Annotated in this window: 59 protein-coding genes (2 of these 59 running past the window's edge); 25 read left to right on the forward strand and 34 right to left on the reverse strand. The window is 62.2% G+C overall.

Annotated elements, in window-relative coordinates; all coding sequences use genetic code 11:
- The 4 genes from BM059_RS00540 to rplM all read right to left on the reverse strand — a co-directional run.
- Positions 1–252: the beginning of a cytochrome b gene (locus BM059_RS00540; protein ID WP_037004177.1), read on the reverse strand. 960 nt of this gene lie to the left of the window's left edge; only the first 252 of its 1,212 coding nucleotides appear in the window; the start codon lies at positions 250–252; its stop codon lies beyond the left edge, outside the window.
- Positions 252–845: a ubiquinol-cytochrome c reductase iron-sulfur subunit gene (gene petA / locus BM059_RS00545; RefSeq protein ID WP_037004176.1), complete on the reverse strand. Its 594-nt coding sequence runs from the start codon at positions 843–845 to the stop codon at positions 252–254. Before petA ends, BM059_RS00540 begins: the two co-directional genes overlap by 1 nt.
- A gap of 254 nt (positions 846–1,099) precedes the next feature.
- Positions 1,100–1,492 (reverse strand): 30S ribosomal protein S9, encoded by a 393-nt coding sequence (gene rpsI / locus BM059_RS00550; RefSeq protein ID WP_037004175.1) that lies wholly within the window; start codon positions 1,490–1,492, stop codon positions 1,100–1,102.
- 14 nt (positions 1,493–1,506) lie between these two features.
- The gene (gene rplM / locus BM059_RS00555; RefSeq protein WP_037004174.1) at positions 1,507–1,935 is read right to left on the reverse strand and encodes a 50S ribosomal protein L13; all 429 of its coding nucleotides are present in this window, start codon (positions 1,933–1,935) and stop codon (positions 1,507–1,509) included.
- Positions 1,936–2,182: 247 nt separating this feature from the next.
- On the opposite strand from rplM, the gene BM059_RS00560 reads away from it, so the two are divergent.
- Positions 2,183–3,220, forward strand: a complete 1,038-nt coding sequence (locus BM059_RS00560) for an NADP(H)-dependent aldo-keto reductase (RefSeq protein ID WP_074936018.1) — start codon at positions 2,183–2,185, stop codon at positions 3,218–3,220.
- 59 nt (positions 3,221–3,279) lie between these two features.
- Here the strand turns inward: BM059_RS00560 and BM059_RS00565 are convergent, their stop codons facing one another.
- Positions 3,280–4,419: an acyl-CoA dehydrogenase family protein gene (locus tag BM059_RS00565; protein ID WP_074936020.1), complete on the reverse strand. Its 1,140-nt coding sequence runs from the start codon at positions 4,417–4,419 to the stop codon at positions 3,280–3,282.
- Positions 4,420–4,563: 144 nt separating this feature from the next.
- Here BM059_RS00565 and BM059_RS00570 point away from each other — a divergent pair, with 144 nt between their 5' ends.
- Together BM059_RS00570 and BM059_RS00575 are read left to right on the forward strand one after the other, a co-directional pair.
- Positions 4,564–5,571: a GlxA family transcriptional regulator gene (locus BM059_RS00570; RefSeq protein ID WP_074936022.1), complete on the forward strand. Its 1,008-nt coding sequence runs from the start codon at positions 4,564–4,566 to the stop codon at positions 5,569–5,571.
- Positions 5,572–5,704: 133 nt separating this feature from the next.
- Entirely contained in the window at positions 5,705–6,667 is a 963-nt protein-coding gene (locus BM059_RS00575) for a hypothetical protein (protein WP_074936777.1), read from the forward strand.
- Positions 6,668–6,799: 132 nt separating this feature from the next.
- Here the strand turns inward: BM059_RS00575 and zapE are convergent, their stop codons facing one another.
- From zapE to BM059_RS00590, 3 genes are all read right to left on the reverse strand, one after another.
- On the reverse strand, positions 6,800–7,894 hold the full coding sequence (gene zapE, locus BM059_RS00580) for a cell division protein ZapE (protein WP_074936024.1): 1,095 nt from the start codon (positions 7,892–7,894) through the stop codon (positions 6,800–6,802).
- Between the two features lie 134 nt (positions 7,895–8,028).
- A complete protein-coding gene (locus BM059_RS00585; protein WP_074936025.1) occupies positions 8,029–9,375 on the reverse strand; it encodes a tryptophan--tRNA ligase in 1,347 nt (448 codons plus the stop codon).
- A 120-nt stretch (positions 9,376–9,495) separates the two neighbouring features.
- On the reverse strand, positions 9,496–10,125 hold the full coding sequence (locus BM059_RS00590; protein ID WP_037000610.1) for an alpha/beta hydrolase: 630 nt from the start codon (positions 10,123–10,125) through the stop codon (positions 9,496–9,498).
- A 121-nt stretch (positions 10,126–10,246) separates the two neighbouring features.
- Between BM059_RS00590 and BM059_RS00595 the strand changes: the two genes are divergently transcribed.
- A complete protein-coding gene (locus BM059_RS00595) occupies positions 10,247–10,678 on the forward strand; it encodes a Z-ring associated ZapG family protein (protein WP_037000607.1) in 432 nt (143 codons plus the stop codon).
- 199 nt (positions 10,679–10,877) lie between these two features.
- On the opposite strand, the gene cysN is transcribed toward BM059_RS00595, so the two are convergent.
- The 3 genes from cysN to BM059_RS00610 all read right to left on the reverse strand — a co-directional run bounded on the left by cysN (position 10,878) and on the right by BM059_RS00610 (position 14,594).
- Entirely contained in the window at positions 10,878–12,773 is a 1,896-nt protein-coding gene (cysN, locus tag BM059_RS00600; RefSeq protein ID WP_074936027.1) for a sulfate adenylyltransferase subunit CysN, read from the reverse strand.
- Positions 12,774–12,785: 12 nt separating this feature from the next.
- Complete coding sequence (gene cysD, locus BM059_RS00605) at positions 12,786–13,703, reverse strand: sulfate adenylyltransferase subunit CysD (protein ID WP_037000605.1); 918 nt, start codon at positions 13,701–13,703, stop codon at positions 12,786–12,788.
- Between the two features lie 132 nt (positions 13,704–13,835).
- Positions 13,836–14,594: a Nif3-like dinuclear metal center hexameric protein gene (locus BM059_RS00610; RefSeq protein WP_074936029.1), complete on the reverse strand. Its 759-nt coding sequence runs from the start codon at positions 14,592–14,594 to the stop codon at positions 13,836–13,838.
- A gap of 110 nt (positions 14,595–14,704) precedes the next feature.
- On the opposite strand from BM059_RS00610, the gene algW reads away from it, so the two are divergent.
- Positions 14,705–15,847 (forward strand): Do family serine endopeptidase AlgW, encoded by a 1,143-nt coding sequence (gene algW / locus BM059_RS00615; RefSeq protein ID WP_037000603.1) that lies wholly within the window; start codon positions 14,705–14,707, stop codon positions 15,845–15,847.
- Between the two features lie 53 nt (positions 15,848–15,900).
- Here algW and hisC read toward each other — a convergent pair whose 3' ends face one another.
- The 10 genes from hisC to BM059_RS00665 form a co-directional block, all read right to left on the reverse strand.
- Entirely contained in the window at positions 15,901–16,953 is a 1,053-nt protein-coding gene (gene hisC / locus BM059_RS00620) for a histidinol-phosphate transaminase (protein WP_037000600.1), read from the reverse strand.
- Between the two features lie 127 nt (positions 16,954–17,080).
- Positions 17,081–18,388: a histidinol dehydrogenase gene (gene hisD, locus BM059_RS00625; RefSeq protein WP_074936031.1), complete on the reverse strand. Its 1,308-nt coding sequence runs from the start codon at positions 18,386–18,388 to the stop codon at positions 17,081–17,083.
- Positions 18,389–18,510: 122 nt separating this feature from the next.
- The gene (gene hisG / locus BM059_RS00630) at positions 18,511–19,146 is read right to left on the reverse strand and encodes an ATP phosphoribosyltransferase (RefSeq protein WP_061240588.1); all 636 of its coding nucleotides are present in this window, start codon (positions 19,144–19,146) and stop codon (positions 18,511–18,513) included.
- A gap of 63 nt (positions 19,147–19,209) precedes the next feature.
- A complete protein-coding gene (gene murA, locus BM059_RS00635; protein WP_037000596.1) occupies positions 19,210–20,475 on the reverse strand; it encodes a UDP-N-acetylglucosamine 1-carboxyvinyltransferase in 1,266 nt (421 codons plus the stop codon).
- A gap of 22 nt (positions 20,476–20,497) precedes the next feature.
- Positions 20,498–20,737, reverse strand: a complete 240-nt coding sequence (locus BM059_RS00640) for a BolA family protein (RefSeq protein ID WP_037000595.1) — start codon at positions 20,735–20,737, stop codon at positions 20,498–20,500.
- Positions 20,738–20,855: 118 nt separating this feature from the next.
- Complete coding sequence (locus tag BM059_RS00645; protein ID WP_074936033.1) at positions 20,856–21,164, reverse strand: STAS domain-containing protein; 309 nt, start codon at positions 21,162–21,164, stop codon at positions 20,856–20,858.
- Positions 21,161–21,793 (reverse strand): MlaC/ttg2D family ABC transporter substrate-binding protein, encoded by a 633-nt coding sequence (locus BM059_RS00650; protein WP_074936035.1) that lies wholly within the window; start codon positions 21,791–21,793, stop codon positions 21,161–21,163. The genes BM059_RS00645 and BM059_RS00650 overlap by 4 nt, the downstream gene beginning before the upstream one ends.
- Positions 21,794–21,807: 14 nt before the next feature.
- Positions 21,808–22,278, reverse strand: coding sequence for an outer membrane lipid asymmetry maintenance protein MlaD (gene mlaD, locus BM059_RS00655; protein WP_037000592.1), 471 nt, complete (start codon positions 22,276–22,278; stop codon positions 21,808–21,810).
- The gene (gene mlaE / locus BM059_RS00660; protein WP_074936037.1) at positions 22,278–23,075 is read right to left on the reverse strand and encodes a lipid asymmetry maintenance ABC transporter permease subunit MlaE; all 798 of its coding nucleotides are present in this window, start codon (positions 23,073–23,075) and stop codon (positions 22,278–22,280) included. Before mlaE ends, mlaD begins: the two co-directional genes overlap by 1 nt.
- Entirely contained in the window at positions 23,075–23,884 is an 810-nt protein-coding gene (locus BM059_RS00665) for an ATP-binding cassette domain-containing protein (protein ID WP_037000589.1), read from the reverse strand. Before BM059_RS00665 ends, mlaE begins: the two co-directional genes overlap by 1 nt.
- Positions 23,885–24,129: 245 nt before the next feature.
- Here BM059_RS00665 and BM059_RS00670 point away from each other — a divergent pair, with 245 nt between their 5' ends.
- From BM059_RS00670 to BM059_RS00715, 10 genes are all read left to right on the forward strand, one after another.
- Positions 24,130–25,104 carry a KpsF/GutQ family sugar-phosphate isomerase gene (locus BM059_RS00670; protein ID WP_037000588.1) on the forward strand — a complete coding sequence of 325 codons (975 nt, stop codon included), beginning with the start codon at positions 24,130–24,132 and terminating at the stop codon, positions 25,102–25,104.
- Positions 25,104–25,625, forward strand: a complete 522-nt coding sequence (locus BM059_RS00675; protein ID WP_037000585.1) for a KdsC family phosphatase — start codon at positions 25,104–25,106, stop codon at positions 25,623–25,625. Before BM059_RS00670 ends, BM059_RS00675 begins: the two co-directional genes overlap by 1 nt.
- An 8-nt stretch (positions 25,626–25,633) precedes the next feature.
- On the forward strand, positions 25,634–26,200 hold the full coding sequence (gene lptC, locus BM059_RS00680; protein WP_074936039.1) for an LPS export ABC transporter periplasmic protein LptC: 567 nt from the start codon (positions 25,634–25,636) through the stop codon (positions 26,198–26,200).
- Complete coding sequence (gene lptA, locus BM059_RS00685; protein ID WP_037000581.1) at positions 26,187–26,726, forward strand: lipopolysaccharide transport periplasmic protein LptA; 540 nt, start codon at positions 26,187–26,189, stop codon at positions 26,724–26,726. Before lptC ends, lptA begins: the two co-directional genes overlap by 14 nt.
- Complete coding sequence (gene lptB / locus BM059_RS00690; protein ID WP_013714100.1) at positions 26,726–27,451, forward strand: LPS export ABC transporter ATP-binding protein; 726 nt, start codon at positions 26,726–26,728, stop codon at positions 27,449–27,451. Before lptA ends, lptB begins: the two co-directional genes overlap by 1 nt.
- A gap of 176 nt (positions 27,452–27,627) precedes the next feature.
- A complete protein-coding gene (locus BM059_RS00695; RefSeq protein ID WP_037000579.1) occupies positions 27,628–29,121 on the forward strand; it encodes an RNA polymerase factor sigma-54 in 1,494 nt (497 codons plus the stop codon).
- Between the two features lie 99 nt (positions 29,122–29,220).
- The gene (gene hpf / locus BM059_RS00700; RefSeq protein ID WP_003242873.1) at positions 29,221–29,529 is read left to right on the forward strand and encodes a ribosome hibernation-promoting factor, HPF/YfiA family; all 309 of its coding nucleotides are present in this window, start codon (positions 29,221–29,223) and stop codon (positions 29,527–29,529) included.
- A 12-nt stretch (positions 29,530–29,541) separates the two neighbouring features.
- Positions 29,542–30,006: a PTS IIA-like nitrogen regulatory protein PtsN gene (gene ptsN / locus BM059_RS00705; protein ID WP_037000578.1), complete on the forward strand. Its 465-nt coding sequence runs from the start codon at positions 29,542–29,544 to the stop codon at positions 30,004–30,006.
- Positions 30,007–30,008: 2 nt separating this feature from the next.
- Entirely contained in the window at positions 30,009–30,866 is an 858-nt protein-coding gene (gene rapZ, locus BM059_RS00710; protein ID WP_037000576.1) for an RNase adapter RapZ, read from the forward strand.
- A 14-nt stretch (positions 30,867–30,880) separates the two neighbouring features.
- The gene (locus tag BM059_RS00715; RefSeq protein ID WP_037000573.1) at positions 30,881–31,153 is read left to right on the forward strand and encodes an HPr family phosphocarrier protein; all 273 of its coding nucleotides are present in this window, start codon (positions 30,881–30,883) and stop codon (positions 31,151–31,153) included.
- A gap of 58 nt (positions 31,154–31,211) precedes the next feature.
- Here BM059_RS00715 and pmbA read toward each other — a convergent pair whose 3' ends face one another.
- Entirely contained in the window at positions 31,212–32,558 is a 1,347-nt protein-coding gene (gene pmbA / locus BM059_RS00720; RefSeq protein ID WP_037000572.1) for a metalloprotease PmbA, read from the reverse strand.
- 129 nt (positions 32,559–32,687) lie between these two features.
- Between pmbA and yjgA the strand changes: the two genes are divergently transcribed.
- Complete coding sequence (gene yjgA, locus BM059_RS00725) at positions 32,688–33,206, forward strand: ribosome biogenesis factor YjgA (protein WP_037000571.1); 519 nt, start codon at positions 32,688–32,690, stop codon at positions 33,204–33,206.
- A gap of 30 nt (positions 33,207–33,236) precedes the next feature.
- Here yjgA and BM059_RS00730 read toward each other — a convergent pair whose 3' ends face one another.
- From BM059_RS00730 to mreB, 9 genes are all read right to left on the reverse strand, one after another.
- The gene (locus BM059_RS00730) at positions 33,237–33,428 is read right to left on the reverse strand and encodes a hypothetical protein (protein WP_074936041.1); all 192 of its coding nucleotides are present in this window, start codon (positions 33,426–33,428) and stop codon (positions 33,237–33,239) included.
- Positions 33,428–34,870, reverse strand: a complete 1,443-nt coding sequence (gene tldD / locus BM059_RS00735) for a metalloprotease TldD (RefSeq protein WP_074936043.1) — start codon at positions 34,868–34,870, stop codon at positions 33,428–33,430. The genes BM059_RS00730 and tldD overlap by 1 nt, the downstream gene beginning before the upstream one ends.
- A 2-nt stretch (positions 34,871–34,872) precedes the next feature.
- Positions 34,873–35,721, reverse strand: coding sequence for a carbon-nitrogen hydrolase family protein (locus BM059_RS00740; RefSeq protein ID WP_074936045.1), 849 nt, complete (start codon positions 35,719–35,721; stop codon positions 34,873–34,875).
- Between the two features lie 49 nt (positions 35,722–35,770).
- Positions 35,771–39,592 carry a YhdP family protein gene (locus BM059_RS00745; protein WP_074936048.1) on the reverse strand — a complete coding sequence of 1,274 codons (3,822 nt, stop codon included), beginning with the start codon at positions 39,590–39,592 and terminating at the stop codon, positions 35,771–35,773.
- Between the two features lie 17 nt (positions 39,593–39,609).
- On the reverse strand, positions 39,610–41,067 hold the full coding sequence (gene rng / locus BM059_RS00750; RefSeq protein ID WP_037000565.1) for a ribonuclease G: 1,458 nt from the start codon (positions 41,065–41,067) through the stop codon (positions 39,610–39,612).
- 48 nt (positions 41,068–41,115) lie between these two features.
- The gene (locus BM059_RS00755; protein WP_074936050.1) at positions 41,116–41,712 is read right to left on the reverse strand and encodes a Maf family protein; all 597 of its coding nucleotides are present in this window, start codon (positions 41,710–41,712) and stop codon (positions 41,116–41,118) included.
- A 51-nt stretch (positions 41,713–41,763) separates the two neighbouring features.
- Positions 41,764–42,252 carry a rod shape-determining protein MreD gene (mreD, locus tag BM059_RS00760; protein WP_037000560.1) on the reverse strand — a complete coding sequence of 163 codons (489 nt, stop codon included), beginning with the start codon at positions 42,250–42,252 and terminating at the stop codon, positions 41,764–41,766.
- Positions 42,252–43,238 carry a rod shape-determining protein MreC gene (mreC, locus tag BM059_RS00765; protein WP_074936052.1) on the reverse strand — a complete coding sequence of 329 codons (987 nt, stop codon included), beginning with the start codon at positions 43,236–43,238 and terminating at the stop codon, positions 42,252–42,254. The genes mreD and mreC overlap by 1 nt, the downstream gene beginning before the upstream one ends.
- A gap of 130 nt (positions 43,239–43,368) precedes the next feature.
- Entirely contained in the window at positions 43,369–44,406 is a 1,038-nt protein-coding gene (mreB, locus tag BM059_RS00770; RefSeq protein ID WP_037000556.1) for a rod shape-determining protein MreB, read from the reverse strand.
- 239 nt (positions 44,407–44,645) lie between these two features.
- Here mreB and gatC point away from each other — a divergent pair, with 239 nt between their 5' ends.
- The 6 genes from gatC (at position 44,646) to BM059_RS00800 (ending at position 49,923) form a co-directional block, all read left to right on the forward strand.
- On the forward strand, positions 44,646–44,933 hold the full coding sequence (gatC, locus tag BM059_RS00775) for an Asp-tRNA(Asn)/Glu-tRNA(Gln) amidotransferase subunit GatC (protein WP_037000555.1): 288 nt from the start codon (positions 44,646–44,648) through the stop codon (positions 44,931–44,933).
- Positions 44,934–44,948: 15 nt separating this feature from the next.
- Positions 44,949–46,400, forward strand: a complete 1,452-nt coding sequence (gatA, locus tag BM059_RS00780; protein ID WP_074936054.1) for an Asp-tRNA(Asn)/Glu-tRNA(Gln) amidotransferase subunit GatA — start codon at positions 44,949–44,951, stop codon at positions 46,398–46,400.
- Positions 46,401–46,411: 11 nt separating this feature from the next.
- Entirely contained in the window at positions 46,412–47,860 is a 1,449-nt protein-coding gene (gatB, locus tag BM059_RS00785) for an Asp-tRNA(Asn)/Glu-tRNA(Gln) amidotransferase subunit GatB (RefSeq protein ID WP_074936056.1), read from the forward strand.
- A 71-nt stretch (positions 47,861–47,931) separates the two neighbouring features.
- The gene (locus tag BM059_RS00790) at positions 47,932–48,354 is read left to right on the forward strand and encodes a septal ring lytic transglycosylase RlpA family protein (protein WP_037000547.1); all 423 of its coding nucleotides are present in this window, start codon (positions 47,932–47,934) and stop codon (positions 48,352–48,354) included.
- Positions 48,355–48,445: 91 nt separating this feature from the next.
- A complete protein-coding gene (locus tag BM059_RS00795; protein ID WP_074936058.1) occupies positions 48,446–49,540 on the forward strand; it encodes a calcium/sodium antiporter in 1,095 nt (364 codons plus the stop codon).
- Positions 49,541–49,542: 2 nt separating this feature from the next.
- Positions 49,543–49,923 carry a carboxymuconolactone decarboxylase family protein gene (locus BM059_RS00800; protein ID WP_037000544.1) on the forward strand — a complete coding sequence of 127 codons (381 nt, stop codon included), beginning with the start codon at positions 49,543–49,545 and terminating at the stop codon, positions 49,921–49,923.
- Positions 49,924–49,974: 51 nt separating this feature from the next.
- Here the strand turns inward: BM059_RS00800 and BM059_RS00805 are convergent, their stop codons facing one another.
- The 3 genes from BM059_RS00805 to BM059_RS00815 all read right to left on the reverse strand — a co-directional run bounded on the left by BM059_RS00805 (position 49,975) and on the right by BM059_RS00815 (position 52,956).
- Positions 49,975–50,916: an AEC family transporter gene (locus BM059_RS00805; RefSeq protein WP_074936061.1), complete on the reverse strand. Its 942-nt coding sequence runs from the start codon at positions 50,914–50,916 to the stop codon at positions 49,975–49,977.
- Positions 50,917–51,126: 210 nt separating this feature from the next.
- A complete protein-coding gene (locus BM059_RS00810) occupies positions 51,127–51,687 on the reverse strand; it encodes a response regulator transcription factor (RefSeq protein ID WP_037000541.1) in 561 nt (186 codons plus the stop codon).
- 15 nt (positions 51,688–51,702) lie between these two features.
- Positions 51,703–52,956 carry an ATP-binding protein gene (locus BM059_RS00815; RefSeq protein ID WP_037000540.1) on the reverse strand — a complete coding sequence of 418 codons (1,254 nt, stop codon included), beginning with the start codon at positions 52,954–52,956 and terminating at the stop codon, positions 51,703–51,705.
- 194 nt (positions 52,957–53,150) lie between these two features.
- On the opposite strand from BM059_RS00815, the gene BM059_RS00820 reads away from it, so the two are divergent.
- From BM059_RS00820 to BM059_RS00830, 3 genes are all read left to right on the forward strand, one after another.
- Complete coding sequence (locus BM059_RS00820; protein WP_074936063.1) at positions 53,151–53,864, forward strand: SIMPL domain-containing protein; 714 nt, start codon at positions 53,151–53,153, stop codon at positions 53,862–53,864.
- A 221-nt stretch (positions 53,865–54,085) separates the two neighbouring features.
- Positions 54,086–55,684 (forward strand): ABC transporter substrate-binding protein, encoded by a 1,599-nt coding sequence (locus BM059_RS00825; RefSeq protein ID WP_074936779.1) that lies wholly within the window; start codon positions 54,086–54,088, stop codon positions 55,682–55,684.
- Positions 55,685–55,738: 54 nt separating this feature from the next.
- A protein-coding gene (locus BM059_RS00830) for an ABC transporter substrate-binding protein (protein ID WP_139220692.1) crosses the window boundary here: on the forward strand, positions 55,739–55,767 show its beginning. The gene runs 1,570 nt beyond the window's last position; only the first 29 of its 1,599 coding nucleotides appear in the window; the start codon lies at positions 55,739–55,741; its stop codon lies beyond the right edge, outside the window.

The following is a 55,767-nucleotide window of genomic DNA, read 5'->3' on the forward strand; positions in this document are numbered from 1 at the left end:
GCGCAGGATCCAGCCGTACTCGACGTCACGCATGATGTATTCGACAGAGGCGAATGCACCCTCGGCCGAAGGTTCGAAGCTCATGGTCAGCCAGATACCGGTAACGATCTGATTGACCAGCACCAGCAGTGCCAGCGAGCCGAAAAAGTAGAAGAAGTTGAAGTTCTTCGGTGCGTAGTACTTGGAGAGATGATCTTCCCACATCTTGGTGGCGGGGAAGCGCGCATCCACCCATTCCATGAATTTGCTCATCAGGCCTTCTCCTGGTCCACACCGACGACGATGATGTCATCCGTCTCGTAGCTGTATGGCGGCACCGGCAGGTTCAACGGCGCCGGCTGCGCCTTGTAGACACGTCCAGCGAGGTCGTAGCGGGAACCATGGCAGGGGCAGAAATAACCGCCAACCCAGTCCGCACCCAGATCGGCCGGCGCCACTTCCGGACGGAAGGACGGCGAGCAACCCAGGTGGGTGCACAGACCAACCAGGACCAGTAGCTCGGGCTTGATCGAGCGGGTTTTCTTGTCCACGTACTCCGGCTGCACGGAAGCAGCGGACTCGGGATCAGCCATGCTGCCTTCGATCTTGGTCAGGTTGGCCAGGATCTCCTCAGTGCGGCGCACGATGAACACCGGCTGACCGCGCCACTCAGCAACCATCTGCTGACCCGCTTCGATCTTGCTGACGTTCACCTTCACCGGTGCACCGGCCGCCTTGGCCCTTGCACTGGGGAACCATGACCCCACGAACGGAGTCGCAGCACCTACCGCCCCTGCTGCACCCACCACGGAGGTGGCTGCAACCAGGAAGCGACGCCGGCCTGCATTCACGCCGTCATTGCTCATTCAGTCGTCTCCCATCAGCTTTGTGGCCTGTTGTTCAGGCCTCTACTAAGTAAAAATCGGGCCGCGCAAAAAATTCGCCAAATGGTAAAGAAAAGCCCCTTTTCTGACAAGGTAATTACCCCCGAAGAGAGCGGCGAAAGCCTTGGAGGATGCGGCTTACGCGTATGCGGCACGTTGTCGCAGCATTTTGCCATGCCCATAAAAAACGCCCAGCTCCGTAAGGAAACTGGGCGCTTTTGGAAGCGTAGTCGCGATTAACGCTTCGAGTACTGCGGACGCTTACGCGCTTTACGCAGACCGACTTTCTTACGCTCGACTTCACGGGCGTCGCGAGTGACGTAACCAGCTTTACGCAGCGGGCTGCGCAGGGCTTCGTCGTACTCGATCAGAGCGCGGGTGATGCCGTGACGAATGGCACCAGCTTGACCACTGACACCACCACCGGCAACGGTGACGAAGATGTCGAACTTCTCGACGGTCTCGGTCAGCTCCAGCGGCTGACGCACGACCATGCGAGCAGTTTCGCGACCGAAGAAGGTATCCAGGGTGCGATTGTTGATCGAGATGTTACCAGTGCCCGGACGCAGGAAAACGCGCGCGGTTGCGGTCTTGCGACGGCCAGTGCCGTAATTTTGAGTCGCCGACATAATGAACTATTCCGTTAAATCTTCAGTTCTTGGGGCTGCTGAGCGGTGTGCGGGTGAACTGCACCCTTGTACACCTTCAGCTTACGGTACATGTCGCGACCCAGCGGGTTCTTCGGCAGCATGCCTTTGACCGCGGTCTCGATCACGCGCTCAGGAGCACGAGCGATCAGCTTCTCGAAGTTGATCTCTTTAATGCCGCCCGGGAAGCCGGAGTGGGAGTAGTACATCTTGTCGCTGGTCTTGGCACCAGTCACACGCACCTGCTCGGCATTGATCACGACAATGTAGTCGCCAGTATCAACGTGCGGGGTGTACTCAGGCTTGTGCTTGCCACGCAGACGGCTCGCGATTTCGGTGGCCAGACGACCCAGGGTCTTGCCAGCAGCGTCAACGACGAACCAGTCGCGTTTTACTGTTTCCGGTTTAGCAGTAAAAGTTTTCATTCTTTATAGCCTCAGGGGCCGCCCAGCAAAAATAGACGGCGGATCTTACTGGATAGTGCGTACTTTGACAAGTCAAAGGCAGCCGCATACGGACGCTATCGGGGGCTCGGGTCAGCGCGTCCACAATACGGCAAGATTCTTCGGCAGGCGGCGCATCACTTCCACCGCAGAAAGAGGTGGCGGATTATCCTGATTGCGAAAAAAATTTCAACCTGCTTGTATGACTCTTTTACCCAAGGAGTACTTCATGGAATACCGCAAGCTAGGCCGAACCGATCTCGATGTCAGCGCACTATGCCTGGGCACCATGACCTGGGGCGAGCAGAACAGCGAGAGCGAAGGCCATGCCCAGATCGAGCGGGCCAAGGCCAGCGGCGTCAATTTCATCGATACCGCCGAGATGTACCCGGTACCGCCGCGCGCAGAGACCTACAGCAAGACCGAACAGATCATCGGCAGCTATTTCAAACAGCGTGGTGACCGCGCCGACTGGATCCTGGCCAGCAAGATCGCCGGCCCCGGCAATGGCATCTCGCACATCCGTGACGGCCAGCTGAAATTCAACCGCCAGCACATCGTCGCCGCCTTGGACGCCAGCCTGAAACGCCTGCAGACCGACTGGATCGATCTGTATCAACTGCACTGGCCGGAACGCCCGACCAACTTCTTCGGCCAACTCGACTACAAGCACAAGGACGTGGACTTCACGCCACTGGAAGAAACCCTGGAAGTGCTCGATGAGCAGGTCAAAGCCGGCAAGATCCGCCACATTGGCCTGTCCAACGAAACCCCGTGGGGCACCATGAAGTTTCTGCAACTGGCGCAAAGTCGTGGCTGGCCGCGCGCGGTATCGATCCAGAACCCTTACAACCTGCTCAACCGCAGCTTCGAAGTGGGCCTGGCGGAAGTGGCCATTCGCGAACAGTGCGGCCTGCTGGCCTATTCGCCACTGGCGTTCGGCATGCTCAGCGGCAAGTACGAAGGCGGCGCACGACCTGCAGGTGCACGCATCAGCCTGTTCAGCCGCTTCGCCCGCTACACCAATCCGCAGTCGGAGGCGGCCTGCTCGCGCTACGTCGCCCTGGCCCGTGAGCACGGCCTGGATCCGGCGCAAATGGCGCTGGCCTTCGTCACCGCACAGCCCTTCGTGACCAGCAACATCATCGGCGCCACCAGCCTGGAGCAGTTGGACAGCAACCTGGCCAGCGCCGAACTGAAGCTCTCAGAGGAAGCGCTCGTCGGCATCGAGGCGATCCACAAGGCGCAGCCCAACCCAGCCCCCTGATCCAGCGCGCAATAAAAAGCCCGGCACAATGCCGGGCTTTTTATTGCCATCAACCAACCTCAGACCAACGAGCGAGCGATGATCTCCTTCATGATCTCGTTGGTGCCGGCGTAGATGCGCTGTACCCGCGCATCAGCCCAGGCACGCGCCACCGGGTATTCCCACATGTAGCCATAACCACCATGCAGCTGCACGCACTCGTCGAGCACCTTGCACTGCAGGTCGGTGCCCCAGTACTTGAGCATCGCGGCAGTCGGCACATCCAGCTTGCGCTGCAGATGCAGCTCCAGGCAGCGATCAACGAAGACGCGCCCCACCTGAATTTCGGTGGCCATCTCGGCGAGTTTGAAGCGGGTGTTCTGGAAGTCCGCCACGGCCTTGCCGAAGGCCTTGCGCTCGCGGGTGTAGTCGAGCGTCCACTGCAGCGCCGCTTCGGCTGACGCCAAGGCGCCGATACCGACGGTCAGGCGCTCCTGCGGCAACTCCTGCATCAGATAAGCGAAGCCCATGCCCGGCTGACCCAGCAGGTTCTCCTTGGGCACGCGCACGTCCTGGAAGAACAGCTCGGAGGTGTCCTGCGCCTTCATGCCGACCTTCTCCAGGCGCTTACCCTTGGAGAAACCCGGCGTATTAGCCTCGACCAGGAACAGGCTGGTGCCCTTGGCACCTGCCTTCGGATCGGTCTTGGCCACGACGATCACCAGATCAGCCAGCCAGCCGTTGGTGATGAAGGTCTTCGAACCATTGATCACATACTCGTCGCCATCGAGCACGGCGCTGGTCTTCACACCCTGCAAGTCGGAGCCGGCACCCGGCTCGGTCATGGCGATGGCGGTGACCATCTCGCCGCTCACCAGCTTGGGCAGGTAATGCTGCTTCTGCACCTCGCTGCCGTAATGCAGAATGTAGGGCGCGACGATATCCGAGTGCAGGGAGAAGCCGATGCCGGTCAGCCCCAGACGCCCGATCTCCTCGATCACCACGGTGCTGTAGAGGAAGTCGGCCGCCATGCCGCCGTACTCTTCAGGGATATGCGAACAGAGCATCCCCGCCTCGCCGGCCTTACTCCACAGTGCGCGGTCGACATGGCCGTCCTTTTCCCATTGATGGTGATAAGGCACCGCTTCCTGCTCGAGAAACTTGCGCACACTGTCGCGAAACAGTTCATGGTCGGAGCTGAATATCGTTCTAGGGATCATGGCGCTACCTGTGTCTGAGGCAATTGGAAAGCATGGCCTCGACTTTAGCCAAGCAAACGCTTGGTCGCACTGGACACAAGCGCCAAAAAATAAGACGATCCAGCCGCCGCATGACCACTTAGCCTTAAATAAGAATAAATACCCATGGTTATCCCAGAGCCGCGTGCAGCCTTGCGCCGTGTCAGCATCCTCGCCACCGATGGCGTCTTTGCCTCTACCCTGATGCAGGCCAAGGACTTCTTCCATATGGCCGGCATTCGCTATGCCAAGCAGCAAGGTATTGGCCTCGAGCCGCCGTTCGAAATCCACTTGGTCAGCCCCGATGGACTGCCCGTAAACAGCTTCAGCAAGGTCAAGGTGCCCGTAGACGGTGGCCTAGACACGTGCGACGTCATCATCCTACCGGCCTTCTGGGACGACTTCGATGCACTCAGTCGTCGTTATCCCCAGGTGCTGGACTGGCTCAAGCGTCAGCATGCCAGCGGCACGGCGATTTGCGGCGAGGCCAGCGGCGTGTTCTGGATGGCCGAGGCCGGCCTGCTCGATGGCAAGGAGGCGACCACCTACTGGCGTTTCTTCCGTGAGTTTGCCGAACGCTTCCCCAAGGTCCTGCTCAATCAGGACAAACACCTGTCCGATGCCGACAACCTGTACTGCGCAGGCGGCGTCACCTCGGCCTGCGACCTCTACATCTATCTGATCGAGCGTTACTGCGGCGCCGGTGTAGCCCAGGGCGTGGCGCGCGACATTCTCTACGAGGTGCAGCGTAGCTACACGCCTGGGCGCATCGGGTTCGGCGGGCAGAAGCTGCACCAGGACGTCACCGTGCTGCAGATCCAGCACTGGCTGGAAGAACATTACGCCGACAAATTTCGCTTCGAGGACGTGGCCCGCGAGCACGGCATGAGCATCCGCAACTTCATGCGCCGCTTTCAGGGCGCCACCGGCGACAAGCCGCTGCACTACCTGCAGCGTCTGCGCATCGAAACGGCCAAGAGCCTGCTCTCCTCGACCCGCAAGAGCATCAAGACCATCAGCTACGAAGTGGGCTACGACGACGCCAGTTTCTTCGCTCGTCTGTTTCGTCAGCACACCGAGCTGTCGCCGAACCAGTACCGCCGCCAGTTCCAGCAGAAAGACACGCAAGCCTGAGCCGCCATCCCGGCTGGCCACGTCGAGATAGGGTGAGCGCCCGGCAAATGGCCAGCCCACCCTTGGTTAGGTTGGCGCCTTGCGGCAGCGCCCTATGATCGGTGGTGAACATAACAACAATAGGTTCACCACCATGCGCCGCCTCTTGATTGCCCTGCTTGCCACCTGCAGCCTCGGCGCTGCCGCCGCCGACAACTGGAAACCCTTCCCGCTCGACCAGAGCGCCTATGACTACAGCGGCGACAAGCTGCGCCAGGCCTGGCCGCAACTGACCCGCGGCTTCGGCGATTACCCCTTCCCCGATGCTGACTGGGTGGTGACCATGGCTACCCGCCACCCGCAAGCGCTGGAGAAAACCGTCGCAGCCGGCACCGGCTTTACCGGTAAGCCGGAAGAAGCCGAGCTCTACGCGCAGAAGCTGCAGGAGGTCTGGCGCCTGATGTTTCGCGGCGACTTTGCCCAGGCCAAGGAACAGGGGCTGGCCCTCGGCGTCGGCGGTCAGGTTCCGGCGATGTTCGCCCAGGTGATCTACGCCATGTTCCTGGTGCCCGATCAAACGGAGAAACATCGGCTGCTCGAAGAAGTGATCGCCTATACCGACGAAGCCGGCGAACTGGTCCAGGCGGACACCGTCGCGCAGTTCGGCCGCGTCTATGCCAAGGCGCGCCTGGGCGAGGAATTGTCGGTACCGGTGGTACTCAAGCGCGGCTACACCTCGCAGATCCCCGAGGAACTCAAGGCGCTGCTCGCCAAGCAGCCGCAGCAGCCGTTCGCCCTGGCGCTCTACGGCGGCTATGAAGCCGGGGTGATCCGCAAGGTCGGCAAGCTGGTCGGCAAGATGACCTACGGCGTCAGTACGGACAACATGGAGCGGTACTTCCAGCGCAGCTTCCAGGCCCTTGACGATCTGCCCATTGGCCACTACGAGTATGCCAACGCGCTGACCTATGTGTATGGCGACGATGAAGAAGACAAGGTCATCGAACACCTCAAACGCGCCGTGGCGATCAAACCGATCAACGCCATGGAGGCACTGGAAGTGGCGCACGCGCAGAAGATGCTCACGCAGTACCAGCAGAAGCTGGCGAAAAACTGAAAGACCGACCGTAGAGTGCGCCGCGCGCACAGAACAAGCCAGAAACATCCAGGGCTTTGGTGCACATGGCGCACCCTGCCCGCCCAATGAAAAAGGCGACCTTGTGGGTCGCCTTTTTCATATCGCTTTCCGTCAGGGCCGGTGTGGGCGCGAGAGGAATTCGTGCGATTGCATTTCCAGCAGACGGCTCAGCGTACGCTGGAACTCGAAGCTCAGGCGGCCGCCGGTGTAGAGATCCTTGAGCTCCACTTCGGCAGAGATGATCAGCTTGACGTTGCGGTCGTAGAACTCGTCCACCAGGTTGATGAAGCGTCGCGCCATGTCGTCCTTGGCCACGCTCATCTGCTCGACATTGGCCAGGATCACTGCATGGAAAATCTTGCCCAGTTCGATGTAATCGTTCTGGCTGCGCGGGCCGTCGCACAGCTCGCGAAACTCGAACCAGGCCACGTCCTCGCAGACCCGCACGGCGTTGATCGCGCGGTTCTCGATCATCAGCGCCTCGTTCTCCACCATATGGGTGCAGTCCGGCAGCAGGCTGCGGAAGCTGGTCAGCAGACTCTCCTCGGCAGCCGGGCCGAGTGGGAAGTGGAACAACTCGGCCTGCTCCAGCGCGCGCAGGCGGTAGTCGACGCCGCTGTCGACGTTGACGATGTCGGTGTGCTGCTTGAGCAAGGCGATGGCTGGCAGGAAGCGGGCGCGCTGCAGGCCATCCTTGTACAGACCGTCCGGCACGATGTTGGAGGTCGCGACCAGCGATACGCCGTTCTTGAACAGCTCCTCCATCAGCGTGGCGAGGATCATCGCGTCAGTGATGTCGCTGACGAAGAACTCGTCGAAGCAGATCACCCGCGCCTCGTCGGCGAAACGCTTGCCAATGATGGTCAGCGGATTCTTCTCGCCCTTGAGGGTCTTCATCTCCTCGTGCACGCGCTTCATGAAGCGGTGGAAGTGGGTGCGCACTTTCTGCTCGAACGGCAGTGCATCGAAGAAGGTGTCGACCAGGTAGGTCTTGCCACGGCCGACGCCGCCCCAGAAATACAGGCCCTTGACCGGCCCCTGCGGCTTCTTGCCGAACAGCTTGCCCATCAACCCAGATTTGCCCTGATCGCGCGCGACCAGATCGTCGTACAGACGCTGCAGGTGGCGGACGGCATTTTCCTGGGCCGCATCATGGAAGAAGTCGGGCCGCTTGAGGTCGGCCTGATAACGCTCTAAGGGGGTCATGATTCGTTAGCCGGGCAAGTAAAAACGGGGGCGTCACTTTAGCGACGCCCCCGTTGCTTGGCAATCATGGCCGTAGCCCGGATGCAATCCGGGGGAATACTGGCGATGCTCGCCAGGATTACATCCAGGCCACTTTATTCCTGCGGTGCCAGCGCTTCACGCAAGCGAGCGATAGCGGCTTCCAGCGCCTGGCCGTCAGCGAACTCGGGGCTGCTGGCCACGCTTTCGCCATCGATCCAGATCGAGAAGGTCAGGCCTTCGGCGCGCACATCCAGCGCTTCGCCGGATTGCAGGCGCTTGTTGGCCATACCGGCCGACTTGCCATCGGCAAAGGATTTCGACAGCAGCAGTTGCTCGCCATCGGCATCCAGCAGACGGAAGCGGAAGCTGCCGTCGTCATCGCGGAAACTGACGAAGCGCGCGCTCTTGGTGGCTTTCTTCTTCTCGCCAGCGGCAACCTGCACCTGCTCGCGGAACGAACGCAGACCAACCGCCTCGCGCAGCTCGCCGAGGAACGGCGTGGCGATCTTACGTGCCTTGGCCGCGCCAGCGAGGAGGATGTCTTCCAGATCGGCCGGCCTGGCGATCAATGCGTTGTAACGCTCGCGCGCCTCGCCCAGGGTGTCTTCGAGCAGTTGGTACAGGCGATTCTTCGCCTCGCCCCAGGCCAGGCCACCTTCCAGCTCGGCGCGGAACTCGGCCTGCTGCGCGTGGCTGGCAAAGGCCTGGTACAGGGTGAACAGGTGCGAGCCTTCGGCATCCTTGGGTTCACCCGGCAGCTTGGAGTCGGTGACGATGCGCGCCACGGCCTCCTTGAGCTGCTTGGCGCTGCCGAACAGCGGGATGGTGTTGTCGTAGCTCTTGCTCATCTTGCGCCCGTCGAGGCCGGGCAGCGTGGCCACTTCTTCCTCGATCACCACCTCGGGCAGGACGAACAGGTCCTTGCCCTTGCCGAACAGGTGGTTGAAGCGCTGACCGATGTCGCGGGCCATCTCCACGTGTTGGATCTGGTCGCGACCGACCGGCACCTTCTGCGCGTTGAACATCAGGATGTCCGCTGCCATCAGCACCGGGTAGCTGAACAGGCCCATGGTCACACCGGCATCCGGGTCTTCACCGGCTTCGACGTTCTTGTCCACCGAGGCCTTGTAGGCGTGGGCGCGGTTGAGCAAGCCCTTGCCGGCAACGCAGGTGAGCAACCAGCACAGCTCGGGAATTTCAGGAATGTCGGACTGGCGGTAGAAAGTCGCCTTGTCAGTATCCAGGCCCAGCGCCAGCCAGGTGGCCGCGATTTCCAGGCGTGAACGCTGGATGCGTACTGGGTCATCGCACTTGATCAGCGCGTGGTAGTCGGCGAGAAAATAGAACGAGTCCATCTGCGGGTCGCGGCTGGCGACGATGGCTGGACGGATAGCGCCGGCGTAGTTGCCCAGGTGCGGCGTGCCGGTGGTGGTGATACCGGTAAGGATACGGGTGGTCATGATCGGATTCGCTTGTCTTGCTGCAATGACGTGGCAGGGCTTCACTTGCCGTCACTCCCGCGAAGGCGGGAGCCTAGGTGCTGCGGCCCTCTGGGTGCCCGCCTGCGCGGGAATGACGGTTTATAGACGTGGCAGAAGGATGTCCTTCAGATCGGTCAGCTTGCCGTGAAAAAAGTGACCGCATTCTGCCACTTTCAGCAGCTCGTGGGCACGCCCGAGATTGGCCGACCAGTCGTACACGGTCTGCGGCTCGACCACTTCGTCTGCGTCGGGTTGGATCACCACCAGCGGGCACTGGCTGGCCGGCGGCGTCTCGGCAGTCAGGCGATGCACCGCTGGCGCCACCATGAATAGCTTGCTCGGTACCTGGCCCTGCGCTTCCAGGCGTGCTCCCAGCGCGGCGGCGACGAAACCGCCGAAGGAAAAGCCCAGCAGCGTGACGGGCAGGTTCGGGTACTCCTCCTTGAGCCAGGCAGCAACGGCCTCGGCATCGTCGACCTCGCCGGTGCCCATGTCATGGCTGCCGGCACTGGCGCCGACGCCGCGATAATTGAAACGCAATGTGTGATAGCCACAGTCACGTGCGGTGCGCTGCAAGGTGCTCACCACCTTGTTGAGCATGGTGCCACCCTGCACCGGGTTGGGATGGCAGACCAGCGCCACGCCTCGGGCGTCCGGCACTTCCAGCAGCAGGGCTTCGAGTTGACCCACAGGGCCTTGAATGAAAAGAGGGGTTTCGCGACTGAGCAACACTGAACTCCGTGACCCCGCAACGGGTCGACTCGTCTAGCAAACTGCCTGCGAGGTAAACGTATACAGCGCAGGTTCGAGCCGCTAACGTAAAGCAAAGCCGTTTTGAGAGGAAGGACTCGTGGAACAGACCGTTACAGCCTGGTTGATACCCGCACTGACCCTGGTGGTCGGCATCGCCGTGGGCTTTCTGCTCGCCCGCCTGGCCCCCAATGCTGCACCGGGCCGTACGCAGCGGCAGATGGATGAAATGCAGGCACGCTTCGAGGCCTACCAGAGCGAAGTGGTGACCCACTTCAACACCACCGCCAGCCTGGTGAAGAAACTCACCCAGAGCTATCAGGACGTGCAGGAGCACCTGTCCGACGGCGCCAACCGCCTGGCCCTGGACGAGCTGACCCGTCAGCGTCTACTGGCCACCCTGAACAGCACCGAAACCGGCGAGAAGCGCGAACGCCTGACTCCGCCGAAGAACTACGAAATGCCCAAGGACTACGCGCCGAAAAGCGATGGCCCCGGCATGCTCGACGAGAGCTACGGGCTGAAGAAGTAACCCGCTAGCCAGCAATACCGAGCCCCGCGATTGCGGGGCTTTTTATTGGGCGCGGTTGTGGGCTACGCGGGACGGTAGGAGCGAATTCATTCGCGATCATCGTAAGCCCATATCGCGAATGAATTCGCTCCTACAAAAGACACCCCACAAACGAAGAGCCCCGCTAATAGGCGGGGCTCATCATGCTGCATCGCGAGCGTTAGATCGCGCCGCGACTGCGCAGCAAGTCCAGCACCGCCTTGACGCCCTCCTCGACCGACTGCGTCTGGGTGTCGATCACCAGATCGGCGTTCAGCGGCACGTCGTAGGGGAAGCCGTCGCCCGGGATGTTGTCGCCACCGGCGGCATACAGGCCCTGCGGATCACGCTCGGCGCAGACCTGCGGCGAGGCCTGGACGTAGACGGTCAGAGCGCGCTCGCTGCCGATCAGTGCCTTGGCCTGCTCACGCCCTTCTGCATCCGGGGCGACGAAGGCGGCCAGGGCAATCATCCCGGCTTCGTTGAACTGACGCGCCACATGCGCGGCACGGCGCCAGTTCTCGGCGCGGCCTGCGCGATCCTGCGGCAGCCCCTTGTTGAGATCGTGGCGCAGGTTCTGGCCATCGAGCACGTACACCGCACGGCCCATGTCGAACAGCTTGCGCTCCACGGCATAGGCCAGGGTGCTCTTGCCGGCGCCGGACAGGCCGCTGAACAGCACGGTGGCTGGCTGCTGGCCAAAGCGCGAAGCACGCTCCTCGGTCGATACGTGCGCCAGACGGCCATGCTGACCGCCGCCATGGGCGACAGGATCGGCGATGATCATGCCAGCACCGACGGTGCCGTTGGTCAGGCGGTCGACGATGATGAAAGCGCCAGTGGTGCGGTTGTATTCGTAACCATCCAGGGCGATCGGCGCATCCAATGCGACCTTGACCCGGCCGATCTCGTTGAGCTTCAGCTCGCTGGCTGCGCCCTGCTCCAGGGTGTTCACATCAACGCGATGGACGATGCTTGGGATCGAGCCGGGCACGTAGCTAGTGGCGCGTTTGATGTCGTATTTCTTGCCCGGCAGCATCGGCTCTTCGCCCATCCACACCAGCATGGCCTCGAAGCTGTCGGTAACCTGCGGACGGTTGTCGGCATGCACCAGCATGTCGCCGCGCGACACGTCGATCTCGTCTTCCAGGGTCAGGGTGATTGCCTGGCCCGGGCCTGCCTGTTCCAGCTCACCTTCGAAGGTGACGATGGATTTGACCCGACTGCTCTTGCCCGACGGCAAGGCCAGCACTTCGTCGCCCTTGCGCACGATGCCGCTGGCCAGGGTGCCGGCGAAGCCACGGAAGTTCAGGTTCGGGCGGTTGACGTACTGCACCGGGAAGCGCAGGTCGTCGAAATTGCGGTCGCCCGCGACTTCGACGGTCTCGAGAATTTCCATCAGCGACTGGCCGGTGTACCAGGGCGAGCGCTCGGACTTGTTGACCACGTTGTCGCCCTTGAGCGCCGACATCGGCACGAACTCCAGGGTGGTCGGACGCAGGTTGATCTTCTCGGCGAAGGCCAGGTAGTCGGCCTTGATCTGCTCGAAGACGCCCTGATCGAAGTCCTTCAGGTCCATCTTGTTGACGGCGACGACGATGTGCTTGATGCCCAGCAGGGACGCGATGAAGCTGTGGCGTCTGGTCTGGGTCTGCACGCCATAGCGGGCGTCGATCAGGATGATCGCCAGGTCGCAAGTGGACGCACCAGTGGCCATGTTGCGCGTGTACTGCTCATGGCCGGGGGTGTCGGCGATGATGAACTTGCGCTTGGCAGTGGAGAAGTAGCGGTAGGCCACGTCGATGGTGATGCCCTGCTCGCGCTCGGCCTGCAGGCCGTCGACCAGCAGTGCCAGGTCGATGTCATCGCCGGTGGTGCCGACCTTCTTCGAATCCTTGGTGATGGCTTCCAGATGATCTTCGTAGATCATCTTGGAGTCGTGCAGCAGGCGGCCGATCAGCGTGCTCTTGCCGTCGTCGACGTTGCCGCAGGTAAGAAAGCGCAGCAGTTCCTTGCGCTCATGCTGGGCCAGGTACGCGAGAATGTCCTGGCTGATCAAATCGGATTGGTGACTCATCGTGCGCGATCCTCAGAAATAGCCCTGACGTTTCTTCTCTTCCATCGAACCGGCCTGGTCGTGGTCGATGACCCGGCCCTGGCGTTCGCTGGTCTTGGTCAGGAGCATCTCCTGGATGATTTCCGGCAGCGTGGTGGCGGTGGATTCCACGGCTCCCGTCAGCGGGTAGCAGCCGAGTGTGCGGAAACGCACCATCTTCTTGGTGATACGCGCCTTCTCTTCATCGGACAGGTGCTCGAGAATGCGCTCGTCGTCGATCATGATCAGCGTGCCGTTCTTCTCGATCACTTCGCGCTCGGCGGCGAAGTACAGCGGCACGATCGGGATCTGTTCCAGATAGATGTACTGCCAGATATCCAGTTCGGTCCAGTTGGAAAGCGGGAAGACGCGGATCGACTCGCCCTTCTTCACCTTGCCGTTGTAAACGTTCCACAGCTCGGGGCGCTGGTTCTTTGGGTCCCAGCGGTGCTTGCTGTCACGGAAGGAATACACGCGCTCCTTGGCCCGCGACTTCTCTTCGTCGCGGCGCGCGCCACCGAAGGCGGCATCGAAGCCGTACTTGTCCAGCGCCTGCTTGAGGCCCTCGGTCTTCATCACGTCGGTGTGCTTGGCACTGCCGTAGGTGAAGGGATTCATGTCCTGCGCCACACCATCGGGGTTGATATGGGTGATCAGGTCCAGGCCCATTTCGCTGACCATTTTCTCGCGGAAGCGATACATCTCCTGGAACTTCCAGCGGGTATCGACGTGCATCACCGGGAACGGCAGCTTGCCAGGGAAGAATGCCTTGCGGGCCAGATGCAGCATCACGGCTGAATCCTTGCCGATGGAATAGAGCATCACCGGGTTATCGAATTCGGCGGCCACTTCACGAATGATGTGGATGCTTTCCGCCTCCAGCTGCTTCAGATGGGTCAATTTGTCGAGCATGGCTACTCACGGATTGCTGTTATGGGGCCGGCGGGCCGTGGACGAGCGCGCACTCTACCACAGCACCTGCTTATACTCAGGGCGCCGGTTAGATCGAAACGTTCTAGCTTTATACCTGCCTGTTTTGCTGGTTCAGACCGGATTGGGGCAGTCGATGAACAAGTGTTCGAGGGCGAAACGACGCGCCAGATAATCACCCAGTGCCTGCACGCCGTAGCGCTCGGTGGCGTGATGACCAGCGGCGATGAAGCTCACGCCGTTCTCACGTGCGCTGTGGAAGGTCTGTTCGGAGGCTTCACCAGTCAGGTACAGGTCGACCCCGGCAGCGACCGCCTGGTCGATGTAGCCCTGCCCACCACCGGTGCACCAGCCTACTCTACGGATCAGCCCTTCGCCCTCTACCAGCAGCGGTTCACGTCCAAGCACCTGCTGCACGTGGTGCGCAAAGTCGGTAGCGCTCATGGGCTCGGCCAGCGAACCGACGAGACCGACCGTGCGCGGGTTTTCCGGCTCAAGCGGCCCCTCGACAACGATGCCGAGCTGACGCGCGAGTTGCACGTTGTTGCCCACCTCGGGATGCACGTCCAGCGGCAGGTGATAGGCCAGCAGGCTGATATCGTTGGCCAGTAGCGCTTTCAGGCGACGCTGCTTCATGCCGGTGACGCAGGGGTTCTCGCCCTTCCAGAAATAGCCGTGATGCACCAGCAGCACATCGGCCTCGGCCTCGATCGCGGCGTCGATCAGCGCCTGGCTGGCGGTGACGCCACTGACGATACGACTGACCTGCGGACGCCCCTCGACCTGCAGGCCATTGGGGCAGTAATCACTGATACGCGACGCGTTAAGAAAAGCGTCAGCTTCTTCCACTAGCGTGGTCAGGGCAATGGCCATGTAGATTCCTCACAAGCTGTTGCGGGCCGCTGCCTAATTGGCGAGCACCTCACTATAATGCGCCACCTTAAGGACCGAATTTGCCCCCCGCAACCCTCAGGATTGTCTCGATGCCCCAGGCACTGCGTTTTCTCGGCTGGCCCCTGCTGGTTGGTGTGCTGTTCGCACTCCTGCTGATCCAGCGCTACCCGGAATGGGTCGGCTTGCCACGCCAGGAAGTGCGCCTGGTGCAGGCGCCGCTCTACAGCCGCGTGCAGGAAGGCCCGGTATCCTATGCCGAGGCAGTCGACACCGCATCGCCAGCAGTGGCAAACCTGTACACCACCAAACTGGTAAGCAAACCCGCTCATCCACTGTTCGAAGACCCGACCTTCCGCCGCTTTTTCGGTGACAACCTGCCTCGTCAGCAGCGCATGGAGTCGAGCCTCGGCTCGGCCGTACTGATGAGCCGCGAGGGCTACCTGCTGACCAACAATCACGTGGTCAGCGGTGCCGACCAGATCGTTGTTGCCCTGAAAGATGGCCGTGAAACCCTGGCGCGAGTGATCGGCAGCGATCCGGAAACCGACCTGGCGGTATTGAAGATCGACCTGCCCAATCTCCCGGCGATCACCCTGGGGCGCTCCGACAGGATCCGCATTGGCGACGTCAGTCTGGCCATCGGCAACCCCTTCGGCGTCGGCCAGACCGTGACCATGGGCATCATCAGCGCCACCGGGCGCAACCAGCTGGGCCTCAACACCTACGAAGACTTCATCCAGACCGATGCCGCGATCAACCCGGGCAACTCCGGCGGCGCGCTGGTCGATGCTCACGGCAACCTGGTCGGTATCAACACCGCGATTTTCTCCAAGTCCGGCGGCTCGCAGGGCATCGGCTTCGCCATCCCGGTGAAACTGGCGATGGAGGTGATGCAGGCGATCATCGAACACGGCCAGGTGATTCGCGGTTACCTCGGTGTCGAGGTCCAGCCGCTGACACCGGAGCTGGCCGAGTCCTTCGGCCTCGATGGTCGCCCCGGCATCGTTGTCGCTGGTGTCTATCGCGACGGCCCGGCACAGAAAGCCGGCCTCCAGCCTGGCGACCTGATCCTCAGTATCGATGGCGAGCCAGCCAGCGACGGCCGTCGCTCGATGAACCAGGTCGCGCGCACCAAACCCGGCGACAAGATTCGTATCGAGGTGCTGCGCAACGGTAAATCGCTGGATCTGACCGCCGAGATCGGCCTCCGCCCTCCCGTCAATAACAACTGAAGATATGAAAAAGCCGGCTTATGCCGGCTTTTTCATGCCTGATCAGAGCCGTCTCATAACCCGCGCAACGCGTCCAGCAAGGCCTGGTTCTGCTCCGGTGTACCGATGGTGATGCGCAGGAACTGGGCAATGCGCTGCTGCTTGAAGTGACGCACGATCACGCCCTGCTCGCGCAGGCCAGCGGCCAGTTCGGCGGCGTCCTTGCCCGGGTGGCGGGCGAAGACGAAGTTGGCTGCCGAAGGCAGTACCTCGAAACCCAAGCCCTGCAGACCAGCCACCACCGCCTCGCGGCTGTCGATCACCTGCTGGCAGGTTTTCTCGAAATAATCACGGTCCTCGAATGCCGCCGCTGCACCTGCAATGGCGATGCGATCGAGCGGATAAGAGTTGAAGCTGTTCTTGATCCGCTCCAGCGCCTCGATCAGGTCCGGGTGACCGACCGCGATACCGACCCGCAGGCCCGCCAACGAACGCGACTTGGACAAAGTCTGGGTCACCAGCAGGTTCGGGTACTTGTCGACCAGGGCGATGGCCGTCTGCCCGCCGAAATCGATGTACGCCTCATCGACCAGCACCACCGAATCCGGGCTGCCTTGCAACAGGCGCTCGACGGCATCGAGCGGCAGCAGGCAACCTGTCGGTGCATTGGGATTGGGGAAAATGATGCCGGCATTCGGCCTGGCGTAATCCTCGACGCGGATCTGGAACTGCTCGTCCAGCGCCACCTGCTGGTACTCGATACCGTACAGACCGCAGTACACCGGATAGAAGCTGTAGCTGATGTCCGGGAACAGCAACGGCGCGCCATGTTGGAACAAACCGTGGAAGGCGTGGGCCAGCACCTCGTCGGAACCGTTGCCGACGAACACCTGGCTGGTCTGTACGCCGTAATAGTCGGCGACCGCCTGTTTCAGGCGGTCGCTGTTGGGGTCCGGGTACAAACGCAGGTTGTCGTTGACCTCGGCCTGCATGGCGGCGACGGCCTTGGGCGACGGGCCGTAGGGGTTCTCGTTGGTGTTGAGCTTGACCAGCTTGCTCAGCTTGGGCTGCTCGCCCGGCACGTAGGGCACCAGGTCTTTGACGAAGGGGCTCCAGAATTTGCTCATCTGCCCTTCTCTCCTCGAATGTATGGCATGGGGGATGGATATCGCTTCGCTCAACCTGCGAAGCTCGATCCCGTAGGGTGCGCCGTGCGCACCAAAACATTCACAAGGTGCGCACGGTGCACCCTACTTACTTGATGCGGTACTCGGCGCTGCGCGCGTGCGCAGTCAGCGATTCGCCACGGGCCAGCACCGAAGCACTCTTGCCCAGCTCCGACGCGCCATCCGGCGAGCAGAAGATGATCGACGAACGCTTCTGGAAGTCGTACACCCCCAGCGGCGAGGAAAAGCGCGCAGTGCCGGAGGTCGGCAATACGTGGTTCGGGCCTGCCACGTAATCACCCAAGGCCTCGGCGGTATAGCGGCCCATGAAAATCGCACCGGCGTGGCGAATTTCAGGCAGCCAGGCTTCCGGGTCGGCCACCGACAGTTCCAGGTGCTCCGGAGCGATGTGGTTGGCCACTTCGATGGCCTGGGCCATGTCCGCCACCTGGATCAGCGCACCGCGGCCTTCCAGCGAGGTACGAATGATCTCGGCACGTTCCATAGTCGGCAGCAGCTTGGCGATGCTTTCAGCGACGCGGTCGAGGAAGGCGGCATCCGGGCTGACCAGGATCGACTGGGCGTCCTCGTCGTGCTCGGCCTGGGAGAACAGGTCCATGGCGATCCAGTCCGGATCGGTCTGACCATCACAGACCACGAGGATCTCCGACGGGCCAGCGATCATGTCAATGCCCACCTTGCCGAACACATGGCGCTTGGCGGTGGCCACGTAGATGTTGCCGGGGCCAACGATCTTGTCCACCGGCGGCACGCTCTCGGTGCCATAGGCCAGCGCGGCGACGGCCTGGGCGCCACCGATGGTGAACACGCGGTCGACGCCGGCGATGGCGGCAGCAGCGAGGACGATCTCGTTGATCTCACCACGCGGGGTCGGCACCACCATCACCACCTCAGGCACACCGGCGACCTTGGCCGGGATGGCGTTCATCAGCACCGAGGACGGATAGGAGGCCTTGCCGCCCGGCACGTACAGGCCGGCGCGGTCCAGCGGGGTGACCTTCTGGCCCAACACCGTGCCGTCGGCTTCGGTGTAGCGCCAGGAATCCTGCTTTTGCTTCTCGTGGTAGCTGCGCACGCGCTCGGCGGCGACTTCCAGCGCCTCGCGCTGGGCCGGGCTGATACGCGTCAGAGCCAGTTCCAGACGCTCGCGCGGCAGGATCAGGTCAGCCATGGAGGCAACCGCCAGGCCATCGAAACGCTGGGTGTATTCGACCAGAGCAGCATCGCCACGCTCGCGCACGGCCTGGATGATTTCCAGCACGCGCTGGTTGACGCCATCGTCGGACACGCTCTCCCAGCTCAGCAGATGATCCAGGTGTCGGGCGAAGTCCTGGTCAGCGGCGTTGAGTCGGCGAATAGCAATGGGAGCGGTCATGGCAAAGCCTCGTGTAAGGGTAAATTTCAGGCGCCGCTAGAGTAGCAAGCCCACCGTGCGGGCACCTGAGAATTTGGCTATGACACGGATAGGCTGCCGCGACCAGAAGTCGCGGTGAGGAATCAGCCTTGGTGTCGCGCCTCGACGGCGCCACGCAGGGTTTCGATCAGCGCCTGGATGCGCGCGTGCTGCATCTTCATCGAAGCCTTGTTGACGATCAGCCGCGAGCTGATGGTGGCGATCATTTCCTGCGGCTCCAGGCCATTGGCACGCAGGGTGTTGCCGGTGTCGACCACGTCGATGATCTTGTCGGCCAGACCTACCAGTGGGGCCAACTCCATCGAGCCGTACAGCTTGATGATGTCGACCTGACGGCCCTGCTCGGCGTAGTAACGCTTGGCCACGTTGACGAACTTGGTGGCCACGCGCAGGCGGCCTTTCGGCTCCGGCGCACCGACCTTGCCGGCCGTCATCAGCTTGCACTTGGCGATCTGCAGGTCCAGCGGCTCGTAGATGCCCTGGCCGCCGTATTCCATCAGCACGTCCTTGCCCGCCACACCGAGGTCGGCCGCGCCATGCTCGACGTAGGTCGGCACATCGGTGGCACGCACGATCAGCAGGCGCACGTCATCCTGAGTGGTCGGGATGATCAGCTTGCGGCTCTTGTCCGGGTTCTCGGTCGGCTCGATGCCCGCCGCCGCCAGCAACGGCAGGGTGTCATCGAGAATGCGGCCTTTGGACAGGGCGATGGTCAGCATGAAACGGTTTCCTTGAACGGAAGCGGCCGCTCCGACAGGGAGCGGCCCTACGACAACGGAGGCTTAGCCCGGTACGCGGCGGATCTTGGCGCCGAGAAGTTGCAGCTTCTCTTCGATACACTCGTAACCACGATCGATGTGGTAGATGCGGTCGATCAGCGTATCGCCGTCAGCCACCAGCGCCGCCAGCACCAGGCTCGCCGATGCGCGCAGGTCGGTCGCCATCACGGGCGCGCCCTTGAGCTTGTCCACCCCGGTCACCACGGCAGTGTTGCCTTCGACCAGGATGTTGGCGCCCATGCGCAGCATCTCGTAGACGTGCATGAAGCGGTTTTCGAACACGGTTTCGATAATGGTACCGGTGCCGTCGGCCACTGCGTTCAGGGCGATGAACTGCGCCTGCATGTCGGTGGGGAACGCCGGATAAGGCGCGGTACGCAGGTTGACGGCCTTCGGACGCTTGCCCTTCATGTCCAGCTCGATCCAGTCCGGACCGGTGGTGATTTCGGCACCCGCTTCCTGCAGCTTGGCCAGTACGGCTTCCAGGGTCGAAGGATCGGCATCCTTGACCTTGACCCGACCACCAGTGACGGCGGCGGCTACCAGGTAGGTGCCGGTCTCGATACGGTCGGGCATGACATTGAAGCGCGCACCGTGCAGGCGCTCGACGCCATCGATAATGATGGTGTCGGTACCGGCGCCCTGGATCTTCGCGCCCATGGCAATCAGGCAATTGGCCAGGTCGACGACCTCAGGCTCACGCGCGGCGTTTTCCAGCACGCTACGGCCCTTGGCCAGGGTCGCGGCCATCATGATGTTCTCGGTACCGGTCACGCTGACCACGTCGAAGAAGAAGTGCGCACCGCGCAGGCCGCCCTCCGGCGCCTTGGCCTTGATGTAGCCACCTTCGACATCGATGATCGCGCCCATGGCCTCGAGGCCACGGATGTGCAGGTCGACCGGGCGCGAACCGATGGCGCAACCGCCAGGCAGCGCCACTTCAGCCTCACCGAAACGCGCGACCATGGGGCCGAGCACCAGAATCGAGGCGCGCATGGTTTTCACCAGCTCGTAAGGTGCGACCAGCGTTTTGATTGCGCGCGCGTCGACTTCCACTGCCAGCTTCTCGTCGATCACCGGCTCGATGCCCATGCGACCGAACAGCTCGATCATGGTGGTGATGTCGTGCAGGTGCGGCAGGTTGCAGATGGTGACGGGAGCGTCGCCCAGCAGGGTCGCTGCGAGAATCGGCAGAGCAGAGTTCTTCGCACCGGAAATGCGGATTTCGCCATCGAGGCGAGCGCCGCCGGTAATGATCAGTTTATCCATAGGAATCTCGTCGCCCGCAGGCTCAGGAACGCGCGGCCCAATCGGCCTGGCTGAAGAATTTCATGGTCACGGCGTGGATGCTGCCATTGGCGATCCAGGCATTGAGGTGGGCATAGATCTGCTGCTGACGCTTGACCGGGCTGAGAGCGGCCAATTCGTCGCTGATCAGGTTGAGCTGGAAGTTGCAGCCTTCGCCTTCGACTTCCACCTGGGTATTCGGGAGTTTTTCCTCTAGGAGGTTTTTTACTTCTGCAGCCTGCATGCTCGACCTCGACTGACGCATTCGGGCACCTGAGCCCGCGGGCCGGCCATGATACAAAAAAAGCCTCCCGCCTGCGAACCCCGCCAACAGCGGTGCTGACGGAACGACGGGAAGCGCTTCACGGCTGCAACGGCAGCAACTCCAGCAATCCGCTGACCTGAGCGATCTCACGCATGTCGTCGGGCAGCGCACTGATCGTCAGCTCGCGCCCGGCCTTGCGTGCATCGCGCATGAACGCCAGCAGCAACGCCAAACCGACGCTGCTGGACTTTTCCACTGCGCTGCAGTCGAGCGCCAGGCTCGTCGCACCGCTGGCGGCGATCAGGCGCGCGCCTTGCTCACGCAGTTGCGGCCCGGTGCTGTAGTCCAGCACACCACTGAGCTGTAACTGCCCAGCGGCGCGCTCGCTGATGCTCGCCTGACTCACGACTCGCCCCGAGCCTGACGGGCGCGGGCCACGGTATCAGCCCAGGTATCGATGACCTTGTCCAGATCGTTGCGATTGTTCTGCATCGACTGGGCGAATTGATCGCGGAACAGTTTGCCGACGTTGATGCCATTGATAACCACATTGCGCAGCTTCCAGACGCCATCCATCGAGACCATGGTGTAGGACAGCGGATAAACCACGCCCTTGCCATCACGAATCTCCATACCGACCGAGGTACGCTCGCCTTCAGCCTTACCGCTGACCGGCAACACGCGAATGTCCTGATTGTTGTACTCGAGCAGGGCATTGCCATAGAACTGCATCAGGCTGCGCTTGAAGTTCTCCTGAAAGCGCGTCATCTGCTCGGGCGAGGCCTGACGCGAGTAACGCACGGTCATCACGCCGCGGGCGATGCCCTCGACATCGACCACCGGGCCGAGAATTTCGTTGAGCGAGTCGTAGAAGGCATTGGGGTCGCTGCGGTAGCGGTCCTTGTTGGCCTTGAGGTCAGTCAACAGGGTATCAGTGGTCTGCTGCACCACTTCATGGGCGCTTGGCGCGGCAACGGCCAGCAGCGGCATGGTGGCCAGCAGCACCAGCAGGGAATTACGCACGGTCTTGAACATGTCAGGAGCCCTCATCAATTGGCTTCATCTTTATTGACCGAATTGAGCAGGAATTTGCCAATCAGGTCTTCCAGCACCAGCGAGGACTGCGTGTCGTGGATGGTACTGCCGTCCTTGAGCACCTCCTCGTCACCACCGACGCTGATGCCGATGTATTTTTCGCCAAGCAGACCTGCGGTCAGGATCGACGCAGTGGAATCCTCAGGCAGGTTATTGACGCCGCCATCGACCTCTAGGGTCACCCGCCCCATGTAACTATCACGATCCAGATCAATAGCAGTGACCTTGCCAATGGTCACTCCGGCCATGGTCACCTTGGAGCGCACGGTGAGCCCGGCGATGTTGTCGAAATAGGCATAGACCTTGTAAGTGTCGCCAGCACTGCCGACGCTCAAGCCACTGACGCGCAGGGCCAACAGCAGCAGGGCGAGCACACCGGCCATGAGGAACAGGCCGACACCAATCTCCAGCGTGCGGTTTTGCATCAGAAGTCTCCAAACATCAAAGCGGTCAGAATGAAATCCAGGCCAAGCACGGCCAGTGAGGCATACACCACGGTGCGCGTGGTCGCGCGGCTGATACCTTCGGATGTGGGCTCGCAGTCATAGCCCTGGAACACGGCGATCCAGGTCACCACGAAGGCGAAGACGATGCTCTTGATCACACCGTTGAGTACATCGTCATAAAAGGAAACACTGTTCTGCATGCTGGCCCAGAACGAGCCTTCATAAACGCCCAGCCAGTCGACTGCGACCATGGCGCCCCCCCAGATGCCGACCACGCAGAAGATCATCGACAGCAGCGGCATCGAAATGAAGCCCGCCCACAACCGTGGCGCGACGATGTACTTGAGCGGGTCGACACCGATCATCTCCAGGCTGGAGAGCTGCTCGGTGGACTTCATATTGCCGATTTCGGCGGTCAACGCGGAACCGGCGCGACCTGCGAACAGCAGCGCGGTCACCACCGGCCCGAGCTCACGCAACAGAGTCAGAGCAACCATCTGCCCCACGGCCTGTTCGGAGCCATAGCTGACCAGGATGTTGTAACCCTGCAGCGCCAGCACCATGCCGATGAAGACACCGGAAACGACGATGATCGCCAGCGACATCACGCCGACGGCGAAGAGCTGCTTGATCAGCAGCTGCAAGGGCTTTCCCGCACGGCTGCGGCCGAACAACGCGCTCACCAGGAACAGCACGGAGCGCCCCAGCGTCGCGACTATATCGATACCCGCACGACCGAACAGACGCAGCCGTTCGAGCGGTGAAATTCTGCGCATCAACCTCTCCCCAACAGATCTTCGCGGTAGTCCGGCGCTGGAAAATGGAACGGCACCGGGCCATCCGGGATACCCTTCATGAACTGACGAATACGTGGATTATCCGACTCCATCAGCTCGGCTGGAGTGCCCTGCCCCAACACCTGTGCATCACCGACGACATAGAGGTAGTCGGCGATACTGGCGGTTTCTGCAAGATCATGAGAGACCACCACACTGGTGATCCCCAACGCGTCGTTGAGCAGGCGAATCAGGCGCACCAGCACCCCCATGGCAATGGGGTCCTGGCCAACGAACGGCTCGTCATACAGCAGGATCTGTGGATCGAGCGCGATGGCACGGGCCAGCGCCACACGGCGCTTCATCCCGCCGGATAGCTCGTCCGGCATCAGTTCCAGCGCCCCGCGCAAGCCAACAGCCTGCAGTTTCATCAGGACGATGTCGCGGATCATCTCTTCAGGGAGCTTGGTATGCACGCGCAGAGGGAACGCCACGTTCTCGAAGACGTCGAGGTCGGTGAACAGCGCACCGCTCTGGAACAGCACCCCCATCTGCTTGCGCATGTCGAACAGCTCGTCACGCGACAGCTTCGGCAGGCTCACACCGGAAACGCGAACGTCACCGGCAGACGGACGCAGCTCGGCGGCGATCAGGCGCAGCAAAGTGGTTTTGCCACAGCCGGACGGCCCCATAATGCCGGTAACCTTGCCGCGCGGTATGCGGATGTCGACCTTATCGAAGATCGAACGCGCGCCACGCTGAAAGCTGACGCCCTGCAACTCGATCGCGTACTCGTGCTCGGCGCTCATCTGAACTCCTTGAGAATCAGGCCTTCCTGGCAGACGCCGCCTCCAGAAGCAAGGACACGCGCCAGCCAGAGGGGGCCAAAATGGCCGCGAACTATAGCATTTGCCATACATGCCGCCCAATAGCGCCCCAGCGCGGCGTTCAGACTTGCGACAGTATCGACACGACCCACACGCAGCAAAGGTGAGCGCGGGAAGCTTTTCCCGTTATAATCGTCGTCTTTTTTCGCCTGACAGCCTTACCTAGCATGAACCAGACCCGCGACCTGATTGATTCCGCGCAACGCACCATCCGCCTCGAACTCGAGGCGGTGCAAGAGCTATTGCCCCGAATCAATGCCGATTTCATCAAGGCCTGCGAGCTGATTCTCAGCTGCAAGGGCCGCGTGGTCGTGGTTGGCATGGGCAAGTCCGGGCATATCGGCAACAAGATCGCTGCGACTCTGGCCAGCACCGGCACCACGTCTTTCTTCGTCCACCCGGCAGAAGCCAGCCACGGCGACATGGGCATGATCACCAAGGACGACATCGTCCTGGCGCTCTCGAACTCGGGCTCGACCGCCGAGATCGTCACCCTGCTGCCACTGATCAAACGCCTCGGCATCCGCCTAATCAGCATGACCGGCAACCCGGATTCTCCATTGGCCAAGGCCGCTGAGGTCAATCTCGACGCACGCGTCTCGCAGGAAGCCTGCCCACTGAACCTCGCACCGACCTCTTCGACCACCGCCAGCCTGGTACTGGGCGACGCTCTGGCCATCGCCCTGCTGGAGGCCCGCGGCTTCACTGCCGAAGACTTCGCCTTCTCACACCCCGGCGGCGCACTCGGCCGACGCCTGCTACTCAAGGTAGAGAACGTGATGCACAGCGGCGAAAGCCTGCCTCAGGTCACACGCGGCACCAGCCTGCGTAACGCGCTGCTGGAGATGACTCAGAAGGGCCTGGGCATGACCACGATCCTGGAGAGTGACGGTCATCTGGCAGGAATCTTCACCGACGGCGACCTGCGTCGTGCACTGGACAAGGGCATCGACGTACGCGATGCCTGTATCGACGATGTGATGACGCCGCACGGCAAGACCGTCCACGCCGAGATGCTCGCCGCCGAGGCCCTGAAGATCATGGAAGACAACAAGATCAGCGCCCTGGTGGTGGTCGACGGTGACGATCGCCCCATCGGCGCGTTCAACCTCGGCGACCTGCTGCGCGCGGGAGTAATGTGATGAACGACCTGCTGCAACGCGCCCGCGCCATCAAACTGGCAATCTTCGACGTCGATGGCGTGCTTACCGATGGCCGCCTGTATTTCCTCGAAGATGGCAGCGAGTTCAAGACGTTCAACACGCTCGACGGCCACGGTATCAAGATGCTGATCAACTCGGGCGTACGCACTGCCATCATCAGCGGGCGCAAGACCCCGGTGGTCGAGCGCCGCGCCAACAACCTGGGCATCCAGCACCTGTTCCAGGGCCGCGAAGACAAACTCGTGGTACTCGACGGCCTGCTCGCCGAACTCGGCCTAAGCTATGAACAGGTCGCCTACCTCGGTGACGACCTGCCGGACCTTCCGGTCATTCGCCGTGTCGGATTAGGCATGGCCGTGGCCAGCGCTGACGGTTTCGTTCGCCAGCACGCCCATGGCGTAACCCAGGCACGCGGCGGTGACGGCGCGGCACGGGAATTCTGCGAACTGATCATGCGTGCCCAGGGCACACTGGACGCGGCCCAGGCCGCCTACCTGTAGAGAACAGCATGCCGCGTAAAATCTTCAACACCCTGATCTTTGCCCTGATTGCAGTCGTGGTAGCTGCACTCGGCTACTGGAACCTCGCACCGGACAGCGGCCGCCAGGCTCAGCAGGCCAGCGATGACAATGTCGTCGACTTCTACGCCGTCGGCGCGCGCACCGTGCAGTTTCAGGATGACGGCAAACTGCACTACCGCATGACCGCGGACAAGCTCGAACACATCAAGAGCACCGACATCACCCTGATCGACACGCCCAAGCTGGACCTTTACCGCGGCACCGAGCTGCCGTGGAAGGTCACCAGCCAGCGTGCCGAAGTCTCGCCTGGCGGCGTCGAGGTAGAACTGATCGACGACGTGCGCATCGCGCGCACCGACGCCAAGAACCGTCCAACCATCATCACCAGCAGCCGCATGACCGTTATTCCTGACAAGGAATATGCGCAGACCGAGCAAGCCGTTAGAATCGTCGCGGCCAACGGGGTAACCACGGCACAAGGAATGAAAGCGTACTTGAATGACGGCAGGATGCTCCTGCAGTCCAACGTAAGAGGCCAGCATGAGGTTCGTTAATACCCTCCCCCTGATTCTCAGCCTCGGCGCCGCATTGGGAAGCGCGGCTGCCTGGGCACTGCCATCGGATCGCGATCAACCGATCCGCATCCAGGCCGACAGCGCCGAGCTGGATGACAAGCAAGGTGTAGCCGTTTATCGCGGTGATGTAATCATCACTCAGGGCACCCTGAAGATCACGGGTGATACCGTGACCATCACGCAGACCACCAGTGGCGATATCGATGTGTTTACCTCGGTCGGCAACCTCGCCTACTACGAGCAGAAGCCCGCAGTGGACAAAGACATCGTCAAGGCCTACGGCAAGACCATCCAGTACTTTGCCAGCAACGAGCGCATCGTATTGATCGATCAGGCCAAGGTGATTCAGGAAGGCAATACCTTCGAAGGCGAGAAGATCGTCTATGACACCCGCCGCCAGATCGTCAACGCCGGCCGCGCTACAGGCGGTAACGTCAGTACGCCGCGCCCGCGTATCGACATGGTCATCCAACCGAAGAACAAACCCGCGGATCAGCAGCAGTAATGGCCATTCTCAAAGCCCAACACCTGGCGAAAAGCTACAAGAGCCGCCAGGTCGTGCGTGACGTCAGCCTGAGCATCGAAAGCGGCCAGATCGTCGGCCTGCTCGGCCCCAATGGCGCCGGCAAGACCACCTGTTTCTACATGATCGTCGGCCTGGTGCGCGCCGATCAGGGCCGCGTGCTGATCGACGACCTCGATGTCAGCCACCAGCCCATGCACGGTCGCGCGCGCGCCGGCATCGGCTATCTGCCGCAGGAGGCGTCGATCTTCCGCAAGCTGTCGGTGGCCGACAACATCATGGCCATCCTCGAGACGCGCAAAGACCTTGACCGCGCCGGACGCCAGGCGGAGCTGGAAAACCTGCTGCAGGAGTTCCACATCCACCATATCGCCGACAGCCTCGGCATGAGCCTGTCCGGTGGAGAGCGCCGCCGCGTGGAGATTGCCCGCGCCCTGGCGACCAACCCCAAGTTCATTCTGCTCGACGAGCCCTTTGCCGGCGTCGACCCGATCTCGGTTGGTGACATCAAGCAGATCATTCACCACCTCAAGACCAAGGGCATCGGCATCCTAATCACCGATCACAACGTGCGCGAAACCCTGGATATCTGCGAAACCGCCTACATCGTCAACGATGGACAGCTGATTGCCGAAGGTGACGCCGAGACCATCCTCGCCAACCAGACGGTGAAAGAGGTATATCTGGGCCACGAATTCCGCCTGTAGCAGGCTGCGTGAAAACTACTGCGCTTTCACACAGCCTGTAGGTCGCGGCTATTTCGCTACAGAAATATTGCAACCCCTAGGCAAAAACCAGAAATTCAGGCATATAATTTGCTTCCTGGCGGCGCTCCGGCGCCCTGATGTGGAAGGCGTAACTCGCCAGTAAATTAAGGTCTGCAATGAAACCATCGCTAGTCCTCAAGATGGGCCAGCAGCTGACGATGACACCGCAGCTGCAACAGGCTATCCGCCTCCTCCAACTGTCGACCCTGGACCTGCAACAGGAAATCCAGGAGGCGCTGGAATCCAATCCCATGCTCGAGCGCCAGGAAGAAGGCGACGACTTCGACAACAGCGACCCAATGGCTGATGGCGCCGAAAGCGCCACTCCGACTCCGAGCAAGGAAGAAAGCTTCCAGGAAACCACCCCCACGGTGGACAACCTGGAAGAAGGCGAGTGGGGCGAGCGCATTCCCAACGAGCTGCCAGTCGATACCGCCTGGGAAGACATCTACCAGACCAGTGCCAGCAGCCTGCCCAGCAACGATGATGACGAGTGGGACTTCACCACCCGCACATCCAGCGGCGAGAGCCTGCACAGCCACCTGCTCTGGCAACTTAACCTGGCGCCCATGTCGGACAAGGATCGCCTGATCGCTGCCACCCTGATCGACTGCATCAATAGCGATGGCTATCTCGAGGAAACCCTCGAGGAAGTGACCGAGTCTTTCGACCCCGAGCTGGATATCGAACTGGACGAAGTGGAAGTGGTGCTGCACCGCATCCAGCAGTTCGAGCCGGCCGGTATCGGTGCCCGCGACTTGCGTGAGTGCCTGCTACTGCAACTGCGCCAACTGCCTGCCAACACCCCCTGGCTCAGCGAAACCCAACGCGTGGTCGCTGACTACCTGGAACTGCTCGGCAGCCGCGATTACGCCCAGTTGATGCGGCGCACCAAACTCAAAGAGGACGAACTGCGCCAGGTCATCGACCTGATCCAGCGTCTGAATCCGCGCCCGGGCTCGCAGATCGAATCCAGCGAACCGGAGTACGTTGTACCCGACGTGATCGTGCGCAAGCACAACGACCGCTGGCTGGTCGAGCTTAACCAGGAGGCGATGCCCCGCCTGAGGGTCAACCCGCAGTATGCCGGCTTCGTCAAACGCGCCGACTCCAGTGCCGACAACACCTTCATGCGCAATCAGTTGCAGGAAGCGCGCTGGTTCATCAAGAGCCTGCAGAGCCGCAACGAAACACTGATGAAGGTGGCCACGCAGATCGTCGAGCATCAACGCGGCTTCCTCGACTACGGCGACGAGGCGATGAAGCCTTTGGTCCTGCACGACATCGCCGAAGCGGTGGGCATGCACGAGTCGACTATCTCGCGCGTTACCACGCAGAAATTCATGCACACCCCACGCGGCATTTACGAGCTGAAATATTTCTTTTCCAGCCACGTCAGCACCTCGGAAGGCGGTGAATGCTCGTCCACCGCGATCCGCGCGATCATCAAAAAACTGGTTGCAGCAGAAAACGCGAAAAAGCCGTTGAGCGACAGCAAGATCGCTGGTTTACTGGAGGCACAAGGCATCCAAGTCGCCCGTCGGACAGTCGCCAAGTATCGCGAGTCCCTCGGCATAGCGCCCTCCAGTGAGCGCAAGCGACTGATGTAGGCCAGATCGACTGAAGGCCTCAAGCCTTCAGGCCAACGTGTTCCGGTGGCGGGTCGAACCAGACCCGTCTCTTACACAAGGCAACAAGGAGAAAGCGGTATGCAAGTCAACATCAGTGGACATCAGCTGGATGTGACCGACGCCCTGCGTGACTATATCGGCGAGAAACTGGGCCGACTGGAACGCCACTTCGACAAGATCACCAACGTACAGGTGACCATGGAGGTCGAAAAACTCAAGCAGAAGATCGAAGCCACCCTGCATGTTGCCGGCGGCGAAGTTGTCGCCAATGCCGAACATCAGGATATGTATGCTGCCATCGACCTGTTGGCCGATAAACTCGACCGTCAACTCATCAAGCACAAGGAAAAGCAGCTCGAACGCCTGCAAGGCGCTACGGCCCGCTAACATTCCCCACCCATGATCCGACTTGAAAATATCCTGACCCCCGGCCGTTCCCTGGTGAACGTGCCGGGTGGCAGCAAGAAACGTGTGCTCGAACAGATCGCCAATCTGGTTGCACGCGACCTGCCAGACCTGGACGCCCAGGACATCTTCGAAAGCCTCATCGCCCGCGAGAAGCTTGGTTCCACCGGCTTCGGCAACGGCATCGCCATTCCGCATTGCCGCCTGGCCGGCTGCAGTGCACCAATCAGCGCTGTGTTGCACCTGGAAACCGCCGTTGACTTCGACGCCATCGACGGCGCGCCTGTCGATCTGCTCTTCGTACTGCTGGTGCCGGAGGCAGCAACCGATGCGCACCTGGAACTGCTGCGCCAGATCGCCAGCATGCTCGACCGCCAGGATGTACGTGAACGTCTGCGCCAGGCCAACAGCGGCGAAGATCTCTATCAGGTTGTCGTGGACATTCAGAACGGTCACTGAATATGCGTCTGATCATCGTCAGCGGTCGCTCGGGCTCGGGCAAGAGCACCGCCCTCGATGTACTTGAGGACAACGGTTTCTACTGTATCGACAACCTGCCGGCCGGCTTGCTTCCGGACCTGGCCGAGCGCTTCCTGCCGCACAGTGACATGCTGCTACCGCAAGTGGCCGTCTCCATTGATGCGCGCAACCTGCTGAGCCAGCTCAAGCGCTTTCCCGAATTGCTCGATGAAGTGCGCAAACGCAATATCCGTTGCGACGTGCTTTATCTCGATGCGGAAGACGAGACGCTGCTCAAGCGTTTCTCCGAAACGCGCAGGCGTCACCCGCTGACCAACGACAATCGCTCGCTCGCGGAGGCCATTGCCTACGAAAGCCAGTTGCTCGCGCCAATCACTGATCGTGCCGACCTGAAGATCGATACCACACGCCTGAATCTCTACCAGTTGCGCGACACCCTCAAGCTGCGCTTGCTGGGCCAGACTCAGACCGGTACTGCCTTTCTCGTCGAGTCTTTCGGCTTCAAACGCGGCATGCCGGTCGATGCCGACCTGGTATTCGATGCGCGCTGCCTGCCTAACCCCTATTGGAAGCCGGAACTGCGCGACCACTCCGGACTGGATCAGCCAGTGATCGATTACCTGGCCGCTCAACCAGAAGTCGAAGAAATGTATCAGGACATCCTCGCCTACCTGGAAAAATGGCTACCGCGCTTTGCCGCCAGCAACCGCGCCTATGTCACCATCGCCATCGGCTGCACTGGCGGCCATCACCGCTCGGTATACCTGGCCAACCGCCTCAGCCAGGCACTCAAACACTCGCTGAAGAACGTCCAGGTGCGTCACCGCGACCTCAGCTAAGGAACCCTGCCGCGATGCCAGCACGTGAAATCACCATCATCAACAAGCTTGGCCTGCATGCCCGTGCGGCTGCGAAATTCGTTGGTGTGGCGAGCACCTATCCTTGCCAGGTGCGCATCGGTCGCAGTACCGAGAGTCTGGTAGACGGCAAGAGCATCATGGCGGTGATGATGCTAGCCGCCGGCAAGGGCACCAACGTGCACCTGTTGACCGAAGGCGAGCAAGACGAACAGGCGATGAATGCCCTGGTCGGCCTGATCGAAAACTACTTCGACGAAGGCGAGTAACTCCACTTCCGACAAACAACAAGGCCACCCGCAGGTGGCCTTGTCGCTTCTGCCGACCTCAACTGCCGGCGACGGTCATCTTCTCGATCAGCACCGAGCCGGTGCAGATATTGCCGCGTCGCTCCAGATCACGACCGACCGCAACGATCTGCCGGAACATGTCGCGCAGATTGCCAGCGATGGTTACCTCCTGCACCGGGAACTGGATTTCGCCATTTTCGACCCAGAAGCCCGCTGCGCCACGCGAGTAATCGCCCGTCACCAGATTCAGCCCCTGCCCCATCAGCTCGGTGACCAGCAAACCACGCCCCATGCGGCGGATCAGCGCCTGTTGATCCTCATCGCCATGGGTGACGAACAGGTTGTGCACACCACCGGAGTTGGCGGTGCTCGGCAGGCCCAGCTTGCGCCCGGAGTAGGTACCGAGCACGTAGGAGACCAGCTCGCCCTTCTCCACGAACGGTTTGGCGTACGTGGCCAGGCCGTCACCATCGAAGGTGGCACTGCCCAGCGCGCGCGGCAAATGCGGACGCTCGTCGAGGCTCAGCCATTCGGGGAATAGACGTTGACCGAGGGCCCCCTCGAGAAACGAAGACTGACGGTACAAGTTGCCGCCAGAGATCGCCGCCAGCAGGTGACTGAACAACCCGCCGGCCAACTCGGCCGCGAACAGCACCGGCACCTCACAGGTCGGCACCGGGCGCGCACCGAGGCGACGTACCGTACGCTCGGCGGCACGCTGACCGATACCCGCCGCGTCGGCCAGCAATTCACCCTGACGGTTGACGTCGTACCAGTAGTCGCGCTGCATCTGCCCATCCCCCTCGGCGATCATCACGCAGCTCAGGCTGTGACGGGTACTGGCGTAGCCGCCGATGAAACCGTGGCTGTTGCCATACACGCGGCAGCCCTGGTGGGTATTGAGACTGGTGCCATCGGCATTCTTGATCCGCGCATCAGCAGCGAAAGCCGCGGCCTCACAAGCCAGAGCCTGCTCGACGGCCTGCTCCGGGGTGATCGACCAGGGGTGATAGAGATCGAGCTCAGGCAGCTCGCGCGCCATCAGCGCGGCATCAGCCAGGCCGGAGCACTCGTCCTCGCTGGTATGTTTGGCAATCGCCAGGGCCGCAGCCACAGTCTCACGAATGGCCTCGATACCGGTGGCCGAGGTGCTGGCCGAGCCCTTGCGCTGACCGACGTAGAGCGTGATACCGAAACCCTGATCACGATTGAACTCGACGGTCTCCACCTCGCCCTGGCGCACCGTGGTGGACAAACCCTGACCAGCCGAGACCGCGACCTCGCAGGCACTGGCACCCTGGCGCTTGGCTTCGGCGAGAATTGCCTCCACCTGCTCTTGTAACGCCGGCAAGGCCTGCGGACCGATGCGTTCTACTTCACTCATAACCACTCCCGATTATCTTGGCGCAGGCACTCTTTGTACGAAACCCAAGGCCTACTCTCGACAGCCCGCCCACGGGCCGGCTGTCACGGTTACTGCTATCATGGCGGCGTTTCCCTCTGGACCCACCCCATGTCTGATTCCTACGACGACTTCTCCCTGGAGAAGAGCAAATCCCAGGTCAAACGCGAACTGCATGCCCTGCAGGAGCTTGGCGAGCGACTGACCACGCTCAAGGCGGATCTGCTGGCCAAGATGCCACTGACCGATGCCCTACGCCGCGCCCTCGCCGAAGCACCGAAACATACCGCTAACGCCGCGCGCAAACGCCACATCCAGTTCATCGGCAAGCTGATGCGCGAACAGGATGTCGACGCGATCATCGCCATGCTCGATCAAGTGGACAGCTCCACCCGCGAGTACAACGAGCGCTTTCATGCCCTCGAACGCTGGCGTGACCGCCTGATCGTTGAGGGCGACAGCGCGCTGGAAAGCTTCGTCGAGCTCTACCCCGACGCCGACGTCCAGCACCTGCGCGGCTTGGTCCGTCATGCTCAACATGAGGCCGCACGCAACAAGCCGCCGGCCGCAGCACGCAAGGTGTTCAAGTACATCCGCGAACTCGACGAAATCCATCGCGGCTTGCGTTGAAACCGGCTTGAGGTGAGTGCATCCACGTACTCACCTCAAGCTTGCCAGCCACAGCAGCAGTGGCACGCACCAGGCCAACGTGGCCACTAAACCGACCAGCGCGACCAGGCTATCATTCCAACGCTTTGGCTGGATCCGACCCGCTGACACCAGCTGTAACGTCCAATAGCCCTTGCCGTACAGCACCACTTCGAACACCAAGCTGAGCAGTGCCTCTAGCATCAGGCTCCTGTGCCGCCAACGGTGATCGCATCGATCTTCAACGTCGGCTGACCGACGCCCACCGGCACCGACTGACCATCCTTGCCGCACGTACCCACACCGCTGTCCAGCGCCAGGTCATTGCCGACCATGGACACCCGGCTCATGGCCTCCGGACCATTGCCAATCAGTGTCGCGCCTTTGACCGGCGCCGTGATCTTGCCGTCCTCGATCAGGTACGCCTCGCTGGTGGAGAACACGAACTTGCCGCTGGTGATATCTACCTGGCCACCACCGAGATTGGCGCAGTAGATGCCCTTCTTCACCGAACGAATGATTTCCTCCGGGTCGCTCTCGCCGGCCAGCATGTAGGTGTTGGTCATGCGCGGCATCGGCAGGTGCGCGTAGGATTCACGACGACCGTTACCGGTGGCGGCTACGCCCATCAGGCGCGCGTTCAGCTTGTCTTGCATGTAGCCCTTGAGCACGCCGTTCTCGATCAGCGTAGTGCACTGGGTCGGCGTGCCTTCGTCATCGACACTGAGCGAGCCACGACGCCCAGCCAGAGTGCCATCATCGACGATGGTGCAGAGGCTGGAAGCAACCTTCTCACCCACCTTGCCGCTGTAAGCCGAACTGCCCTTGCGATTGAAATCGCCTTCCAGACCGTGGCCGACCGCCTCGTGCAGCAGGACGCCGGACCAGCCCGCGCCCATTACCACCGGCAGCGTGCCGGCCGGCGCGGGAATGGCTTCGAGGTTGACCAGCGCCTGGCGCAGGGCCTCACGGGCATAGCCCATGGCGCGGTCTTCCTCCATGAAATAGCGGTAGTCGGTACGCCCGCCGCCGCCATGCCCACCGCGCTCGCGACGGCCGTTCTGCTCGACGATGACACTGACGTTGAAACGCACCAATGGGCGGATATCGGCGCTCAGGCTGCCGTCATGCGCCGCCACCAGAATGCGATCCCAGACACCGGCCAGGCTCACGGTGACCTGCTTGATCCGCGGGTCGAGCGCGCGCGTGGCGCGGTCAATACGCTGCAGCAGCTCGACTTTCTCGGCACGACCCATGACGTCCAGCGGGTTGCCCTCGGCATACAGCTGGGTCACCTGCGGGCTGACGAAAGCCTGTACACGGCCCTGCTGACCAGCGCGAGAGATCGAACGCGCGGCCTGGGCGGCTTGCGTCAGCGCATCGAGGCTGATCGCGTTGCTGTAGGCGAAACCGGTTTTCTCGCCAGACTGGGCGCGTACCCCCACACCCTGGTCCAGATTGAAGCTACCTTCCTTGACGATGCCATCCTCCAACACCCAGGTTTCCGAAACCTGGTTCTGGAAGTAAAGATCGGCTGCATCGATACCTGGCCCTGCGACCTCGCCCAGCACGCTGCTGAGGCTATCGAGCGTCAGGTTACCGGGGGCCAGCAGGTGCTCGCTGACGGATTGCAACATCGTATTCATGATCACTCCACAACGATCGGACGCGGTACATCCGATGAAAAGAATCGGCGGTGCTGCTGCACCGGCATGCGCTGGCGAATGCTTGCCTGCTCGGCCGCATCGCGAGAAGCCAGCAACGCGGCTTCACCTTGATCCTGTTCGGTCAGGACATTGCCCCAAGGGTCAATGATCGCCGAATGGCCAAAGGTCATGCGCTGCCCTGGATGCTCACCACCCTGCCCGGCCGCCAGCACATAACACTGGGTTTCGATGGCACGGGCGCGCGTCAGCACCTGCCAGTGCGCGGCGCCAGTGACCGCCGTGAACGCTGCCGGTACGCTGATCAGCTCAGCACCCGCTTCACGTAACGCACCGAACAGCTCGGGGAAGCGCAAGTCGTAGCACACGCTCAGGCCCAGGCGCCCTACCGGCGTATCCGCTACCACGACACGCTGCCCATGGGCAAAATCGTCGGACTCGCGATAACGGCCACGGTTGTCAGCCACGTCGACATCGAACAGGTGCAGCTTGTCGTAGCGGGCGGCGCGCTCACCCTGATCGTCGATCAACAGCGAGCAGGCGTGCGACTTGCCGTCGGCATCATCGTCTGGTGGCAACGGTAGAGTGCCGGCCACTATCCATAAGCTGAGGTCGCGCGCGGCCCTTTTCAACCAAGGCAGGATCGGCCCTTCGCCCAAGGCTTCAGCACGACCGATGGCAGCCAGATCACGGCGCCCCATGGCCGCGAAGTTCTCCGGTAGCACGGCGAGGCGCGCACCGCCCTGCGCGGCGCGCTCCAGCAGGCGACGAGCCAGGCGCAGATTGGCTTGCACATCGTCCTGGCTGACCATCTGGATTACAGCGAGATTCATGGCGACACTCTTTACGGCTCGGTGTAACAGCCTACGCCAAGACGCGACGTCATTGCGGTTTTTCGAAAGGCTTGTCGAAGCTGAGATCCGGATCCTGCAGGGAACCCTTGACGTCGTACTGCACGCTGGCGAAGCGGGCGACCTTGTCGCCAAGCAACTTGTCCACCACGAACAACGCCCCACCAATCGCCGGGGCACCGACGATCAACGCCGCCAGCGGCAGGTTGTTGGTCACCGGCAGGGTCACCAGCAATTTGGCATCGATGCGCTCGTCACGCATGTCCAGATTGCCGTTAAGCTCCAGATTGCTCGAAGGCCCGGTCAGGGTGATCGGCTCACGGGTGACGAACAGGCCATTGGTGGCCTGCAGGTTGCCTTTGACCCGGTCATAACTCAGGCCCTTGCCGAGCAGGTCGGAGAAGTCCAGACGCAGGCGGCGGCCGATGGAGTTGAAGTTGAGCAGACCAAATACGCGCAGTGCCTGGGCCGAGCCCTGCACCTCGACGAACTGACCTTTGCGCAGCGAGGGGTCGAGATTGCCGGAGAAACGCTTGAGCGAGAACCAAGCAGGCGAGCCGGGCCAGTTGCCATCGGCATCCACCCGGAAACTTTCACTGGTGACGCTGGGGGCGAAATCCCAGGCCTTGAGAATATCGCTGAGGTCCTTGCCCTGCAGGCGTCCCTTGTACCAGCTGCGCGTATTGCCTGGCGTGCCTCGCCAACCAGCACTACCGCCGATCTTCAACCCTTGAAGATCGAGGTCGAGCTCATCGAAGCGCACACCCTGCGCCTCCGGACGTACCTTGAGCGACCAACTGCCCAGTACCTTGTCACCGCGCTGTACGCGCTCGATGCGGATATCCAGCGCCGGAATCTTGCGCGGGTCGACATCGGCCAGCGGATCTGGCGCATCCGCGTCCTTCACCGCATCAGGATCCGCTGCCGGCAAACGCACATGCTGCAGCTCGATGCGAATCGGTACACCGTCGGCATCGGCCAGCAGCACACGCCCAGCAGCCAACTCACTGTCGAGCTGCAAGGCCCACGCCTGACCTTCACGCGCCAGGCCAAGCGTCAGTTGCTCGACTTCCTGGCCGAAACCGCGAAAGCGTCCGATATCCAGGCGTGCACTTCTGAACAAGCGCTGGCTGTCTGCGTCCACCTTGACCGGATGATTCGTGCCGAGCTGCTGCCAGGCGTCCAGGTCCAGCTCGTCCAGGCGTCCACGCACACGCAGCCCCTGACCAGGCGGCAAACCTGCCGCGCCCCCACCAAGCACCACTTCGCCGCGGCCGTCTGCCAACGCGCCCGGAGGTGCAGCCAGACTCAAGCTGGCCAGATCAGCGTAATCCGCCCAATAACGGCGCTCACGCCCGGCAAGGGTCATGCGCCAGCTGGCGTCACGCTCCTGATCCGCCGCCTTGCCAAAGGGGGCCGGTAGATCGACTGCCACACCGCGCAAGTTGGAGTCGACGCGCAGCTTGCTGTCATCGCCATCCAGGGTCAGCCGCAGGCGATAAGGCAGCAGGCCGCTGACGGGAAGCTTCTGCGGGCCACCCAGCCACTGGCTGAGGGTATCGACCTGGACCTGTCCGCGCAGGTCGAACAACGTACGCGCTTGCCCGCGCGCGCCCTCGGCGCTGATCTTGCCGCGCACCTGGCGGCCGAAAACTTCGGCGCGAACGTCTGGCGCGCTCAATCCGGCCGCACTGTCGAAACGAAACGCGCCCTGCACCTTGCTCAACTGCAGATCGGGATTGCCCAGTTTGAGCCTGGCGCCCTCGGTGGCGAAATCCACCACCACGCCGGGTTTCTCTCCTTTGTGCAGCGGAATATCCAGCTGCAGTCGTCCGGCCAGAGGCCCTTCACCCTGCCAGCCTTCGAAGATGTCCGCCGTTCCCAGCGGGGCCTCCTGCAACAGCTTGATGGCATCGCTCAGGCTGCTCTGCACCTTGCCGTCGAGTTGCAGGCGTGGTGGTTTGCCGTCGTGCAACAGCGGGATATTGGCCACGACATCACTGACCTGGCTGTCCTGCAAGCGCCCGCTCTGCAGGCGCACGCGTACCGCGTCGTCTTCGATCAGCACCTCACCCACACCCTCACGCAGCGAAGGCCAGCCTGGCTGGAAGGCCATCTCGGCGTCCTTGACCTTGAAGAACAGGCTGAGGCTGCGTGCACCCAACGGTGCGCCTTTGTGCAGCGAGCCCTGGTACTGGAAGTAGCCCTCCTCGACGTGACCCGCACGGATCGCCGTCTTCAGCCAATGATCGAGCTCGGCGCTCATGCCGGGCGCGCGGCTCGGCAGATACTTCTCGGTAAAGGACGCATCGCCATCGCGCATGCCGACGCGCAGGTCCATGTAGTCCTCAGCCTCGGGATCGCGCAGCAGGCGGATCAGCATGTCACCGGCGACCTGTCCCTCCTCGCCATCGACACGCATGTAGGGGCTGTACAGGGTCAGGCCGGTTTCGCTCCAGTCCCAGCTCAAGCGCGCCTGAGCATGGCGGTAGCGCCAGGGTTTGGGGAACAGCTGATCCAGATGCAGGGCAAAGTTTTCGCTGTTCAGGCGCAACTCGCCCTGGAACATATTGCCCGATGCGCTGCCACTGACGTTCTCGGCAGCCGGTGCACCGTGATAGGCCTGGATGCCCACCTTGTCCAGATTGACGGCAAACTGCAGGCGGTCGGCGCCTGCATGCTGCGGGTAGTAATCAAGCAACAGGTTGTTGACCGCACCAACCGGAGCCAGCGCGGCCAGAACCTCGCGGACACTGTCGGGCATCGGCACCAGCGCCTGCACCAGCGGCGCCCAGGCTGCAAGATCGAGGCGGTCGGCAGTCAGTGCCCAGCGCTCGTCAGCCTCGCCCACATCTTTCTGTTTCAGATTCAGATGCAGTTCGCCGATGCGCTGCTCAGCATGGGTCAGAGCCAGGGAGTCGATCTGCGCCCGCACGCCCTGCTCATCCCGAGCGAAGAAGGCGTTGAAGGCCAGGTCCTTGAGGGTCACGGCCTTGAGCTTGGCCTGCCCGCCCACCAGCTCGGGGGCATGCAGGCGCAAGGCGCCCTTGTCCAGGGCCAGGCCATGGCCTTCCAACCAAAGCTCTCCGCCGGCCTTCAGGTGCTGTACCTGCCAATCACCGAGCAGCGATTTTGGCAGCCAGGCCGCCCAGTCGCTCTGCGGCAGGCTCAGATAGAGCTCGGACTGCGCCTCGCGCCAGGTCTTGGGCTGCATGCGTGTGCGCAGGCGCAGCGCGACCGGCTGCCCATCAGGCAGTAGCAGACGACCATCGAGGCGTTGACTGTTGCTGCCATAACTCAGGCTCAGGTTGACGTAACTGAGCAGCAGTGGCTGTTGATCGTACGGCTGCACGACCACGCGGCTATCGAGCAGGCTGATGTGGTGCACCATCTGCAGTTGTTCCAGCAGACGCTCGACGTCCAGCTCGGGGCCGCTACGCTTTGGCACACCCTGCAACTGCCAGCCACCCTCGGCGTTCTGCTGCAGGTTCAATTGCAGGCCGTCGAATTGCAGGTGGGCGACGCGCGGCTGGCGTGCCAGCAGACTCCCGCCGACATCCGGCACCAACTGCACGCGTTCCAGGCTAAGGCCGTCATCCTCGTTGCCCAGGCTCACATCATGCGCAACCAACACCGGGGCGAAACCCTGCCATCGCCCTTCGAGGCGACCGATGCGCACAGGCACACCCAGTTGCGCGGAGGCACGGTCCTCCAGCTCCAGCCGATACTCAGCCACCAGCGGCACCAGCTCACGGCCCAGGCTGACATACAGCGCCGCCAGCACCAGCAAAGCAGCGCAAAGCCCCAGCCCCCAGCGCAACAACGCCGAGAACAGGCGCGCCAGGACATTCACTTCCGTGCTGACCGTGCTCAGAGCAGCACCACGTCGTACTGTTCCTGGGAATACATGGTTTCCACCTGAAACTTGATGGTACGTCCGATGAAGGCTTCCAGATCAGCGACGTTGCCCGACTCTTCATCGAGCAGCCGGTCGACCACCTTCTGGTTGGCCAGCACGCGATAGCTTTCGGCCTGGTAGGCGCGGGCCTCACGCAGAATTTCGCGGAAGATCTCGTAGCAGATGGTTTCCGGCGTCTTCAACTTGCCGCGCCCCTGGCAGGCACTGCAGGGTTCGCAGAGGATCTGCTCGAGGCTTTCGCGCGTGCGCTTGCGGGTCATCTGCACCAGGCCGAGCTCGGTGATACCGATGATGTTGGTCTTGGCATGGTCACGCTCGAGCTGTTTCTCCAGGGTGCGTAGCACCTGGCGCTGGTGCTCTTCGTCTTCCATGTCGATGAAGTCGATGATGATGATGCCGCCCAGGTTGCGCAGACGCAGCTGGCGGGCGATGGCCGTGGCCGCCTCGAGATTGGTCTTGAAGATGGTCTCTTCGAGGGTACGATGACCGACGAAGGCACCGGTATTGACGTCGATGGTGCTCATCGCCTCGGCCGGATCGACCACCAAGTAGCCACCGGACTTGAGCGGCACCTTGCGCTCCAGGGCACGCTGGATTTCGTCTTCGACACCGTACAGGTCGAAGATCGGCCGTTCGCCCGGGTAATGTTCCAGACGGTCGGCAATCTCCGGCATCAATTCGGCGACGAACTGGGTGATTTTCTGGAAGGTTTCCCGTGAGTCCACGCGAATCTTCTCTGTCCGCAAGCTGACCAGGTCACGCAAGGTACGCAGTGCCAGGGACAGGTCCTCGTAGATCACCGTCGGTGCCTTGGCATTCTGGATCTGCGCGCCGATCTGATCCCACAGGCGGCGCAGGTAGCGGATATCGATCAGGATTTCGTCGGCACCAGCACCCTCGGCCGCCGTGCGCAGGATGAAGCCGCCCGCCTCCTCGATGCCCTCGGTAGCGACGCAATCGGCGACCACCTGCTTGAGGCGTTCACGCTCGGCCTCGTCTTCGATCTTCAGGGAAATACCGACGTGGCTGGTGCGCGGCATGTACACCAGGTAACGCGAAGGGATGGACAACTGCGTGGTCAGGCGCGCGCCCTTGCTGCCGATGGGGTCCTTGGTGACCTGCACCACCAGGCTCTGTCCTTCATGCACCAAGGCGCTGATCGGCTCGACCGCAGCGCCCTCGCGACTGGAGATTTCCGAAGCATGGATGAAAGCTGCGCGCTCCAGTCCGATATCGACGAACGCCGCCTGCATGCCTGGCAGTACACGTACCACCTTGCCTTTGTAAATGTTGCCGACGATGCCGCGCTTCTGCGTGCGCTCGACATGCACTTCCTGCAGCACGCCGTTTTCCACCACCGCCACACGCGATTCCATCGGCGTGATATTGATCAGAATCTCTTCGCTCATGCATCCGTCCTGATGGATTCGCTGCCCGCCATCGGCGGCCATTTCAATTTATTGCGCGGCGCTGGCCTGCCAGCAGGCAATGCCAAAGTCACCCAGCATCTGCGCCGTTTCGCACAGGGGCAGGCCGACCACGGCTGAATAGCTGCCCTCGATACGACTGACGAAAATCGCCGCCAGCCCCTGAATACCATAACCGCCTGCCTTGTCGCAGGGTTCTCCGCTGGCCCAGTAGGCGCAAGTCTCCGCCTCGCTCAGGTGACGGAAGGTCACATCGCTGCACACCACCCGCGCAGCCTCGGCTTGCAGACTGACCAGCGCCACGGCCGTCATCACCTGATGACTACGACCGGAAAGACCAGCCAGCATGCGACGAAAGTCCTCGAAATCGAGCGGTTTGCCGAGAATCTGGCCATCGAGCACCACAGCGGTATCGGCGCCCAGCACCACGGCATCCGTACTGTTCGACAATGCCGCCAGCCCGGCGTGCGCCTTGCCGCGCGCCAGACGCTCTACATAGGCTGCCGGCTGCTCGCCTGGCAATGGCGTTTCGTCTATCGAGGCGATTTGCGTGACGCAGGGCACAGCGATCTGGGCCAGGAGTTCACGGCGACGAGGCGAAGCGGAGGCCAGGAAAAGCGTGGCCATGAGAACTCTCCCTATCGGACGAACTCGACCAGGCTTGGAGCGTGGCCGTTCTCAGTTGACGTTGAGGCGACGGTGAAGCGCGCGCAAGAAGGTGCAGATCCACGGCCAGAGCAAGGCGCTGACCAAGGCCGGCAAGACAAAAGCCAGGGTGGGCGGACGGCTGCCGGTCAGCGCATTGAGCCACAGCTGCACCAACTGAGCCAGGCCGAACACCACCATCAACACCATGCTCTGCTGCCACATGGGGAACATGCGCAGGCGCTGGTGCAGACTCAATACCAGGAAAGTGATCAAGGTGAGGATCAGGGCATTCTGCCCAAGCAGCGTGCCGAACAGGACATCCTGCGCCAAGCCGAGTATCCAGGCGGTGGTCATGCCGACGCGATGCGGCAGGGCCAGCACCCAGTAGGTGAGGATCAAGGCAACCCATAGCGGCCGGCCGATCTGCATGAATTCAGGTAGCGGCGAAACGCTGAGCAGCAGGCCGAGCGCCAGGCTCAACCAGATCACCCAGCCGTTACGAGGCTGTACGCCAACCATCAGTTCGTCTCCTGGGCGGGGGCGTCTGCGGCCGGCACTTGATTCTGCGTCGGCGGCTGCTCGCCATTCGCACGCGCCTGCTCGGCTTCGCGGTCAGCGGCTTCCTGGGCCTCGGCAGAATCGTTGGCGCGCTGCTCGGGCGTGCGCCGGTCGGAAAACACCAGCAGCAGGTAACGGCTGCGATTGAGCGCGGCAGTAGGCACGGCACGGACGATGGCGAAGGGCTGGCCGGAGTCGTGAATCACTTCCTTGACCGTGGCCACCGGGTAGCCGGCCGGAAAGCGCTGGCCCATGCCGGAGCTGACCAGCAGATCGCCTTCCTTGATATCAGCGGTATCGGCGACGTGGCGCAGCTCCAGACGCTCCGGATTGCCGGTACCGACGGCAATGGCGCGCAGGCCGTTACGGTTGACCTGCACCGGAATGCTGTGGGTGTTGTCGGTGAGCAGCAGCACACGCGAGGTGTAGGGCATGATCTCGACCACTTGGCCCATCAGGCCGCGCGCATCGAGCACCGGCTGACCGAGGAATACGCCATCCTTCTCGCCCTTGTCGATCAGGATGCGGTGGGTATAGGGGTTGGGATCAACACCGATCAGCTCACTGACCAGTACTTCATCGTCCACCAGCGCGGCGGAGTTGAGCAGTTCGCGCAAACGCACGTTCTGCTCGGTCAGCGCTGCCAGTTTCTGCAGGCGACGCTGCAACAGCAGGGCTTCGGCCTTGAGCTTCTCGTTCTCGGCCATCAGCTCGTTGCGCGAAGAAATCTGCTGGGTCGCACCGTCCCAGGCACGCACAGGCACATCAGCCAGCCAATAGAAGGGCGTGAGCACCAGCCCCATCTGACTGCGCATCGGCTTGAGCGTCTCGAAGCGGGCGTCGACCACCATCAGCACCACCGACAACACGGCGAATACCAGCAGACGAATGCCCAGCGAGGGACCTTTGGCGAAGAGCGGCTTAATGGTCTGCTCCTCGTGCGCCACATGGGCAAAAAGCGCGCGAATTCATGCGAAAGGCTAACCGGTAAGGCGAAGGTTGGGCCGAGTGTACTGCAATGCTCGAATATGCGCGTGCCGCCCGGAGGCGGCACGGCATCACACAGGTTAGACAGGCTTACTCGGTGGAGAGCAGGTCCATGGTGTGGCGATCCATCATTTCCAGCGCCTTGCCGCCACCGCGAGCCACGCAGGTCAGCGGGTCTTCGGCGACGATCACCGGCAGGCCGGTTTCCTGGCTCAGCAGTTTGTCCAGGTCACGCAGCAGCGCGCCACCACCGGTCAGTACCAAACCGCGCTCGGCGATGTCCGAAGCCAGTTCCGGAGGCGATTGCTCCAGGGCGCTCTTCACCGCCTGGACGATGGTCGCCAGGGATTCCTGCAGCGCTTCGAGCACTTCGTTGGAGTTCAGGGTGAAGCTGCGCGGTACGCCTTCGGCCAGGTTACGACCACGCACGTCGACTTCACGGATCTCGCCGCCCGGGTAGGCGGTACCGATTTCCTGCTTGATGCGCTCAGCGGTGGATTCACCGATCAGCGAACCATAGTTACGGCGCACGTAGGTGATGATGGCTTCGTCGAAGCGGTCGCCACCAACCCGTACGGATTCGGCGTAAACCACACCGTTCAGGGAGATCAGCGCGATTTCAGTGGTACCACCACCGATATCGACGACCATCGAGCCACGGGCTTCTTCGACCGGCAGGCCGGCGCCGATGGCAGCGGCCATCGGCTCTTCGATCAGGAACACTTCGCGGGCGCCAGCACCCAGCGCGGATTCACGAATGGCACGGCGCTCGACCTGGGTCGATTTGCACGGTACGCAGATCAGTACGCGCGGCGACGGCTGCAGGAAGCTGTTCTCGTGAACCTTGTTGATGAAGTACTGCAGCATCTTCTCGCAGACGCTGAAGTCGGCGATCACGCCGTCCTTCATCGGGCGAATGGCGGAGATATTGCCAGGCGTACGACCGAGCATGCGTTTGGCTTCGGTACCGACGGCCACGACACTTTTCTGGTTACCATGGGTACGGATGGCGACCACGGACGGCTCATTCAGGACGATACCGCGCTCGCGCACATAAATAAGGGTATTGGCAGTGCCCAGGTCGATCGACAGATCGCTGGAAAACATGCCACGCAGTTTCTTGAACATTAGGAAGGGACCCTAGGCAACGCGTGGGTGAAGGCCAGGCGCGGAAAACGCGCAGGTAAAAAGTGCGGCAAACTCTAACAACGGCAGGGATTTTGAGCAAGGCGGCAATATGGTAGATTGCCTGTTTTTCCGGGCCTTGTGGCTGCACATCGCGGCCTTTGACCGCTGGCTCGCGACATCCGTTCCCTGCAGCCGCTCACCGATGCCCGCTCTGTCACACTTCCACTGGAGAACCCCCGATGGCGCTTGAACGCTCCGAGGTGGAAAAAATCGCCCACCTGGCCCGCCTGGGTCTGAACGAAGGCGATATTCCGCAAACCACCGAGACCCTGAACAACATCCTCGGTCTGATCGACCAGATGCAGGCCGTCGATACCCAGGGCATCGAGCCCCTGGCCCACCCGCTGGAAGCGACCCAGCGCCTGCGCGCCGACGTGGTCACCGAGAGCAACCAGCGCGACGCCTACCAGGCCATCGCCCCGGCCGTGGAAAGCGGCCTGTACCTCGTGCCGAAAGTCATCGAATAAAGGAAAGGGCTCGACATGCATCAACTGACCCTGGCCGAGATCGCCCGCGGCCTCGCCGACAAGCAATTCTCCGCCGAAGAACTGAGCCGCAGTCTGCTGGCGCGCATCGCGCAACTCGATCCGCAGCTCAACAGTTTCATCACCGTCACCGAGGACCTGGCCATCGAACAGGCCAGGGCCGCTGACGCCCGCCGCGCCAATGGCGAGAGCGGTGCCCTGCTCGGCGCGCCGATCGCCCACAAGGACTTGTTCTGCACCAACGGCGTGCTGACTTCCTGCGGCTCGAAGATCCTCACCGGCTTCAAGGCGCCCTATGACGCCACCGTGGTCGAGAAGCTGGCTGCCGCCGGCACCGTGACCCTGGGCAAGCTGAACATGGACGAGTTCGCCATGGGCTCGGCCAACGAATCCAGCCACTACGGCCCGGTGAAGAACCCCTGGGACCTGACCCGCGTACCCGGCGGCTCCTCGGGTGGCTCGGCAGCCGCCGTTGCCGCGCGCCTGCTGCCGGCTGCCACCGGCACCGACACTGGCGGCTCGATTCGTCAGCCGGCTGCGCTGACCAACCTCACCGGCATCAAGCCGACCTACGGCCGCGTCTCGCGCTGGGGCATGATCGCCTACGCTTCCAGCCTCGATCAGGGTGGCCCCCTGGCCCGTACCGCCGAAGACTGCGCGCTGCTGCTCGGCGCCATGGCCGGCTTCGACACCAAGGATTCGACCAGTGTCGATCAGCCGGTCGATGACTACCTGGCCGCCCTCGCCCAGCCGCTGGCTGGCCTGCGCATCGGCCTGCCCAAGGAATACTTCGGCGCCGGCCTCGACGCCCGCATCGGCGAGAAGGTACTGGCCGTGGTCGAGGAGCTGAAAAAGCTCGGCGCCAGCGTCAAGGACATCAGCCTGCCGAACATGCAGCACGCGATTCCAGCCTATTACGTGATCGCGCCAGCAGAAGCCAGTTCCAACCTGTCGCGTTTCGACGGCGTGCGCTTCGGCTATCGCTGCGAAGACCCGAAAGACCTGCAGGACCTGTACAAACGCTCGCGCGGCGAGGGCTTCGGCGCCGAAGTGAAGCGGCGCATCATGGTCGGTACCTACGCGCTGTCCGCCGGCTACTACGACGCCTACTACATCAAGGCCCAGCAGATCCGCCGACTGATCAAGAACGACTTCGTCGCCGCCTTCAACGAGGTCGACGTGATCCTCGGCCCGACCACGCCGAACCTGGCCTGGAAGCTCGGCGAGAAGAACGCTGACCCGGTTTCCGCCTACCTGGAAGACATCTACACCATCACCGCCAACCTGGCCGGCATTCCCGGCCTGTCGATGCCAGCCGGCTTCGTCGATGGCCTGCCGGTGGGCGTGCAGTTGCTCGGCAACTACTTCCAGGAAGGTCGTCTGCTCAATGTCGCGCACCAGTACCAGCAGGTCAGCGACTGGCACAAACAAGCACCGAGCGGCTTCTGAGGAACACTTTTATGCAATGGGAAACCGTCATCGGGCTCGAGATTCACGCTCAGCTCAGCACCCAATCGAAGATCTTCTCGGCCAGCGCCACTACCTTTGGCGCCGAGCCCAACACCCAGGCCAGCCTGGTTGACCTCGGCATGCCCGGCACCCTGCCGGCGCTCAACGCCGAAGCAGTGCGCATGGCCTGCCAGTTCGGCCTGGCCATCGACGCCGAGATTGCCGAGCGCAATATCTTCGCGCGCAAGAACTACTTCTACCCGGACCTGCCGAAGGGCTACCAGACCAGCCAGATGGATCACCCCATCGTCGGCAAGGGCTTCCTCGACATCACCCTGGAAGACGGCACCGTCAAGCGCATCGGCATCACCCGTGCACACCTCGAAGAAGATGCCGGCAAGAGCCTGCACGAAGACTTCCAGGGCATGAGCGGCATCGACCTCAACCGTGCGGGTACGCCGCTGCTGGAAATCGTTTCCGAGCCGGACATCCGTTCGGCCAAGGAAGCGGTGGCCTATGTGAAGGCCATCCACGCACTCGTCCGCTACCTGGGCATCTGCGACGGCAACATGGCCGAAGGCTCGCTGCGCTGCGACTGCAACGTGTCGGTTCGCCCGAAGGGCCAGGCTGAGTTCGGCACCCGCGCCGAGATCAAGAACGTCAACTCGTTCCGCTTCATCGAGAAAGCCATCAACCATGAAGTGCAGCGCCAGATCGAACTGATCGAGGACGGCGGCAAGGTGGTGCAGGAAACCCGCCTGTACGATCCCAACAAGGATCAAACCCGCTCCATGCGCAGCAAGGAAGAAGCCAACGACTACCGTTACTTCCCCTGCCCCGACCTGCTGCCGGTGGTGATCGAGCAAAGCTTCCTGGATGAGTTGCGCAGCCAACTGCCAGAACTGCCGCCGCAGAAGCGCGAGCGCTTCGAGAGCCAGTACGCACTGTCGACCTACGACGCCAGCGTGCTCAGCGCCAGCCGCGAACTGGCCGACTACTTCGAAGTGGTCGCGAAAACCTGTGGCGATGCGAAGCTTGCGGCCAACTGGGTGATGGGCGAGCTGTCCAGCCTGCTCAACAAGGACAGCCTGGAAATCGAGCAGTCGCCGGTGTCCGCCGAGCAACTGGGCGGCATGATCCTGCGCATCAAGGACAACACCATCAGCGGCAAGATCGCCAAGATGGTCTTCGAGGCCCTGGCCGCCGGTGAAGGCGCGACGGCGGATGAAGTGATCGAGAAGAAGGGCCTCAAGCAGGTCACCGACTCCGGCGCCATCGAGGCGATGCTCGACGAAGTGCTGGCCGCCAACGCCGAGCAGGTCGAACAGTACCGCGCCAGCGACGAAGCCAAGCGCGGCAAGATGTTCGGTTTCTTCGTCGGCCAGGCCATGAAAGCCTCCAAAGGCAAGGCCAACCCGGGGCAAGTGAACGAACTGCTGAAGAAGAAGCTCGAAGGCTGAACCAGACTGGCTCGCCTACATCTGCTGCAACAACGCCGGGCTCGCCCGGCGTTTTTATGGAGAACACGAACATGACAATCCGTAGCCCGGATGCAATCCGGGAACCTTTACTGCCCCGGATCGCATCCGGGCTACAGGCTTACGCCCTGCTCGGAGCGCTCAGTCTCCTCGGCGGCTGCTCGACATTCGGCGGTGGCTCAGGCGGCAGCGAAACGGGCAAGGCCTCTTACTATGGCGACCGCCACCACGGCCAGCGCACCGCCAGCGGCGAACGTTTCGATCAAAACGCACTGACTGCCGCGCATCGCACCCTACCCTTCGGCACGCGCGTACGGGTCACCAACCTGAATAACGACCGCAGCGTGGTGCTGCGCATCAATGATCGTGGTCCCTTCGTGCGCGGCCGGGTCATCGACGTATCGCGCGCCGCTGCCGTACGTCTGGACATGGTGCGCGCAGGCGTGGTGCCGGTGCGGGTCGAGGCGCTGGACTGAGGAACAATTGGCAACAAAATCTTTCTGCCGCCCCTGGCAGCCAATAACGCCATCGCTACACTAGCCGCACTTTTTCTGGAGCTACCCTGCAATGACCCTGATGACCTATGTCTACCTGATCGCCGGCCTGGTGCTACTGGTTGCCGGCGCCGAGGTGCTGGTGCGCGGCGCTGCCAAGCTGGCCGCACAGTTCGGTATCCCACCACTGGTGATCGGCCTGACCGTGGTGGCCTTCGGTACCAGCGCGCCGGAAACCGCAGTCAGCGTGCAATCGGCCTTCAATGGTAGCGGCGACCTGGCCATCGGCAACGTGGTCGGCAGCAATATCGCCAACGTGCTGCTGATTCTGGGCGTGACCGCACTGGTCGCACCGCTGGTCGTCTCGCGCCAGCTGATCCGTCTCGATGTGCCGATCATGATCGGCGCCAGTCTAGTGGTCTATGCCCTGGCCTGGGATGGTTCGCTGAGCCGCCTCGACGGCGCCTTGCTGTTCGCTGGCGTACTGGCATATACCGGCTTCCTGATCTACAGCGCGCGCAAGGACAAGGGCGGTGACGATGACGAATTCGCCAAGGAATTCGGTCTCGACGAACAACCCAAGCCCTACGCCTGGGCGATCAACCTGGGGCTGATCGTCGCCGGTCTGGTCCTGCTGGTGGTGGGCTCCAACTTCCTGGTCGAAGGCGCCGTACAACTGGCGCGGGCACTGGGCCTGTCCGAGCTGGTGATCGGCCTGACCGTGATCGCTATTGGCACCTCGCTGCCGGAACTGGCCACCTCGATCATCGCCGCCTTCAAGGGTGAGCGCGATATCGCCGTGGGCAACATCGTCGGCAGCAATATCTTCAACCTGCTCTGCGTGCTGGGTCTGGCCTCGCTGGTGTCGCCGGCCGCCATATCGGTATCGCCCAACGCCCTGGCCTTCGACTTCCCGGTGATGATCGCGGTAGCCGTAGCCTGCCTGCCGATTTTCTTCAGCGGTTACCGCATCAATCGCTGGGAGGGCCTGCTATTCATCGCCTACTACGTGGCCTATACCCTGTACCTGGTGCTGTTCAGCACGGGCCGCCCGCTGGCCCAGACCTTCGGTGACGCGATGATCGGCTATGCACTGCCACTGACCGCCATCACCCTGGTGATCATCGCCGGACGCGCCTGGCACAAGCAACGTGGCGAGCAGGTATAAACATGAGCGAAAACCACGACCGCGGTCTGCAGGTACGTCGAGAGGTAATGGGCGACGCCTTCGTCGACCGCGCCCTGGGCAATGCCAGCGAATTCACCCAACCGCTGCAGGACTTCGTCAACGAACACGCCTGGGGCGGTGTGTGGACCCGCAGCGGTCTGCCGCGCGCGACCCGCAGCCTGATCACCCTGGCGGCGCTGACCGCGCTGAAATGTCCGCAGGAACTCAAAGGCCATGTGCGCGGCGCGCTGAACAACGGCTGCACGGTCGAGGAAATCCGCGAAACCCTGCTGCACTGCGCGGTGTATGCCGGCGTACCAGCCAGCATCGATGCCTTCCGCGCGGCGCAGGAAGTGATCGAGGAATATCAGCGCAACAGCTGAGACCTCGCGGCCTGCCGGCCAGTCAGCGGCGGCAGGCCTGCTCCCACCCCGTCATATCCAGCCGCCCCACTGTAACAGCAACAAGCCAGCATTGATGCAGACCACCGCAATCAGCGTGGTGATCACGATGATCGCTGCCGCCAGCTCGTGATTGGCGCCAATGGCGCGAGCCATGACGAAGCTGGACGCCGCGGTCGGGCAGGCGAAGTAGATGAACAGGATCGCCAGATCCGCGCCACGAAACCCGAACAGCCAAGCGCCCAGCGTCGCCAGGAGCGGCAGCCAGACCATTTTCATCAGGCTCGAACCAATGGCCACGCCACTACTGCGGCGCAGCGAGGCCAGGCTGAGCGTGCCGCCAATGCAGATCAGTGCCAGCGGCAGGGTCATCTGGGCGAAGTATTGCGCAGAGGTCAGCAACCACTGCGGCAACGGGATTTGCCAATAGGCGAAGGGCACTGCCAGTAATACGCCGATGATCAGCGGGTTCTTCACGATGCTCCGGGCGATGGGCTTGACGCCAGGCTTCACACCTGGCGTGTAGATGGCCAGCACGACGGCGGAGAGCACGTTGTAGCAAAGGATCACCAGTGCCGCGAGCAATGAGCCGACGGCAAGGCCATAGTCACCATACATGCTGGTGGCCAGGGCCAGACCAATGATGCCGTTGTTACCCCGGAAAGCGCCCTGGGTGTAGATGCCACGATCCGCCAGGGGGACTCGCCAGATCGCCCAGGCCCAGGCGACGAAGAAGGAGGCCACGGTAGCCAGGAAGAAGTAGGTCAGCAGTTGCGGCTGCAGCGCCGTATCCAGATCAGCCTTGACCACGCCGAGAAACAGCAGGGTCGGCATGGTGCCGCGAAACACCAGGCTCGACGCCGTATCGATGAAGGGCGTATCGATCCAGCGCAGGCGCTTGAGTGCCACGCCAAGAAACAGCATGGCGAACACGGGCGCGGTAATGGCGAGGGTTTGTGCAGCGACGGCGAACATGACGACACCAGCAGGTTGTCTGACGACCTATGTTAGCTGGCTAAGTATCTTCATGCCATGGCATCGACAAAATCCAAAGGTTCGTAGGGTGGACTGGGCGGCGATCTGCTTTGGTCCAAGCAGAACACCGCTGGTGGGCTGAAGCCCACCCTACGAGCCCACCCTACCGGCCGAAGCATGCTTCGGCCATTGGCAGCAGTCGCGGCGACCTCAGCGGCGAACCGGGCGCTTCTGCAACTTGCGTTGCAAGGTTCGGCGGTGCATGCCCAGAGCGCGAGCGGTGGCGGAGATGTTGCCTTCGTGCTCGGCCAGCACGCGCTGGATATGCTCCCACTGCAGGCGGTCGACCGACATGGGGTTTTCCGGCACCAGGCTGTCCAGATCGGCATGCTGGGACAGCAACGCGGTGAGTACATCGTCGGCATCGGCCGGCTTGCACAGGTAGTTGGCGGCGCCGCGCTTGATCGCCTCCACCGCCGTGGCGATGCTGGAATAGCCAGTGAGGATCACCACACGCATCTCTGCATCCAGCTCAAGTAGCTTGGGCAGCAGCACTAGACCGGAGTCGCCTTCCATCTTCAGATCGACCACGGCGTAGTCGGGCAGATCTTCCTTGGCCAACGCCAGGCCCTCGTCGGCGCTGGAGGCGGTGGACACGCGCAGACCGCGGCGGCTCATGGCGCGCGCCATCACACGGGTAAAGGTGGGGTCGTCATCCACCAGCAGCAGGTGGGGCTGTTCTTCGCCGTCGAACAGAGGTTCTTCGCTCATGCTGGGTTTTCCTTGTCAGGCCACGCCATAGGCTCGCGGCAACTTCAATTCGGTGAGGGTGCCGCCTTCTTCATGGTTATACAACTTAACCGTGCCACCGGCACGCGTCACACTGGCCTGGCTGAGGAACAGCCCCAGACCGAAGCCCTTGCCCTTGGTGGTGAAGAACGGCCGACCAAGCTGCTCGGCGATGGCCAACGGCACACCGGCACCATGATCGCGAATGCTCAGACGCAGCCATTGATGATCCCAGTCCAGACGGATATCGAGCTTGTCCGGGCAGGCATCGGCGGCATTGTTGAGCAGGTTCAGCAAAGCCTGGGTGAGATCGGCCGGCGGCATGATGCGCGGCGGTGTGCCACGCCCCAGGCATTGGTAGCGATAACTGGCCTCCGGGCGCATCAGGTGCCAGCGATTGAGGGTGGTCTCCAGCCATTCGACGCAGGACTGCTCCATCACCGCCTGCCGCCGGTCATTCTCGGCGGCGCGCACCAGTTGCTGCAGGGTGTACTTGCACAGTTTGACCTGCTCCTGCAGCAGGGCCAGGTCATCCTGCAGCGCCGGCTTGTCCCGGTACTCCTGGCGCAGCTCCTTGAGCAGCACGCTCATGGTGCCCAGTGGCGTGCCCAGCTCATGGGCCGCACCAGCCGCCTGCGTGGCGACCGCCAACAGTTGCTGATCGCGCAGGCTTTCCTCGCGACGCTCGGCGCGCAGCTCATCCTGCCGACGCAGCTCTTCGGCCATCTTGGCGACGAAGAAGGTGATCAACGCCGCGGCCAGAGCGAAGCTCAGCCACATGCCGTAGACCAACAGACTCTCCCGCGCCGCAGGTAACTCCATCGGGTGAGTCCATACCAGCAACAGGGTGTAGCCTGTCAGCGCCAGGCCAGAGAGCACGATGGTGAACATCCACGGTAGGGTCGCCGCCGCGATGGTCAGCGGCACCAGGTAATAGGACACGAAGGGGTTGGTCGAACCACCGGAGTAATACAGCAGGACACTGTGAATGATCAGGTCGCAACCCAACTGCACGGCGTACTCGACTTCGGTGACCGGCCAGGGGCCACGCAGGCGCAGCGCCGTACCCAGGCACAGCAGCAGCGAGACGCCGAGCGTCACCGACAGTTGCAGCCAGGGCAGCGGCAGCACGCCCGACTTGTAGGCGAGCCCCACCGAGCCGGCCTGAGCGGCCAGCACCAGAATACGGATAAGCGTCAGTCGCCAGAGATTCTGGCGACTGGCTGAAAGTAACTGCACGGGTTCGAGCATGGCGACTCCAGTTGATCGCGGCGAGTATAACCAAGCCAGTCGCGGCCTTACGCCGCTGCGGCAACCGGACGCACGCTTTTTGTGGCCCAGACAACAGCCGCTGAAATTTTTGAACCGGGTTTAACCCGAATGGTCATCTGCCTTCGTCTAACCTCGGGAAACGGCCATTGAGGCCACTGAAAAAGGAACTGCACATGCGTACCATGCCCCGTATCGCCTCCGCCCTCGCCCTGACCATCGCCAGCCTGGCCAGCACCGGCCTGCTGGCTGACGACGCGCGCTACAACCAGATCGCCCTGCGCGCCGAGGTGAATCAGGAAGTCGCCCACGACCTGATGCACGTCACCCTCTACACCGAGTCGCAGAACAGCGACCCGGCCAAGCTGGCCGCGGAGATCACCAATACCCTGAACCAGACGCTGGAGCAGGTGCGCCAGGTACGTGGCGTCGCGGTCAAGCTGGGCAGTCGCCACAGCTACCCGGTATACGACGACAAGGGCCAGAAGATCACCGCCTGGCGCGAGCGTGCAGAAGTACGCCTGGAGAGTGCCGACTTCGCACGCCTGTCCTCGCTGACCGGTGAACTGCTGCAGAAGATGAAGATGGGCGGCATGGACTTCAGCATCGCTACCGACACCCGCAAGACCCGCGAAGACGCCATGCTCAAGGACGCCGTGAATGCCTTCAAGGCACGCGCGCAGCTGGCCACCGAAGCGCTCGGCGGCAAGGGCTACAAGCTGGTCAGCCTGAGCCTCAACACCGGCGGGTTCCAGCCGCCGATGGCCATGCGCAACTTCGAAGCCAAGGGCATGGCGATGATGGATTCGGCCCCCACACCACAAATCGAGGCTGGCACCAGCCAGGTGACCGTCAGCGCCGATGGCGTCATCGAAGTGCAGATGCCCTGACGCCTGCCCCGCAACGAAGCAACGCCGTTATCGACAGATAACGGCGTTTCGCCATCTTTTCCCGACATATTTTCAGAAATGCGACAGCGGCTTACAGCGCTGTAGCGCTAACCTCGTTTCCCGCCATAACGCACTTGCCTCAGGCACATGCCCTGCATAGCTTGGACGGAGGCCCCCATAAGGGGCTCCTCGACAAAAAGCACAACAACGATGAGGTCATGATGCGCAAGAACGCCATTATCCAGGCTTTGCTTACCGCTGGGCTTATTGCCAGCGCTCCCCTCGCCAGTGCCGCCAACCTGGTGTTCTGTTCCGAAGGCAGCCCTGCCGGTTTCGACCCGGGCCTGTACACCACCGGCACCGATTTCGACGCCGCAGCGGAAGCGGTCTTCAACCGCCTGACCCAGTTCGAGCGCGGCGGCACCAAGGTCGAGCCAGGCCTGGCCGAAAGCTGGACGGTTTCCGATGACGGCCTGATCTACACCTTCAAGCTGCGCCCAGGAGTGAAGTTCCACACCACCGAGTACTTCACGCCCAGCCGCACCTTCAACGCCGACGACGTGTTGTTCACCTTCGAGCGCATGCTCGACAAGGATCATCCGTTTCGCAAGGCGTACCCCACCGAGTTCCCCTACTTCACCGACATGGGCATGGACAGCAACATCGCCAAGGTGGAGAAACTCGACGACATGACCGTGCGCTTCACCCTCAATGCCGTGGACGCCGCTTTCATCCAGAACCTGGCGATGAGCTTCGCCTCGATCCAGTCCGCCGAGTACGCCAACCAGTTGCTCAAGGCCGGCAAGGCCGCCGACATCAACCAGAAGCCGATCGGCACCGGCCCCTTCGTGTTCAGCCGTTACCAGAAGGACGCGGTGATCCGTTACAAGGGCAACAAGGACTACTGGAAGCCCGATGACGTGAAGATCGACAACCTGATCTTCGCCATCAACACCGATGCCTCGGTGCGCATGCAGAAACTCAAAGCCGGCGAATGTCACGTCACACTGAACCCGCGCCCGGCAGACGTTGAATCGCTGCAGAAGGATGCCAACCTGCTGATGCCCGAGCAGGCCGGTTTCAACGTCGGCTACATCGCCTATAACGTCACTCACCCGCCGTTCGACAAGCTGGAAGTGCGCCAGGCGCTGGACATGGCGGTGAACAAGCAGGCGATCCTCGACGCGGTGTACCAGAAGACCGGCCAACTCGCCGTCAACGGCATGCCGCCGACCCAGTGGTCGTATAACGAGGACATCAAGGATCCGGCCTTCGACCCGGAGAAAGCCAAGGCCCTGCTCAAACAGGCCGGCGTCAAGGAAGGCACCGAGATCACTCTGTGGGCCATGCCGGTGCAGCGCCCGTACAACCCCAACGCCAAGCAGATCGCCGAGATGCTGCAGGCTGACTGGGCCAAGATCGGTATCAAGGCGCGCATCGTCAGCTATGAGTGGGGCGAGTACCTCAAGCGTGCCAAGGCCGGCGAGCATGACGCCATGCTGATCGGCTGGAGCGGCGACAACGGTGACCCGGACAACTGGCTCGGCACCCTCTACGGCTGCGATGCGGTCGACGGCAATAACTTCTCCAAGTGGTGCTTCGAGGACTACGACAAGCTGGTCAAGGCCGCCAAGCGCACCACTGACGTGGCCGAGCGCACCGAGCTGTACAAGCAGGCGCAGGTGATCCTCAAGCGTGAGGTGCCGATCACCCCGCTGGCGCACTCCACCGTGTACCAGCCGATGCGCAAGGAAGTGCAGGACTTCCGCATCAGCCCCTTCGCGCTGAACTCCTTCTATGGTGTAGGTATCGCCAAGTGATGGCAGGCGGCGTGTCCACGGACACGCCGCTTCTACCCTGGTCAGGAGTTACCCATGTTTCCCATGCCCTTTCTACGCGGCGG

The sequence above is a fragment of the Ectopseudomonas composti genome, from assembly GCF_900115475.1.
GTDB classification, from domain to species: Bacteria; Pseudomonadota; Gammaproteobacteria; order Pseudomonadales; family Pseudomonadaceae; genus Aquipseudomonas; species Aquipseudomonas composti.

What these genes read in the sequence shown, in the direction of transcription:
- petA (WP_037004176.1), bottom strand. Translation starts at nt 845, where the DNA reads ATGAGCAATGACGGCGTGAATGCAGGCCGGCGTCGCTTCCTGGTTGCA.
- rpsI (WP_037004175.1), bottom strand. Translation starts at nt 1,492, where the DNA reads ATGTCGGCGACTCAAAATTACGGCACTGGCCGTCGCAAGACCGCAACC.
- rplM (WP_037004174.1), bottom strand. Translation starts at nt 1,935, where the DNA reads ATGAAAACTTTTACTGCTAAACCGGAAACAGTAAAACGCGACTGGTTC.
- BM059_RS00560 (WP_074936018.1), top strand. Translation starts at nt 2,183, where the DNA reads ATGGAATACCGCAAGCTAGGCCGAACCGATCTCGATGTCAGCGCACTA.
- BM059_RS00565 (WP_074936020.1), bottom strand. Translation starts at nt 4,419, where the DNA reads ATGATCCCTAGAACGATATTCAGCTCCGACCATGAACTGTTTCGCGAC.
- BM059_RS00570 (WP_074936022.1), top strand. Translation starts at nt 4,564, where the DNA reads ATGGTTATCCCAGAGCCGCGTGCAGCCTTGCGCCGTGTCAGCATCCTC.
- BM059_RS00575 (WP_074936777.1), top strand. Translation starts at nt 5,705, where the DNA reads ATGCGCCGCCTCTTGATTGCCCTGCTTGCCACCTGCAGCCTCGGCGCT.
- zapE (WP_074936024.1), bottom strand. Translation starts at nt 7,894, where the DNA reads ATGACCCCCTTAGAGCGTTATCAGGCCGACCTCAAGCGGCCCGACTTC.
- BM059_RS00585 (WP_074936025.1), bottom strand. Translation starts at nt 9,375, where the DNA reads ATGACCACCCGTATCCTTACCGGTATCACCACCACCGGCACGCCGCAC.
- cysN (WP_074936027.1), bottom strand. Translation starts at nt 12,773, where the DNA reads ATGAGTCACCAATCCGATTTGATCAGCCAGGACATTCTCGCGTACCTG.
- cysD (WP_037000605.1), bottom strand. Translation starts at nt 13,703, where the DNA reads ATGCTCGACAAATTGACCCATCTGAAGCAGCTGGAGGCGGAAAGCATC.
- BM059_RS00610 (WP_074936029.1), bottom strand. Translation starts at nt 14,594, where the DNA reads ATGGCCATTGCCCTGACCACGCTAGTGGAAGAAGCTGACGCTTTTCTT.
- algW (WP_037000603.1), top strand. Translation starts at nt 14,705, where the DNA reads ATGCCCCAGGCACTGCGTTTTCTCGGCTGGCCCCTGCTGGTTGGTGTG.
- hisC (WP_037000600.1), bottom strand. Translation starts at nt 16,953, where the DNA reads ATGAGCAAATTCTGGAGCCCCTTCGTCAAAGACCTGGTGCCCTACGTG.
- hisD (WP_074936031.1), bottom strand. Translation starts at nt 18,388, where the DNA reads ATGACCGCTCCCATTGCTATTCGCCGACTCAACGCCGCTGACCAGGAC.
- hisG (WP_061240588.1), bottom strand. Translation starts at nt 19,146, where the DNA reads ATGCTGACCATCGCCCTGTCCAAAGGCCGCATTCTCGATGACACCCTG.
- murA (WP_037000596.1), bottom strand. Translation starts at nt 20,475, where the DNA reads ATGGATAAACTGATCATTACCGGCGGCGCTCGCCTCGATGGCGAAATC.
- BM059_RS00640 (WP_037000595.1), bottom strand. Translation starts at nt 20,737, where the DNA reads ATGCAGGCTGCAGAAGTAAAAAACCTCCTAGAGGAAAAACTCCCGAAT.
- BM059_RS00650 (WP_074936035.1), bottom strand. Translation starts at nt 21,793, where the DNA reads ATGTTCAAGACCGTGCGTAATTCCCTGCTGGTGCTGCTGGCCACCATG.
- mlaD (WP_037000592.1), bottom strand. Translation starts at nt 22,278, where the DNA reads ATGCAAAACCGCACGCTGGAGATTGGTGTCGGCCTGTTCCTCATGGCC.
- mlaE (WP_074936037.1), bottom strand. Translation starts at nt 23,075, where the DNA reads ATGCGCAGAATTTCACCGCTCGAACGGCTGCGTCTGTTCGGTCGTGCG.
- BM059_RS00665 (WP_037000589.1), bottom strand. Translation starts at nt 23,884, where the DNA reads ATGAGCGCCGAGCACGAGTACGCGATCGAGTTGCAGGGCGTCAGCTTT.
- BM059_RS00670 (WP_037000588.1), top strand. Translation starts at nt 24,130, where the DNA reads ATGAACCAGACCCGCGACCTGATTGATTCCGCGCAACGCACCATCCGC.
- BM059_RS00675 (WP_037000585.1), top strand. Translation starts at nt 25,104, where the DNA reads ATGAACGACCTGCTGCAACGCGCCCGCGCCATCAAACTGGCAATCTTC.
- lptC (WP_074936039.1), top strand. Translation starts at nt 25,634, where the DNA reads ATGCCGCGTAAAATCTTCAACACCCTGATCTTTGCCCTGATTGCAGTC.
- lptA (WP_037000581.1), top strand. Translation starts at nt 26,187, where the DNA reads ATGAGGTTCGTTAATACCCTCCCCCTGATTCTCAGCCTCGGCGCCGCA.
- lptB (WP_013714100.1), top strand. Translation starts at nt 26,726, where the DNA reads ATGGCCATTCTCAAAGCCCAACACCTGGCGAAAAGCTACAAGAGCCGC.
- BM059_RS00695 (WP_037000579.1), top strand. Translation starts at nt 27,628, where the DNA reads ATGAAACCATCGCTAGTCCTCAAGATGGGCCAGCAGCTGACGATGACA.
- hpf (WP_003242873.1), top strand. Translation starts at nt 29,221, where the DNA reads ATGCAAGTCAACATCAGTGGACATCAGCTGGATGTGACCGACGCCCTG.
- ptsN (WP_037000578.1), top strand. Translation starts at nt 29,542, where the DNA reads ATGATCCGACTTGAAAATATCCTGACCCCCGGCCGTTCCCTGGTGAAC.
- rapZ (WP_037000576.1), top strand. Translation starts at nt 30,009, where the DNA reads ATGCGTCTGATCATCGTCAGCGGTCGCTCGGGCTCGGGCAAGAGCACC.
- BM059_RS00715 (WP_037000573.1), top strand. Translation starts at nt 30,881, where the DNA reads ATGCCAGCACGTGAAATCACCATCATCAACAAGCTTGGCCTGCATGCC.
- pmbA (WP_037000572.1), bottom strand. Translation starts at nt 32,558, where the DNA reads ATGAGTGAAGTAGAACGCATCGGTCCGCAGGCCTTGCCGGCGTTACAA.
- yjgA (WP_037000571.1), top strand. Translation starts at nt 32,688, where the DNA reads ATGTCTGATTCCTACGACGACTTCTCCCTGGAGAAGAGCAAATCCCAG.
- BM059_RS00730 (WP_074936041.1), bottom strand. Translation starts at nt 33,428, where the DNA reads ATGCTAGAGGCACTGCTCAGCTTGGTGTTCGAAGTGGTGCTGTACGGC.
- tldD (WP_074936043.1), bottom strand. Translation starts at nt 34,870, where the DNA reads ATGAATACGATGTTGCAATCCGTCAGCGAGCACCTGCTGGCCCCCGGT.
- BM059_RS00740 (WP_074936045.1), bottom strand. Translation starts at nt 35,721, where the DNA reads ATGAATCTCGCTGTAATCCAGATGGTCAGCCAGGACGATGTGCAAGCC.
- rng (WP_037000565.1), bottom strand. Translation starts at nt 41,067, where the DNA reads ATGAGCGAAGAGATTCTGATCAATATCACGCCGATGGAATCGCGTGTG.
- BM059_RS00755 (WP_074936050.1), bottom strand. Translation starts at nt 41,712, where the DNA reads ATGGCCACGCTTTTCCTGGCCTCCGCTTCGCCTCGTCGCCGTGAACTC.
- mreD (WP_037000560.1), bottom strand. Translation starts at nt 42,252, where the DNA reads ATGGTTGGCGTACAGCCTCGTAACGGCTGGGTGATCTGGTTGAGCCTG.
- mreB (WP_037000556.1), bottom strand. Translation starts at nt 44,406, where the DNA reads ATGTTCAAGAAACTGCGTGGCATGTTTTCCAGCGATCTGTCGATCGAC.
- gatC (WP_037000555.1), top strand. Translation starts at nt 44,646, where the DNA reads ATGGCGCTTGAACGCTCCGAGGTGGAAAAAATCGCCCACCTGGCCCGC.
- gatA (WP_074936054.1), top strand. Translation starts at nt 44,949, where the DNA reads ATGCATCAACTGACCCTGGCCGAGATCGCCCGCGGCCTCGCCGACAAG.
- gatB (WP_074936056.1), top strand. Translation starts at nt 46,412, where the DNA reads ATGCAATGGGAAACCGTCATCGGGCTCGAGATTCACGCTCAGCTCAGC.
- BM059_RS00790 (WP_037000547.1), top strand. Translation starts at nt 47,932, where the DNA reads ATGACAATCCGTAGCCCGGATGCAATCCGGGAACCTTTACTGCCCCGG.
- BM059_RS00795 (WP_074936058.1), top strand. Translation starts at nt 48,446, where the DNA reads ATGACCCTGATGACCTATGTCTACCTGATCGCCGGCCTGGTGCTACTG.
- BM059_RS00800 (WP_037000544.1), top strand. Translation starts at nt 49,543, where the DNA reads ATGAGCGAAAACCACGACCGCGGTCTGCAGGTACGTCGAGAGGTAATG.
- BM059_RS00805 (WP_074936061.1), bottom strand. Translation starts at nt 50,916, where the DNA reads ATGTTCGCCGTCGCTGCACAAACCCTCGCCATTACCGCGCCCGTGTTC.
- BM059_RS00810 (WP_037000541.1), bottom strand. Translation starts at nt 51,687, where the DNA reads ATGAGCGAAGAACCTCTGTTCGACGGCGAAGAACAGCCCCACCTGCTG.
- BM059_RS00815 (WP_037000540.1), bottom strand. Translation starts at nt 52,956, where the DNA reads ATGCTCGAACCCGTGCAGTTACTTTCAGCCAGTCGCCAGAATCTCTGG.
- BM059_RS00820 (WP_074936063.1), top strand. Translation starts at nt 53,151, where the DNA reads ATGCGTACCATGCCCCGTATCGCCTCCGCCCTCGCCCTGACCATCGCC.
- BM059_RS00825 (WP_074936779.1), top strand. Translation starts at nt 54,086, where the DNA reads ATGCGCAAGAACGCCATTATCCAGGCTTTGCTTACCGCTGGGCTTATT.